General features: G+C 74.9%; 52 protein-coding genes (1 of these 52 running past the window's edge). 13 read left to right on the forward strand and 39 right to left on the reverse strand.

From position 1 onward, the window contains the following. The 7 genes from MLV88_RS18075 to MLV88_RS18105 form a co-directional block, all read right to left on the reverse strand. Positions 1 to 436, reverse strand: a 436-nt coding sequence (locus MLV88_RS18075) for a shikimate dehydrogenase family protein (RefSeq protein WP_408628797.1), incomplete at its 3' end; no start/stop codon positions are given. Further along, the gene (gene aroA, locus MLV88_RS18080; RefSeq protein ID WP_242341436.1) at positions 433 to 1731 is read right to left on the reverse strand and encodes a 3-phosphoshikimate 1-carboxyvinyltransferase; all 1299 of its coding nucleotides are present in this window, start codon (positions 1729 to 1731) and stop codon (positions 433 to 435) included. The genes MLV88_RS18075 and aroA, both read right to left, overlap by 4 nt. Further along, entirely contained in the window at positions 1728 to 2573 is an 846-nt protein-coding gene (locus tag MLV88_RS18085) for a prephenate dehydrogenase (protein WP_242341437.1), read from the reverse strand. The genes aroA and MLV88_RS18085 overlap by 4 nt, the downstream gene beginning before the upstream one ends. A 2-nt stretch (positions 2574 to 2575) precedes the next feature. Next, on the reverse strand, positions 2576 to 3454 hold the full coding sequence (aroF, locus tag MLV88_RS18090) for a 3-deoxy-7-phosphoheptulonate synthase (protein ID WP_242341438.1): 879 nt from the start codon (positions 3452 to 3454) through the stop codon (positions 2576 to 2578). Between the two features lie 178 nt (positions 3455 to 3632). Further along, a complete protein-coding gene (gene aroH, locus MLV88_RS18095; protein WP_242341439.1) occupies positions 3633 to 3986 on the reverse strand; it encodes a chorismate mutase in 354 nt (117 codons plus the stop codon). Between the two features lie 119 nt (positions 3987 to 4105). Then, complete coding sequence (locus tag MLV88_RS18100; RefSeq protein WP_242341440.1) at positions 4106 to 4312, reverse strand: hypothetical protein; 207 nt, start codon at positions 4310 to 4312, stop codon at positions 4106 to 4108. A 53-nt stretch (positions 4313 to 4365) separates the two neighbouring features. Next, the gene (locus MLV88_RS18105) at positions 4366 to 5244 is read right to left on the reverse strand and encodes an HpcH/HpaI aldolase/citrate lyase family protein (protein WP_242341441.1); all 879 of its coding nucleotides are present in this window, start codon (positions 5242 to 5244) and stop codon (positions 4366 to 4368) included. Between the two features lie 111 nt (positions 5245 to 5355). Between MLV88_RS18105 and MLV88_RS18110 the strand changes: the two genes are divergently transcribed. Then, positions 5356 to 6288 (forward strand): helicase SNF2, encoded by a 933-nt coding sequence (locus MLV88_RS18110; protein WP_243338264.1) that lies wholly within the window; start codon positions 5356 to 5358, stop codon positions 6286 to 6288. A gap of 163 nt (positions 6289 to 6451) precedes the next feature. On the opposite strand, the gene MLV88_RS18115 is transcribed toward MLV88_RS18110, so the two are convergent. Beyond that, positions 6452 to 6796, reverse strand: a complete 345-nt coding sequence (locus tag MLV88_RS18115) for a histidine triad nucleotide-binding protein (protein WP_242340426.1) — start codon at positions 6794 to 6796, stop codon at positions 6452 to 6454. Positions 6797 to 6811: 15 nt separating this feature from the next. Next, a complete protein-coding gene (gene dtd, locus MLV88_RS18120; RefSeq protein WP_242340425.1) occupies positions 6812 to 7261 on the reverse strand; it encodes a D-aminoacyl-tRNA deacylase in 450 nt (149 codons plus the stop codon). A gap of 195 nt (positions 7262 to 7456) precedes the next feature. Between dtd and MLV88_RS18125 the strand changes: the two genes are divergently transcribed. Further along, complete coding sequence (locus MLV88_RS18125; protein WP_242340424.1) at positions 7457 to 8482, forward strand: arginine N-succinyltransferase; 1026 nt, start codon at positions 7457 to 7459, stop codon at positions 8480 to 8482. A 91-nt stretch (positions 8483 to 8573) separates the two neighbouring features. Beyond that, positions 8574 to 9341, forward strand: a complete 768-nt coding sequence (locus MLV88_RS18130) for an ion channel protein Tsx (protein WP_242340423.1) — start codon at positions 8574 to 8576, stop codon at positions 9339 to 9341. A gap of 74 nt (positions 9342 to 9415) precedes the next feature. On the opposite strand, the gene MLV88_RS18135 is transcribed toward MLV88_RS18130, so the two are convergent. Next, on the reverse strand, positions 9416 to 10012 hold the full coding sequence (locus tag MLV88_RS18135) for a class I SAM-dependent methyltransferase (RefSeq protein WP_242356045.1): 597 nt from the start codon (positions 10010 to 10012) through the stop codon (positions 9416 to 9418). A gap of 106 nt (positions 10013 to 10118) precedes the next feature. Here MLV88_RS18135 and MLV88_RS18140 point away from each other — a divergent pair, with 106 nt between their 5' ends. Both MLV88_RS18140 and MLV88_RS18145 read left to right on the forward strand, forming a co-directional pair. After that, positions 10119 to 10565 carry a hypothetical protein gene (locus tag MLV88_RS18140; protein WP_242356043.1) on the forward strand — a complete coding sequence of 149 codons (447 nt, stop codon included), beginning with the start codon at positions 10119 to 10121 and terminating at the stop codon, positions 10563 to 10565. Positions 10566 to 10631: 66 nt separating this feature from the next. Beyond that, complete coding sequence (locus MLV88_RS18145) at positions 10632 to 12530, forward strand: sulfatase-like hydrolase/transferase (protein ID WP_242360814.1); 1899 nt, start codon at positions 10632 to 10634, stop codon at positions 12528 to 12530. A 21-nt stretch (positions 12531 to 12551) separates the two neighbouring features. Here MLV88_RS18145 and MLV88_RS18150 read toward each other — a convergent pair whose 3' ends face one another. Further along, entirely contained in the window at positions 12552 to 13544 is a 993-nt protein-coding gene (locus MLV88_RS18150; RefSeq protein ID WP_242371786.1) for a GTPase, read from the reverse strand. A 160-nt stretch (positions 13545 to 13704) separates the two neighbouring features. Between MLV88_RS18150 and MLV88_RS18155 the strand changes: the two genes are divergently transcribed. Then, positions 13705 to 17955 (forward strand): BadF/BadG/BcrA/BcrD ATPase family protein, encoded by a 4251-nt coding sequence (locus MLV88_RS18155; RefSeq protein ID WP_243338265.1) that lies wholly within the window; start codon positions 13705 to 13707, stop codon positions 17953 to 17955. A 72-nt stretch (positions 17956 to 18027) separates the two neighbouring features. Here MLV88_RS18155 and argB read toward each other — a convergent pair whose 3' ends face one another. Together argB and argC are read right to left on the reverse strand one after the other, a co-directional pair. Continuing rightward, positions 18028 to 18843, reverse strand: coding sequence for an acetylglutamate kinase (argB, locus tag MLV88_RS18160; protein ID WP_242340417.1), 816 nt, complete (start codon positions 18841 to 18843; stop codon positions 18028 to 18030). Further along, positions 18840 to 19904, reverse strand: a complete 1065-nt coding sequence (gene argC, locus MLV88_RS18165) for an N-acetyl-gamma-glutamyl-phosphate reductase (protein ID WP_243338266.1) — start codon at positions 19902 to 19904, stop codon at positions 18840 to 18842. The genes argB and argC overlap by 4 nt, the downstream gene beginning before the upstream one ends. A 102-nt stretch (positions 19905 to 20006) precedes the next feature. Here argC and MLV88_RS18170 point away from each other — a divergent pair, with 102 nt between their 5' ends. Next, positions 20007 to 21164: a M20 family metallopeptidase gene (locus MLV88_RS18170; protein WP_242340415.1), complete on the forward strand. Its 1158-nt coding sequence runs from the start codon at positions 20007 to 20009 to the stop codon at positions 21162 to 21164. Positions 21165 to 21200: 36 nt separating this feature from the next. Here MLV88_RS18170 and MLV88_RS18175 read toward each other — a convergent pair whose 3' ends face one another. The 3 genes from MLV88_RS18175 to MLV88_RS18185 are packed head-to-tail and all read right to left on the reverse strand — an operon-like array spanning position 21201 to position 23401. Next, a complete protein-coding gene (locus MLV88_RS18175) occupies positions 21201 to 21728 on the reverse strand; it encodes a hypothetical protein (protein ID WP_242356030.1) in 528 nt (175 codons plus the stop codon). Between the two features lie 42 nt (positions 21729 to 21770). Next, a complete protein-coding gene (locus MLV88_RS18180) occupies positions 21771 to 22751 on the reverse strand; it encodes a transglutaminase domain-containing protein (protein ID WP_242340413.1) in 981 nt (326 codons plus the stop codon). Next, complete coding sequence (locus MLV88_RS18185) at positions 22748 to 23401, reverse strand: DedA family protein (protein ID WP_242340412.1); 654 nt, start codon at positions 23399 to 23401, stop codon at positions 22748 to 22750. The genes MLV88_RS18180 and MLV88_RS18185 overlap by 4 nt, the downstream gene beginning before the upstream one ends. A gap of 104 nt (positions 23402 to 23505) precedes the next feature. Between MLV88_RS18185 and MLV88_RS18190 the strand changes: the two genes are divergently transcribed. Next, the gene (locus MLV88_RS18190) at positions 23506 to 24711 is read left to right on the forward strand and encodes a hypothetical protein (protein WP_243338267.1); all 1206 of its coding nucleotides are present in this window, start codon (positions 23506 to 23508) and stop codon (positions 24709 to 24711) included. On the opposite strand, the gene MLV88_RS24690 is transcribed toward MLV88_RS18190, so the two are convergent. From MLV88_RS24690 to MLV88_RS18215, 5 genes are all read right to left on the reverse strand, one after another. Next, entirely contained in the window at positions 24705 to 29261 is a 4557-nt protein-coding gene (locus MLV88_RS24690; protein WP_243338268.1) for a translocation/assembly module TamB domain-containing protein, read from the reverse strand. The genes MLV88_RS18190 and MLV88_RS24690 overlap by 7 nt on opposite strands. Continuing rightward, a complete protein-coding gene (locus MLV88_RS18200) occupies positions 29261 to 31291 on the reverse strand; it encodes a BamA/OMP85 family outer membrane protein (protein ID WP_242341493.1) in 2031 nt (676 codons plus the stop codon). Before MLV88_RS18200 ends, MLV88_RS24690 begins: the two co-directional genes overlap by 1 nt. A gap of 99 nt (positions 31292 to 31390) precedes the next feature. Next, positions 31391 to 32149, reverse strand: a complete 759-nt coding sequence (locus tag MLV88_RS18205; RefSeq protein WP_242341492.1) for a hypothetical protein — start codon at positions 32147 to 32149, stop codon at positions 31391 to 31393. A gap of 131 nt (positions 32150 to 32280) precedes the next feature. Next, the gene (locus MLV88_RS18210; protein ID WP_242360940.1) at positions 32281 to 33762 is read right to left on the reverse strand and encodes an NFACT RNA binding domain-containing protein; all 1482 of its coding nucleotides are present in this window, start codon (positions 33760 to 33762) and stop codon (positions 32281 to 32283) included. An 85-nt stretch (positions 33763 to 33847) separates the two neighbouring features. After that, the gene (locus MLV88_RS18215) at positions 33848 to 33997 is read right to left on the reverse strand and encodes a hypothetical protein (protein ID WP_242341563.1); all 150 of its coding nucleotides are present in this window, start codon (positions 33995 to 33997) and stop codon (positions 33848 to 33850) included. A 238-nt stretch (positions 33998 to 34235) separates the two neighbouring features. On the opposite strand from MLV88_RS18215, the gene MLV88_RS18220 reads away from it, so the two are divergent. Genes MLV88_RS18220 through MLV88_RS18230 form a run of 3 tightly spaced genes read left to right on the forward strand, consistent with a single transcriptional unit; the run spans position 34236 to position 36077 of the window. After that, positions 34236 to 34865 carry a MotA/TolQ/ExbB proton channel family protein gene (locus MLV88_RS18220; RefSeq protein ID WP_242341564.1) on the forward strand — a complete coding sequence of 210 codons (630 nt, stop codon included), beginning with the start codon at positions 34236 to 34238 and terminating at the stop codon, positions 34863 to 34865. Between the two features lie 3 nt (positions 34866 to 34868). After that, the gene (locus tag MLV88_RS18225; RefSeq protein WP_242341565.1) at positions 34869 to 35282 is read left to right on the forward strand and encodes an ExbD/TolR family protein; all 414 of its coding nucleotides are present in this window, start codon (positions 34869 to 34871) and stop codon (positions 35280 to 35282) included. A gap of 3 nt (positions 35283 to 35285) precedes the next feature. Beyond that, positions 35286 to 36077 (forward strand): energy transducer TonB, encoded by a 792-nt coding sequence (locus MLV88_RS18230; protein ID WP_242360942.1) that lies wholly within the window; start codon positions 35286 to 35288, stop codon positions 36075 to 36077. Between the two features lie 3 nt (positions 36078 to 36080). On the opposite strand, the gene MLV88_RS18235 is transcribed toward MLV88_RS18230, so the two are convergent. From MLV88_RS18235 to hprK, 16 genes are all read right to left on the reverse strand, one after another. Then, the gene (locus MLV88_RS18235) at positions 36081 to 37040 is read right to left on the reverse strand and encodes an ROK family protein (RefSeq protein ID WP_242341472.1); all 960 of its coding nucleotides are present in this window, start codon (positions 37038 to 37040) and stop codon (positions 36081 to 36083) included. Between the two features lie 2 nt (positions 37041 to 37042). Next, positions 37043 to 38413 carry a phosphomannomutase/phosphoglucomutase gene (locus MLV88_RS18240; protein ID WP_242357013.1) on the reverse strand — a complete coding sequence of 457 codons (1371 nt, stop codon included), beginning with the start codon at positions 38411 to 38413 and terminating at the stop codon, positions 37043 to 37045. 104 nt (positions 38414 to 38517) lie between these two features. Next, positions 38518 to 39609: a mannose-1-phosphate guanylyltransferase gene (locus tag MLV88_RS18245; protein ID WP_242357011.1), complete on the reverse strand. Its 1092-nt coding sequence runs from the start codon at positions 39607 to 39609 to the stop codon at positions 38518 to 38520. Beyond that, positions 39606 to 40196 (reverse strand): NUDIX hydrolase, encoded by a 591-nt coding sequence (locus tag MLV88_RS18250; protein WP_242360944.1) that lies wholly within the window; start codon positions 40194 to 40196, stop codon positions 39606 to 39608. Before MLV88_RS18250 ends, MLV88_RS18245 begins: the two co-directional genes overlap by 4 nt. Continuing rightward, positions 40193 to 41110, reverse strand: a complete 918-nt coding sequence (locus MLV88_RS18255; RefSeq protein WP_242341074.1) for an undecaprenyl-diphosphate phosphatase — start codon at positions 41108 to 41110, stop codon at positions 40193 to 40195. Before MLV88_RS18255 ends, MLV88_RS18250 begins: the two co-directional genes overlap by 4 nt. 146 nt (positions 41111 to 41256) lie before the next feature. After that, entirely contained in the window at positions 41257 to 42738 is a 1482-nt protein-coding gene (ahcY, locus tag MLV88_RS18260) for an adenosylhomocysteinase (protein ID WP_242341075.1), read from the reverse strand. 50 nt (positions 42739 to 42788) lie between these two features. Then, positions 42789 to 43757 (reverse strand): ArsR/SmtB family transcription factor, encoded by a 969-nt coding sequence (locus MLV88_RS18265; protein ID WP_242341076.1) that lies wholly within the window; start codon positions 43755 to 43757, stop codon positions 42789 to 42791. Between the two features lie 293 nt (positions 43758 to 44050). Continuing rightward, positions 44051 to 45220 carry a methionine adenosyltransferase gene (metK, locus tag MLV88_RS18270; protein ID WP_242341077.1) on the reverse strand — a complete coding sequence of 390 codons (1170 nt, stop codon included), beginning with the start codon at positions 45218 to 45220 and terminating at the stop codon, positions 44051 to 44053. 164 nt (positions 45221 to 45384) lie between these two features. Beyond that, positions 45385 to 47184: a phosphoenolpyruvate--protein phosphotransferase gene (ptsP, locus tag MLV88_RS18275; RefSeq protein ID WP_242341078.1), complete on the reverse strand. Its 1800-nt coding sequence runs from the start codon at positions 47182 to 47184 to the stop codon at positions 45385 to 45387. Continuing rightward, positions 47181 to 47453: an HPr family phosphocarrier protein gene (locus MLV88_RS18280; protein ID WP_242341079.1), complete on the reverse strand. Its 273-nt coding sequence runs from the start codon at positions 47451 to 47453 to the stop codon at positions 47181 to 47183. Before MLV88_RS18280 ends, ptsP begins: the two co-directional genes overlap by 4 nt. A gap of 4 nt (positions 47454 to 47457) precedes the next feature. After that, positions 47458 to 48225 carry a PTS system mannose/fructose/sorbose family transporter subunit IID gene (locus tag MLV88_RS18285; RefSeq protein ID WP_308197076.1) on the reverse strand — a complete coding sequence of 256 codons (768 nt, stop codon included), beginning with the start codon at positions 48223 to 48225 and terminating at the stop codon, positions 47458 to 47460. Next, complete coding sequence (locus MLV88_RS18290; RefSeq protein WP_242341081.1) at positions 48222 to 48926, reverse strand: PTS sugar transporter subunit IIC; 705 nt, start codon at positions 48924 to 48926, stop codon at positions 48222 to 48224. The genes MLV88_RS18285 and MLV88_RS18290 overlap by 4 nt, the downstream gene beginning before the upstream one ends. A gap of 10 nt (positions 48927 to 48936) precedes the next feature. After that, complete coding sequence (locus MLV88_RS18295; protein WP_242341082.1) at positions 48937 to 49431, reverse strand: PTS sugar transporter subunit IIB; 495 nt, start codon at positions 49429 to 49431, stop codon at positions 48937 to 48939. A gap of 31 nt (positions 49432 to 49462) precedes the next feature. Continuing rightward, positions 49463 to 49885, reverse strand: a complete 423-nt coding sequence (locus tag MLV88_RS18300) for a PTS sugar transporter subunit IIA (RefSeq protein WP_242341083.1) — start codon at positions 49883 to 49885, stop codon at positions 49463 to 49465. A 71-nt stretch (positions 49886 to 49956) separates the two neighbouring features. Continuing rightward, a complete protein-coding gene (rapZ, locus tag MLV88_RS18305) occupies positions 49957 to 50841 on the reverse strand; it encodes an RNase adapter RapZ (RefSeq protein ID WP_242341084.1) in 885 nt (294 codons plus the stop codon). Further along, the gene (hprK, locus tag MLV88_RS18310; protein WP_242341085.1) at positions 50838 to 51803 is read right to left on the reverse strand and encodes an HPr(Ser) kinase/phosphatase; all 966 of its coding nucleotides are present in this window, start codon (positions 51801 to 51803) and stop codon (positions 50838 to 50840) included. The genes rapZ and hprK overlap by 4 nt, the downstream gene beginning before the upstream one ends. Before the next feature lie 384 nt (positions 51804 to 52187). Between hprK and MLV88_RS18315 the strand changes: the two genes are divergently transcribed. Both MLV88_RS18315 and MLV88_RS18320 read left to right on the forward strand, forming a co-directional pair. Further along, a complete protein-coding gene (locus MLV88_RS18315) occupies positions 52188 to 53159 on the forward strand; it encodes a phosphoesterase (protein WP_242340582.1) in 972 nt (323 codons plus the stop codon). Further along, on the forward strand, positions 53156 to 53536 hold the full coding sequence (locus MLV88_RS18320) for a response regulator (RefSeq protein ID WP_242340581.1): 381 nt from the start codon (positions 53156 to 53158) through the stop codon (positions 53534 to 53536). Before MLV88_RS18315 ends, MLV88_RS18320 begins: the two co-directional genes overlap by 4 nt. 25 nt (positions 53537 to 53561) lie before the next feature. Here MLV88_RS18320 and MLV88_RS18325 read toward each other — a convergent pair whose 3' ends face one another. Both MLV88_RS18325 and MLV88_RS18330 read right to left on the reverse strand, forming a co-directional pair. Next, entirely contained in the window at positions 53562 to 54347 is a 786-nt protein-coding gene (locus MLV88_RS18325; RefSeq protein ID WP_243338269.1) for a metallophosphoesterase family protein, read from the reverse strand. Further along, on the reverse strand, positions 54304 to 55079 hold the 3' portion of the coding sequence (locus MLV88_RS18330; protein WP_243338271.1) for a nucleotidyltransferase family protein. Its footprint extends 28 nt past the window's final position; only the last 776 of its 804 coding nucleotides appear in the window; its start codon lies beyond the right edge, outside the window — the gene reads right to left on this strand; the stop codon is at positions 54304 to 54306. Before MLV88_RS18330 ends, MLV88_RS18325 begins: the two co-directional genes overlap by 44 nt.

Here is a 55079-nt window from a genome sequence, read left to right on the forward strand (position 1 = left end):
CGCCCGCGCGCACGAGCGCCCAGGCCGCCGCGCGCGCGGCCCCGCCCGCCCCGGCGAGGAGCGCGCGCGCGCCGGGCCGGAGGCCCTCCTCGCCGAGCAGCATGAGGCACGCCGCGGCGTCGGTGTTGAACCCCTCCCAGCCGCGCTCGGTGCGCCGGAGCGTGTTCACCGCCCCCACCTCGCGCGCGACCGGGTCCACCGCCTCGCAGAGCGCGGCCGCGGCCCGCTTGTGGGGGACCGTGACGTTGAGGCCCTGGAAGCCCAGCGCGTGCGCGCCGCGCAGCGCCTCCTCGAGCCGCTCGGGCGCCACCGGCAGCGCGACGTAGACGGCGTCGATGCCGAGGTGCTCGAAGGCCGCCGCCTGCAGCTCCGGCGAGCGGCTGTGGCGCACCGGCTGGCCGACGACGCCGTAGAGGGCGGTCCTCCCGCTGATCACGCGCCGCCCCCGGAGAGCCCGTCGAGGAGCGCGAAGAAGGAGGGGAAGCTCGTCGAGACGCAGGCGACGTCGTCGAGCACGACCTCCTCGCCCGAGAGGAGCTGCGCGATCGCCATCGACATGGCGATGCGGTGGTCGAGGCGCGTCTGCACGGTCACGCCGCGCAGCGGCGTCGGCCCCTCGATGGCGCAGCCGTCGTCGAAGAGCTCGATCCGCGCGCCCGCCCGGGCGAGCGTCTCTCCCATCGCGGCGAGCCGGTCGGACTCCTTCACGCGGAGCTCGCGGGCGTCGCGGATGACGGTCCGGCCGCGCGCCTGGGTCGCCATCACCATCACGACCGGCAGCTCGTCGATGAGCCGGGGGATGATGGCGCCGCGGATCTCCGTGGCCTGGAGCGCCGCCGCGCGCACGGTGACGTCGGCGCGCGGCTCGCCCGCGAGCTCGCGCTCGTTCGTCCGCACCACCTCGGCGCCCATCGCGGCGAGCACGTCGAGCAGGCCCGTGCGCGTCGGGTTCACCCCGAGGTTCCGCACCGTCACCTCGGAGCCGGGGAGCGCGGCCGCGCCGCAGAGGAAGAACGCCGCCGAGGAGATGTCGCCCGGGACGTCGACGCGGCCGCCGCGGGGCCGCGCCGGGGCGATCGTCACCTCGAGGCCGTCCACGCGGACCGGCACGCCCATCCCGGCGAGCATGCGCTCGGTGTGATCGCGCGAGCGCTCCGGCTCGGCGACCGAGGTCTCACCCTCCGCGAATAGCCCGGCGAGGAGGCACGCGCTCTTCACCTGCGCGCTCGCGACCTCCAGCGCGTGGCGCACGCCCCGGAGCGGCCGGCCGCGCACCACCACCGGCGGGAGCCGGTCGCCGTCGCGCGCGGAGAGATCCGCCCCCATGCGGCGGAGCGGATCGATGACGCGGCGGACGGGCCTGCGACGCAGCGAGGCGTCCCCGGTGAGGATCGAGAGGCCGGGCACGCCCGACAGGACGCCGGTGAGGAGCCGGAGGCTCGTGCCGGAGTTCCCGCAGTCCACCACGTCGCCTGGCTCGCGCAGCGCCGCGGGCGGGACGACCACGAGCTCGTCGCCCTCGGCGCGCACCGCCGCGCCGAGCGCCTCGACGGCGCGGCGGGTGGCGTGGACGTCCTCCGCGTCGAGGAGGCCGCGCACGCGGGTCTCGCCGGTCGAGAGGGCGCCGAAGAGCAGCGCGCGATGCGAGATGGACTTGTCGCCCGGGACCTCGATCGATCCGCGGAGCGGCCCCTCGCGACGGCAGGTGAGCGGTCCGGTTCCTGTGCTCAAAAGATCTCCTCCCGCGCCTTTCGCGCGGCCTCGAGCGCGTGGCGCGCCGCCTCGGGCGACTCGACGACGGCGGCGAGGAGCCGCGCGAGGTGGCGCTCGAGCCGCGCCGCCGCGTCCGGGAGCCCGGCGTTCCGCCGGGCGACCTCGCCCTGGATGTCGAAGGGGAACGCCGCGAGGCGCGTCATGTCCTTGAGGCCCGGGCCGGCGAGCTTCATGGCGAGCGGGCCGGCCTCGCGCGCGGCGACGGCGAGCGCGGAGGCGACGAGGTACGGCAGGTGCGAGACCATCGCCACCGCGCCGTCGTGCTCGGCGGCGGTGCAGCGCTCCACCTTGGCGCCGAGGGCGAGGTGCAGCGCGGCGACCCGCTCGACCGCCTCGGCGGGCGCGTCGGTGCAGACCGCCACCGTGCCGCCCTTCCACTTGTCGGCGCTCGCGCCGGCGTAGCCGCCGTGGCCGCCGAACATCGGGTGCGCGCCCACGAAGGCGACGCCCGGCCGGACCGCCGCCCGCGCCGCGGCGACGACGTGCGCCTTCGCGCCGCCGACGTCGGTGAGCACGGCGCCGTCGGGCAGGAGCCGCGAGACCGGCCCGAGGAGCGCCTCGATGGCGGCGACCGGCGTGCAGAGCACGGCGAGCTCGCACGCCGCGAGCGCGGCGTCCGGCGCCGCGCGGGCCTCGTCGGCGACGCCGTCGCCGAGCGCCTGGGCGCGGACGTCCTCCCGCGGCTCGACCGCGACGATGCGCACGGAAGGATCGACGGCGCGCACGGCGCGCGCGAGCGAGGCGCCCATGAGCCCCAGGCCGACGACGCCCATCGTGCGAGGGAGCGCGCTCGCGGCCACGGCTAGACCTCCCGCCCGACCGCGGCCGCCACGGCGGCCAGCCTGGGGAGGAGCGCCTCGAGCCCTGCGGGCGTGAGCGACTGCGGCCCGTCGGAGCGGGCGCGCGCGGGATCCGGGTGCACCTCGAGGAGCAGCCCGTCCGCCCCGGCGGCGACCGCCGCGAGCGCCATGGCCGGCACGAGGCTGCGCTTGCCGGTCCCGTGCGAGGGATCGACGACCACCGGCAGGTGCGTGAGCTCCTTCAGGACCGGCACCGCGGAGAGGTCGAGGGTGTTCCGCGTCGCGCGCTCGAACGTCCGGATACCGCGCTCGCAGAGGATGACGTCGGGGTTCCCGGCCGCGAGCACGTACTCCGCGGCCATGAGGAGCTCCTCGATCGTGCCGGACATCGCGCGCTTCAGGAGCACCGGCTTGCCGGCCGCGCCGACCGCGCGCAGGAGGTCGTAGTTCTGCATGTTGCGCGCGCCGATCTGGAGGCAGTCGGCGTACTCGGCGACGAGGCCGACCGCGTCCGGGCTCATCACCTCGGTCACCACCGGCAGGCCGGTGAGCTCGCGCGCGCGGGCGAGCAGCGCGAGGCCCTCCTCGCCGAGCCCCTGGAACGTGTACGGCGACGAGCGCGGCTTGAACGCGCCGCCGCGCAGGAGCCGGGCGCCCGCCGCCTTCGCCGCGCGGGCGACCGTCTCGAGCTGCTCCCAGCTCTCCACGGCGCACGGCCCCGCCACGACCGGCACGCGGCTCCCGCCGAACGCGACGGCGGCCGGGCCGCGCCCCACCGTTACGATCGTGCGGCCCGGGTGCAGCTCCAGCGAGGCGAGCTCGTACGGCTCCGAGACGCCCTCGATCTCCGCCTCGGAGGCGCTCTTCTTGATCGGCACCATCGTCCTCGAAGTCCTCTCTAGACGGGGGCTCTTCCCCCGCCCGACCGGGCGAGTCGCGCCGCGGCCGCCGGCCTCGCAGGCCGGGCGCGGCTCGAGGCGGCTCCGCGGCGCTCGCGGTGGCGCCCCGAAGGGCTCGCTCGGCTCGTTGACTGTTCACGGATCATGATCGGTGGTCCGCTCACGGCTCCCGGTGCAGATCCGGCCGCAGCGCCTGGGCGCCGCGAAGATACACGTGGCTGCGCGGCCCGGCGGAGTCGACGTGCAGGAGCACGCGCACCACCCGGGGCATCGAGCCCGGCACCGGGATCTCCTGGGAGCAGATCATGGGGACGCCCGTCCACCCGGCCACCCGCGCCGACCGGGCGGGGAAGTCCGCGTCGAGATCGTGGGTCACGGTGAAGATGGCCCAGACGATGTCGGCCGGGCCGATCTCGTTCCGCCGCTCGATCTCGCGGCACAGCTCGACGACGGCCTCTTCCATGGCCGGCACGCTGTTCGCCGCGACCTGCGTCGCCCCACGGATTCCGCGCATCGGGAGCGGAGGAGTCTACGGAATGGGCACACCCCTGTCCACCGCGCGGGGCGACCGGCGGCCCCGTGCGGCGCCGCACGGCGCGCGCGCGGAGCGGCGCGGGCCGGCGCCGCCGTGCTTCACCGCGAGTCCGCGCGCGACGAGGGGCCGAGCACGCGGAGGTCGCCCTGGACGGGCAGCCGCCAGACGCGCTTGCACCGGCGGCACTTGAGCTCGACCGCCCCCTCGACCACCCGGGCGAGCAGGCTGCCGCAGCCGCAGCGGACGTCGTCGCAGCCGTCTGAAGAGGCGGGCGGCGCCTTCTCCATGTTGCGAGTGATTCGCATTATCGACGGAGCGTAGTCGGCCGGGGACGCTCCTGTCAACCGGGCGGGTGCCCTCACTCAGCAGCCGGTCCCCGCGCGGCGATCGCCTCGGCGAGCGCCACGAGGCGGCGCGCTGCGGCGACGTGCAGCGCCTCGACGAGCCGCCCGTCCACCACCACGACGCCCTGCCCCGCCGCCTCCGCGGCGGCGTGCGCGGCGATCACCCGGCGCGCCTCCTCGAGCTCCGCGCCGCCCGGCGCGAACGCGCGGTTGGCGGCCGCGATCGTCTTCGGGTGGATGAGGGTCTTGCCGTCGAAGCCGAGGTCGCGCCCCTGCCGGCAGCTCGCCTCGAGCCCCGCGTCGTCCGCGAGGTCGAGGTGCACCCCGTCGAGCGCGGCGAGCCCGGCGGCGCGGGCGGCGAGCAGGAGGAGGCCGAGGCTCGTCAGCACCTCGAGCCGCCCCGGCGTGTGCCGTGCGCCGAGGTCCTTCACGAGGTCGCTCGTGCCCGCGACGAGGCAGGCGAGCCGCGGCGAGGCGCGGGCGACCTCGGCGGCGGCAAGGACGCCGCGCGGCGTCTCGATCATGCACCACACCGCGAGGCTCCCCGGGGCGCCGGCCGCCGCGAGCGCCGCCTCCGCCGCGTGCACCTCCGCGGCGGACTCGACCTTGGGCAGCACCACCGCATCCGCGCCGGCGCGCGCGAGGGCGGCGAGATCGTCCGCCCCCCACGGCGTGGCGAGGCCGTTCACCCGCACCGCGAGCTCGCGGTGACCGAAGCCGCCCGCCGCGAGCGCCTCCACCACGCGGGCGCGGGCCTCACGCTTCGCGGCCGGCGCGACGGCGTCCTCGAGGTCGAGGATGAGGGCGTCGGCGTCGAGCGTGCGCGCCTTCTCGATCGCGCGGGCGTTCGCGCCGGGGACGTAGAGGACGCTGCGGCGAGGGCGTACGGACACGGGGCCTCCTTCGGGTGCTCGGCCGAGCCTGCCAGAGCGCGGGGGCGACGCCCAGCCCGCCGTTCACCGAGCCGTTGCGGCGAGCCCGGGGGCGCCGAATGCTCCAGGTGCATGACGCTCGCCGCCGCCCTGATCGCGCTGCTCGCCGCGCAGGCGCCTCCCGCCGCGCCCGCCTCCGGGGCGGACCCCCGGGCGCTCGGCGGCGCGCGGCAGGAGGCTGCGGCCGCGAGCGCCCCGGCGGCGCAGGACGCGACCCGCGACGGCCGGAGCCCGACGAGCGGGACCGACGCGGCGGCAGCCGCCACCGCTCCCGTGGGCTCACCCGGACAGCCAGCCGCGGCTCCCGCGCGGAGCGGGGAGGCCGCCGCCGGGACCGCCTCCGGCGCGCCGGCCGGCAACGCTGCCGCGGGCGTCGCGCGGCCGGTGGGGCGCAGCGCGGACGACGCAGGCACCGCCGCGGAGCGGGAGGCGGCCCAGCGAGAGGAGCAGCTCCGCCTCGACGCGCAGGCGCTCGACGACGCGCAGCGCACCGCCGAGCTCGAGCAGCTCCGCAAGGAGGTCGAGGACCTGCGTGGCGCGGTGGACTCGCAGCGCGCGCGGGCCGACGCGCTCGAGGCGCGGCTCGCGGCGCGCGAGGAGGAGGAGGCGCGGCGCGAGACGGCCGCCGCGGAGGCGACGACGGGGCGCGCCGAGGCGACCGGCGCCACGCTCGGCGCGCTCGACGAGGCGCTGCGCTCGCTCTCGCAGGGCGACGCGTCGGGCGTCGACGCGGCGCTCGCGGCGCAGGCGGACGCGCTCGAGCGCACGCGGCGGGACGCGCAGACGTACGGCGCCCGGGACGAGGCGATGGGGACGGGCGAGAGCGCCACCCACGTCGCCGAGGCGCGCGAGGCGCTCGCGCGCGGCGACCTCTACTCGGCGCGCCTCGCCTTGTGGCGCGCCGCCCTCGCGGCGCGGTCGGCGAACGCCCTCGCGCGCGAGGGGCCGGCGGCGGCGGCTCAGGGCACGGGCGCCGCGGCTCAGGGCACCGGCGCCGGGTACTAGCTCGGGTCAACCCCGGTATCGCGCGCCGAGCAGACCCCGCAAGGCGCACGAGACCCGAGCCGAGGCGGGCACCCGCAGCGACGCGCGCCGAGGCGTACTGCTTCCGTACGCCGCAGGCGCAAGGAGCGAGGACGCCCGCCGCAGACCGGGTATCGTGCGCCGATTAGCCGGGAGGCCAAGCCATCCGTCTACCTCCCAGCACGTGCAGATGGATGTGGAAGACGCTCTGGCCCGCGTCGCGGTTGTGGTTCATGACCACGCGGTAGCCCGGGCCGTCGATGCCGCGCGCCTTCGCGATGGCGGCGCCGGCGCGGAAGAGCTTGCCGACGAGCGCCTCGTCGTCCGGGCCGAGCTCCATCATGCTCGCGACGTGCTTGCGCGGGACGACGAGCACGTGCGTCGGCGCCTGCGGGTTCACGTCCTCGAACGCGACGGTGTCCGCGTCCTCGTGGACGATCCGCGCGGGGATCTTCTTCTCGACGATCTTGCAGAAGAGGCAGTCGGACATCCCTTGACCTCCGGTTCAGAACAGACGGCGCGAGTCGAGCAGGATGGTGACCGGGCCGTCGTTCACGAGCTCGACCTCCATCTCCGCGCGGAAGACCCCGGTCGCGACGGCGAGCCCCTTCTCGCGGAGCCGGGCGCAGACCCGCTCGTAGAGCGCGCTCGCGGTCTCGGGGTTCGCGGCGTCCACGAAGCTCGGGCGGTTGCCCTTGCGCGCGTCGCCGAGCAGGGTGAACTGCGAGACGACGAGCACCCCGCCCCCCACCTCGCCGGCGGCGAGGTTCATCTTGCCGCCCGCGTCCTCGAAGATCCGCAGGCCGGCGATCTTCTCGGCGAGGAGGTCGGCGTCGGCGGGGCCGTCCTCGCGCGCGACGCCGAGGAGCACGGCCAGGCCGCGCAAGATCCCACCGACCACCCGCCCCTCCACCCGGACCTCGGCCCGGGAGACCCGCTGCACGACGGCGCGCATGGCGTTCTCCATGTCACGGCGAGGCGCCCCGTTCAACGTTCCCGAGCGGGCGGCGGGACCCCGAACGGCCGGGCGGGATCCGCCGGCCGCCGGCGCCGACACCGGCGCGTCGCTCCTCGCGCGATCCGCGCGGGGCGCCGGGTTCCCCGCGGGTGACAGCCCTCGGGGCCCGTGCTAGTCCTCCCGACCCGACGCATGCTCCTCCTCCGCGACGCGCAGAAGTCGGATCTCGCGAGCCTCGCCCGGCTCGCGAAGGTGCTGAACACCGTCAACCTGCCGTACGACGAGCGCGCCCTCGCCCGCATCATCGACGGTTCGGTGCGGAGCTTCTCGGCGAAGATCCGCGATCCCCTGGAGCGCTCCTACGTCTTCGTGGCGGAGGAGCCGCGCTCCGGCCGGATCGTCGGCACGTCGATGGTGATCGCCCAGCACGGCACGCGCGAGTCGCCCTGCACGTTCTTCGACGTGTCCGAGCGCGAGCACTACTCGTCGACGATCGACCGGCACTTCAAGCACCAGGTCCTCTCGATCGGCTACCACTTCGACGGGCCGACCGAGATCGGCGGGCTGGTGGTGGATCCGGAGGAGCGCGGCGGCGAGGAGCGCGCGGGCAAGCAGCTCGCCTACGTGCGCTTCCTCTACATGGCGATGTTCCGCGACCGCTTCCGCGAGAAGGTGCTCGCCGAGCTCATGCCGCCGCTCACGAAGGACGGCCGCAGCGCGTTCTGGGAGGCGTTCGGCAAGCGCTTCACCGACCTCGACTACCAGACCGCCGACAAGAAGAGCCGCGAGAACAAGGAGTTCATCCAGCAGCTCTTCCCGCCCGTGGACGTGTACGCCACGCTGTTCCCCGAGCAGGTGCAGCGGAACCTCGGCAAGGTGGGCCCCGCCACCGAGCCCGTGCGGCGGATGCTCGACCGGCTCGGCTTCCAGTACGTGAGCCGCATCGACCCGTTCGACGGCGGGCCGCACTACGAGGCGCGGCTCGAGGACGTCACGCTCGTGCGCGCCTACCGGCGGGCGAAGCTCTCGGAGGAGCCCCTCGAGCGCGACGGCGAGGAGCGGCTCGTGGGCCTGCACCGGACCGAGGGGAAGAGCCGCTTCCGCGCCGTGCGCGCCCCGGCGCGGATCGACGGCGAGACGGTCCGCATCCCCGCGAAGGCACGCGAGATTCTGGGCGCGGAGCCGGGCGAGCGGCTCCACCTCGTGCCCTTCGAGTAGCGGCCGCGCCCGCTCGCACGGAGCGAGCAGCGACCGCGGGTACGGGAATACCCTTTCGAGAGTCAGAGGGCTGCGCTAGAAGCGTCGCCCCATGAACGTCTCCTCTCTCCTCCGAAGCCTCCTCGCGATCGCGCTCGTCGCGCTCGCGCCCGCGGCGCGCGCTGGCGGGTTCTCCACCACCAACGTCCAGCTGCTGCAGGGGTACAACTTCGACGACGCGCTCGGAAACTACGACCACGGGCGCCTCACGACGCTGACGCTCAACCACTTCTCCACGTGGGAGCACGGCGACAGCTTCTTCTTCACGGACCTGACCCGCGGCCGGGTGGGCGGCGAGGACGCGACCGGCGCCTACGTCGAGTGGCACCCGCGCCTGTTCCTGAACGACCTGCTCGGCCAGAAGGCCCCCATCGGCGGCGTCATCCGGAACTGGGGCCTCGCGGGCGAGGTGAACCAGGGCGGCAACTTCTACGCCTACCTCGGCGGCGTCGGGTTCGACTTCGTCGCGCCGCCGGGCTGGGTGCTCGGGCTCAACCTCTTCTACCGGTACGACAAGTTCGCCGATCACCAGTGGCAGATCTCGCCGTACTGGACGGTGCCGTTCGCCGTCGGTCCGGTGCCGTTCCTCTTCACGGGCTTCGTCGACGTGAACGGCACGAAGGACGGCGCGCGCGACAACGCCGTCGAGATCTGGGCGCAGCCGGAGCTGCTCGTCGACGTGCTCTCCGTCGCGGGCGGCCCGAAGGGCAAGCTCCACGCCGGCGTCGAGTGGTTCATCCACCGCGGCTACGGCTTCGGCGAGACGGAGGCGACGGTGACCTCCGCCCCGCAGGTCATGGTGCAGTGGACGATCTTCTAGTCCGGCCATCCTGACCCGCCGCACCGAAGGGCCGCGCCCTCCCTCGAGGAGGCGCGGCCCTCGGTTTTTCTGGCTCAGATCCGCACGAACGTCGCGAGCCAGGCCTTGGCGCCGCCGGTCAGGAGGAGGCTGTCGAACACCGCGGGGCGGATCCGCACCATCGCGAAGAGCGAGCGGAACGTCGCGCGGAGGTCGTACTCGGCGATGCGCCGTGGGCCCGGCCCGGGCGGCTCCGCGTCGGAGAAGCAGAGGATGTGGAGCACGCCGCCGGGCGAGAGCACCTCCGTGAGCGACTCCGCGTACGGGCGACGCTCCTCGTCGGAGAAGACGTGGAACAGCCCGCAGTCGACGACCGTCTCGACGCGCAGGCGCAGGCGCCCGAGCTGCAGCGCGTCGGCGACGTGGAACGCCACCTCCAGCCCGCGCGCCGCCGCCTTCTCGCGGGCGCGGGCGATCGCGGCGGGCGAGCCGTCCACCCCGACGACCGGCCGGCCCAGGCTCGCGAGGTGGAGGGCGTTCTCGCCGGTGCCGCAGCCGACGTCGAGCACGGTGCCCCTCACCTCGCCCTCCTCGGCGAGCTTCACGATCTCGGGCTGCGGCCGGCCGATGTCCCAGGGCGGCGTCCCTGCCAGGTAGGCGGCCTCGAAGTCGCGGCGGGGTCCCTCGGACATCTCGGCTCTCCTCGCTCGTGCCGCCGGCGGCGCGCGGCGAGCGGCCACGCGCGGACGGCACCCGTCCTTCTTGTCGGCCCCGGTGCGCGCGCGCAAGATCGCGCTCATGCCCTACGAGCCCGCGTTCATGAGGCAGCTCGACGCCTTCCACGCCGCGCTCGCGGAGGTGAGGACGCTCGCCGAGTGGAGCGCCTTCAAGGCGCGCTGGTTCGCGGACCAGCCCTGGCCGCGCCGCTCGGAGCAGGCGCTCCTCGCCGCGCGGGAGGCGGGGCCCACCGTGGCGCTCGCCGGCCGCACCTTCACCCGCATGCCGCTCCCCGACGACGTCACCCCTGCCGCGCGCTACGAGTACTTCGCCGCGCTCGCCGCCGCGGGGCGCGTGCTCTTCCCCGCGCCGGAGGACCAGCCCGGCGCGGGCGGCTCGGGCGTGCGGTTCCAGTGCCCCGCCTGCGAGATGTGGACGGACGATCCCGGCGATCCCGGCTGCCCGGCGTGCGGGCGGGTGCTGCTCGAGATGAGGGTGGCGCCGCGATCCGCGCCTGCCAGCGGCTGACCGCCCGCTCGGCCGCTCCCCGCCGGGTGGCGAGCACGGGCGGGTGATGCTAGGTTCCGCGCCCGAATGTCCCGCGCGCTCGATGTCGGCGCCGGGGCGACGCGGGGCGGGGCCGGGTACCGGTTCCCCGCGCTCGTCTGGTCGCTCCTGCACGTCCCGCTCTTCCTCGCCCTGTACGCGACCTCGATCGCGGCGGCGGTCCGCAACGCGCCCGCGGCGTACCGGGCGCCGCTCTGGCCCACCTTCCTCCCGCAGGCGGCGCTCCTCGCGCTCGCCGCGTTCGCGCTCGCGCTCCCCTTCTCGCTCCGACCCCGCGCGTACCGCTTCGCCGCGCCGGCCGTGCTCGGCCTCGCGACGAGCCTCGTCGCCCTCGACAGCCGGATCTTCGGGGCGGTCGGCTTCCACGTGAACGGCTTCTTCCTGCGCGTGCTGTTCCAGCCGTACGCGCTCAAGGAGACGGGCGTGTCCCCGGCGGACGTCGCGACATTCCTCGCCGCCGGCGCCCTCTTCGTCGCGCTCGACGTCGCGGCGGGCGCGTGGTTCATCCGGCGCTTCGCGAGCGGGCGGCGTGCGTGGACCCTCGCGCTCACGCTCGTCCTGGCGGCCGCGGCGGAGCGCGTGTACGGGGCGGGGCTCGTCTACCTCGGCGGTCCGGCGATGTTCGCCGCCTCCGGCGTCCTGCCGCTGCAGGTGCCGGTGCGCATGAACGGCATCTACTCGCGCCTCTTCGGGAAGCGCGCCGTGGACCAGTTCGCCGGCCAGGAGTCGCTGCGGCTGCCGGCCGGGGTCGCGCCGGAGGAGATCCACTTCACCCGCAAGCCCGACGTGCTCTTCCTCGTCGCGGAGAGCCTGCCCGCGGCGCACCTCGCGCCGGACGTCATGCCGAACCTGTGGCGCCGCGCCGAGGCGGGCGCGCGCTTCACGCGCCACTACGCGGGCGCGGTCGCGACGCACTACACGATCTTCAGCCTCCTGTACGGGCTCCAGGCGCAGAAGCTCGAGGCCACGCTCGGCGCGGGCCGCCGGCCGGTGCTCTTCCCGGCGCTGCGCGCGAACGGCTACGCGGTGAAGGCGCTCTCCGCCTCCTGCCTCGACTGGATGGACCTGCGCGAGACGGTGTTCGCCGGCGTGTCCGCCGAGGACCTCAAGAACCGCTGCGACGGCGAGGGCTGGGGCGACCGCGATCCGCAGCTCCTCCTCGACGCGCGCAAGATGGCCGAGGCGGTCCCGCGCGACCAGCCGCTCTTCATGTTCGTCTTCCTGTACGGGACGCACTTCAACTACTTCTACCCGCGCGGCCAGGAGCCCTTCCGGCCGGTGTGGGACGGCTCGGGGGGCATCAAGGCCACCACCGCGCCGGCGGAGCAGATCCGCAACCGCGCCAAGAACGCGGCCTATGCGCTCGACGGGACGCTCGAGGAGTTCCTCTCCTGGTTCGAGCGGACCCGCGGGAAGAAGCCGCTCGTGCTCTTCACCGGCGATCACGGGGAGGAGTTCCGGGAGAAGGGCCACCTCGGCCACGGCTCGGCGGTGACGAACGAGCAGATCCACGTGCCGTTCGTGGTGCTCGGCGACGGGATCCCGGCGGGCGTGCACGACGCGCCGACGAGCCACGTGGACTTCGTCCCGACGATCTTCTCGCTGCTCGGCGACACGCACCCGCCGTCGCTCCACTCCGACGGGCTCTCCGCGTTCGACTCGCCCGACGATCGCTTCGTGCTCTCGACGGTCGGCTGGGAGCCGCGCTACGCCGTGGTGGGCAAGGATCTCAAGGTGACGGTGTTCGCCGGTCTGGCGGGCGCGAGCGTCACCGACCCCGAGGACCGGCCGCTGCCCGACGGCAGCGCCCGCCTGGCCGCGAACGCCGGCAGGATCATGCGCGCGATGCGCGGCGAGGAGGTCGCCCCCGCCCACGCGGCGCGCCCGCTGCCCGCGTCGGCGACCGCCGGCGAGGCCGGGAGATAGCTCCGCGCGGGTCCGGCGACGTCACTCGTGTAGCTCGACCACGTCGCGGTCGGCCAGCACGTGGTGCCGATCGACCTGCTGCCCCTCGAAGCGCGCGTGGCCCCAGATGCGCGCGAACTTGAGGTGGGCGGCGACCTCGTGGTGCACGACGAGGGCGAGGTCGTGCACGGTCGCGCCGGCGGGCAGCACGAACGGCTTCCCCAGGTCAGGCTTCTTCCCCGGCTCCTTCGTGTAGACGCGCATCCGGCCGAGCGCGCGGAAGAGCTCGGGTCGCAGCGCGTCGAGACCGTCGCCGCGCGTCGCGGACACCGCGAAGAACGGCAGGTCCGCGCCCACCGCCTCGCGCGCGAGCGCCGCGAACGTGCCGTCCTCGTCGAGGTCGCGGCGCGTCGCGACGACGAGGACCGGGCGGTGGACGAGGAGCGGCGAGGCGCCCGGCGGCGGGGCGCGGCCGCGCGGCCAGACGTGCCCGCGCGAGAGGACCTCCAGCACCGCCGCGAACGCCGCCTCCACGTCGTCGGCGGTGGGGTCCAGCACGACGACGACGCCGTCCGCGCCCTGCGCGAGGTTCGGCAGGTACGGCTCGGTGTGACCCGGCGCGACGGGCGGCGTGTCGACGAGCTGCACCTGCACGTCCTCGAACGCCATCATCCCCGGCAGCGGCGCGCGCGTGGTGAACGGGTACTCGCCGATCTCGGGGTGCGCGTGGGTGAGCGCGGCGAGCAGCGACGACTTGCCGGCGTTGGGGGGCCCGAGGAGCACCCACTGGCCGGCCCCCTCGCGGCGCACGTGCGCGGGGTCCGTGCGGTGGACGCCGCTCTGGCGCACGTGCTCGCCCTCCTCCTCGAGCTTCGCGAGGCGCTTCTTGAGGTCGGCGTGCAGCTTCTCCGTCCCCTTGTGCTTCGGGAGGAGCGCGATCATCTCGCGGAGCGCCTCGCGCTTGTCGTCGTGGCTCGCCGCCTCGCGGAAGCGGAGCTCCGCGTCCTTGTACTGGGCGGTGAGGTTCGCGGGCACGAGCGGGATCGTGGGCGCGGCCCCTCGAGGCGGGTGCGTGGCCATCGCGGGGTGGACCCACGAGGGATGCCCGGAGCGTGGAGGCGTGCCCCTGGCCCTCTCGCCGCGCCCGTTCTGGTCAAGCCCGCCGGGCGCGCGCTGGGCGACACTCGCCGTCAGCATGCCTCGTTTCCTCGGGGTGGACGCAGGCGCCGAGACGGTGAAGGTGGTCGAGCTCGTCGCTCGCCCGGGCGAGCTCGTGTGGCTCCGGCGCGCGCGGCTCGAGCACCACAAGGCGCCCGGCCCGGCGGTGCGCGAGCTCCTCCGGCAGTGGGGATGGGACGACGTCGGCGGCGCCTTCGCGTCCGGGCGCCTCGGGCGGCAGCTGGCCCTTTCGCGCGTCCCGGCCAAGCAGGCGCGTATCGCCGGCGTGCGGTTCCTCCACGGGCCGGGCCCCGCGGTGATCGTGGACATCGGCGCGCACGGCTTCTCGGTGGTGGAGCTGGGCGGCGGCGAGGACGCGGACTACCGGGAGAACCCGCGCTGCTCGCAGGGCACGGGGAGCTTCCTGCGCCAGCTCGTCGAGCGCTTCGGGCTCGACCCCGAGGAGGCGGACCTCGTCGCCGCGCCGGTCGAGGATCCGGCGCCGCTCTCCGGCCGCTGCCCCGTCATCCTGAAGACCGACATGACCCACCTCGCGAACCAGGGCGAGGACCGGGCACGGATCCTGGCCGGCCTGTTCGACGCGATCTGCGACAACGTCCAGGTGCTGCTCCGGCGGCCCTCGGAGGCCGCGACCGTGGTCCTCGCCGGAGGGGTCGGACGCTCGCGCAGGATCCGCGAGCGGTTCGGGCGGATCGTGGCGGAGCGCGGGATGACCCTCGAGGAGGAGCGCGGCGACGACGCGCTCTACCTGGACGCGCTCGGGTGCGCGGTGCTGGCCGCTCGGGGGTCCGCGCCGCTCCCGCGGCCCGACGACCTCGTGGCCCCCGCGGCGCACGCGCCCGTGGAGCTGCTCCCGCCGCTCTCCGACACCCTGGGGCGCGTGCGCCGCCTGCCCGTGCGTCCGGCCCCCAGGATCGGCGCCGGCGACGCGCTCATCCTCGGCCTCGACATCGGCTCGACCGGCTCGAAGGCCGTCGCGCTCCACGCCGCCTCGGGTGCGCCCGTCTGGGAGAGCTACACGCGCACCGCCGGCGACCCGGTGGCGGCGGCGCAGGAGCTCGTGCGCCGCGCGGCCGGCGGAGCCTTCCGGGAGGCCGTCGTGGGCCTCGGGGTCACCGGCAGCGGTCGCGAGATCGTCGGGTCGCTGCTCGCGACCTGCTACGGCGCCGAGCGGGTGCACGTGCTGAACGAGATCGCCGCTCACGCCGAGGGAGCGCGCGCCTGCGACCCGCGGGTGGACACCATCTTCGAGATCGGCGGGCAGGACGCGAAGTACATCCGGCTCCTCGGCGGCCGCGTGGTCGACGCCGCCATGAACGAGGCGTGCAGCGCCGGGACAGGGTCCTTCATCGAGGAGCAGGGGCTCCGCCTCGGGGACCGCGACGTCGAGGCGCTCGCGCGCGTGGCGCTCGGGGCCGACGCCTGCGCCGACCTGGGCCAGCACTGCGCCGTGTTCATGGCCGAGATCCTCGACGAGGCGGCGGCCGCGGGCGTCACGCGACCGCGCCTCGTCGCCGGCCTCTACGACTCGGTCGTGCAGAACTACCTGAACCGCGTGAAGGGCAGCCGCTCGGTGGGGGACGTCGTGTTCTGCCAGGGGATGCCCTTCAGCGCCGACGCGCTCGCGGCGGCGGTGGCGCGGCAGACCGGCGCGGAGGTGATCGTGCCGCCGAACCCGGGCACGGTGGGCGCGTGGGGGATCGCGCTGCTCGCGCGCGGGGCGCTGCCCGGCGGCGCTCCGCTCGAGCTCGGCCGGTTCCTCGACGCCCGGGTGGACCGGAAGGACACGTTCGTCTGCCGCTCCACGGCCGGCTGCGGCGGGTCGGGCAACTCCTGCCGCATCGAGCGGCTCCGGACGCGCGTCCAGGGGGTGCGGCGCGCGTTCTCCTGGGGGGGAGGCTGCTCCGTCCACGAGCGCGGGACCCGCACGCGGAAGCTCCCCGCCGGCGCGCCCGATCCGTTCAGGGAGCGCGCGGAGCTGGTCGAGGCCGTGCTGCGTCCGCTGTCGGCGCGCACCGGCGCCCCGCGCGTCGCCCTCGCCGAGGCGTTCCAGCTGAAGGGGCTGTTCCCGTTCTTCGCCCACTTCTTCCGGGCCCTCGGCCTCGACGTGGTCGTGGCGCGCGGAGGAGGACGGGAGCCGCTCCGCCGCGGGACGGAGCGCGCGCACGTCCCGTTCTGCGCGCCCATGCAGCAGTACCACGGCCTCGTCGCCGCGATGGCGGAGGCGCCCGCGGAGCGGGTCTTCCTCCCGATGCTGCGCGACCTGCCGGCCGTGAAGGACGAGACCTCTCACTGGCTCTGCCCGGTGGTGGCGGGGAGCGCCGACGTGCTGCGCCTCGATCTCGGGCGAGCGCTCGACGCCGGGCGGATCCTCTCGCCGGCCATCCGCCTCGGGCCGGGCTTCCTCGACGCCCCGGCGTTCCTCGACACCTGCCGCGCGCTCGCCGCGGACCTCGGGGTCCAGCGCGAGGACGCCTGGCGATCCGCCCACGCCGTCGCGCGCGAGGAGCAGGCGCGCTTCGACGCCGCCCTCTTCCGCATCGGGCGCGGCGCGCTCTACCGCTGCCGCGCCGAGGGGCTCTTGCCCGTGGTCGTCCTCGGGCGCACCTACACGATCCACGACGCGGTCCTGAGCGCGAACATCCCCGCGCTGCTGCGCGAGCAGGGCGCCGTCGCCATCCCCGTCGACTGCTACCCGTCGGCCCCGGAGACGCCGCTCGTCCCGGGCGCGTTCTGGGGCTACACGCAGCGCGTGCTGCGCGCGGCGTACGAGGTGCGGCGCGAGCCCGGGGTGTACAGCCTGTTCGCGAGCAACTACGGCTGCGGGCCCGACAGCTTCACGCTGCACGCCTACGCGCGCCTCATGGAGGGCAAGCCCTTCGCCGTCATCGAGACGGACGGCCACGCCGGCGACGCCGGGACGAAGACGCGCGTGGAGGCGTTCCTGCACTGCGTCCGCGAGGACCTGCGCTCCGGCGCGAGCGCCGCCGCGTCCGCGGCCCCGCTGCTCGCCCTCGCCTCCCAGTCGCTCCCCGAGATCGCCCGCAGCGGCGCGCGCGTGCTCGTGCCGCCCATGGGGCCGGAGGCCGGCGCGCTCGCCTCGGCGCTGCGCGGCTACGGCGTCCCCGCCGAGGTGCTTCCCCGCGCCGGCCCGGAGGCGGTCCGGCGGGCGCGGCGCCACACGAGCGGCAAGGAGTGCCTGCCGATGATCGTGACGCTCGGGTCGCTCCTGCAGCGGCTCGAGCGGGCGCACCCGCACGAGCGGCTGGCGTTCTTCATGCCGGGCTCCAGCGGCCCGTGCCGGTTCGGCTACTACCGGCAGCTCCACCAGATGATCCTGGAGCGGCTCGGGCACGGCGCGCGGGTGGGGATCTGGTCGCCGCCGGACTCGGACTACTTCGAGGGCGTGCCGCCCGGCTTCGGGGCCGTCGTGTTCGCGGGGATCGCCGGGTTCGGCCTGCTGGAGGACGCGCTCCGCGACGTCCGCCCCGTCGAGCGCGAGCCCGGGGCCGCGGCCCGCGTGCACGCGGCGCACGCGACCGAGCTCGCGGCGCTGCTCGAGCGCGCCGCCGCGGGGAGCCTCTCGGCGAGCCGCGTGCTCATGGAGGCCGCGACCGGGCGGAGCTACGGCGTGCCCGCCCTGCTCGGTCGCGCCGGGCACGCCCTCCGGAGCCTCAAGGACCCCCGGCCGCACCCCACGGTCCTCCTCGTCGGGGAGGTCTACGTGCGCTCCGACGCGGGCGCCAACGGCGACGTGGCGGACGCGCTGGAGGAGCGCGGGATCCGGGTGCGCCTCGAGCCCGTCGCCCAGTTCCTCGAGTACTCGGACCACGTCCAGGTGCGGCGCGGCCTGCGCGACACGCCCGGAGACCAGCTCAAGACGTGGGTCCGCGGCCGGCTCCTCGGCGCGTGCCGGAGCACGATGGCGAGCGCGATGGGGTGGCCGCGCCCGGCGCGCCTCGCGGAGGCGCTCGCGGCCGCGGCGCCCTACGTGCGCGAGGATCTCGAGCACGAGGCCGTCCTCGCGGTGGGCCTCCCGGTGCTCCAGTGGCGGCGCGGCGAGATCGACGGCGCCGTGTGCGTGGGCCCGCTCGAGTGCATGCCCGACAAGCTCGCGGAGGCCCAGCTCTCGCACGCGCGCGAGCGCGAGGGGCTCCTGTCCCTGAGCCTGTCGCTGAACGGCGATCCGGTGGACCCCGACGTCCTCGACGGCTTCGCCTACGAGGTGAAGGAGCGCTTTTCGCGCGCGAGGCACACGCCGCTGTAGCCGCCGACGCCGGCGCGCGTGACGCTCCGTAGCGGCTCGTCGCTTCGGGGTTTCTCGGTGGCAGTGTCGCCGTCAGCCGACCAGCACGGTCCCGGCGCTCCCCGGGTCGAGCACCGCGCGGGCGAGATCGCCCTCGCCGAGCTTCCCGACGATGACCACCGACTTCGCGCCGGAGGCGAGGACCCCGAAGGACTCCTCGAGCTTGGGGATCATCCCGCCCGAGATCGTCCCGTCCGCGACCATCCGCTCGAACTCGGCGTGGGTGATGCGGGGGATGCGGGAGGAGGGATCGGCGAGGTCGCGGAGCACGCCCGGGGTGGAGGTGACGAGCACGAGCGCGTCGGCCTCGAGCGCGCCCGCGAGCTGGCTCGCCACGGTGTCGCCGTTGATGTTGAGCAGCTGGCCCTGCGCGTCGCAGCCGAGGCAGGCGATGACCGGGACGTAGCGCCGCTCGAAGAGATCGCCGAGGAGCGGCAGGTTGAAGCCGAGGACGTCGCCGACGAGGCCCAGGTCCACCGGCTCCGGCCCGGCCCCCTTCATCACGCGGGGCGGGCGGCGGCGCGCCTGGACCATGTGCCCGCTCGCGCCGTGCAGGCCCACGCCCATGACGCCGTTCGCGAGCAGCCGGGCGCAGAGATCGACGTTGAGCTGCCCGGCGACGACGTACTTCATCACCTCGAGCGTCTGCGCGTCGGTGAAGCGGCGGCCGGCCACCATGCGCGTCTCGAGGCCGAGCGTCTTCTGGAGCGCGGTGGCCTGCGGGCCGCCGCCGTGGACGATCGCCACGCGGTTGAAGCCGTCGACGAGCGTGCGCAGGTCGCGGGCGATGACGGAGAGCTCGGGCGCGTGGACGATCTCGCCCCCGAGCTTCAGCACGATGGTCTTCATGGCGGCCACGGGCCCGGGTCGGCGAGCGAGGCCTTCTCGTCGAGCCCGAGGATGAGGTTCATGTTCTGGATGGCCTGCCCCGCCCCGCCCTTCACGAGGTTGTCGGTCGCGCCGAAGCAGGTGACGGTGCGCCGCCCCGCGCGCGCCGGGCCGGCCGAGATGCCCACCTCGGCGTAGTTCGAGCCGGAGACCGCGGCCACCTCCGGGAGGCGCTTTCGCGGGACCCGCACGAACGGCTCGCCGGCGTAGGTCTCGCGGAGGAGCCGGTCGAGCCGCTCCTGCGTCCACTCCTCCGGCAGCTCGAGGAAGGCGGTCGCGAAGATCCCGCGCGAGAGCGGCGCCGACACCGGCACGAAGCGGAGCGCGAGGTCCCTCGCGCCCGCCTGCGCGAGCGTCTCGGTGATCTCCGGGACGTGCTGGTGCTCGAGCGGCTTGTAGGTGCGGAGGTTGTTCGCGCGGACCGGGTGGTGCGTGCCCGCCGACGGCGCGACCCCCGAGCCGGACGAGCCGGTGATGCCCTGCACGTGGACGACGCCCTCGAGGAGCCCGGCCCGCGCGAGCGGCAGGAGCGCGAGCTCGATGGTGGTCGCGAAGCAGCCGGGCGAGGCCACGAAGCGGGCGGCGCGGAGCTGCTCGCGGTTCAGCTCGGGCAGCCCGTAGACGAAGTCGCGGAGCCGCTCCGGGCAGGGGTGCGTGTGCTTGTACCAGCGCTCGTACGCGGCGGCGTCCTTCAGGCGGAAGTCGCCGCTCATGTCCACGATCTTGAGGCCGGGGAGCGCGGCGAGCTCGGGGACCTTGGACGCCGCGACCGTGTGCGGGAGGCCGAGGAGGACGACGTCCACTCCCTTCGCCGCCTCGGCGGGCGGCAGGCCCTCGAAGACGAGGTCGGTCACGCCCTCGAGCGCGGGGTCCGCCGCGGCGAGCGGCTCCCCCACGAAGTCGATCGAGGCGACGCGGACGAGCTCCACGTCGGGGTGGATGAGGAGGCGGCGGATCATCTCCGCGCCGCCGTAGCCCGAGCCGCCGATCACCGCGGCCCGGTAGCGCTTGCCCGGTGCCATGCGCCGCCCTTATACCGGGGTCTCCCGCGCCCGGCCAGCGGCCGGCGCGGCCCGCCGAGGGCGAGGTCGCCCCCGCGCTCGCGCACCGGAGGTCTCGCCCTCATGGCCGGCCGCATCGACGACGCCCTCCACTGGCTCTCGGGCCAGCGCGGCGCGCTCGAGTCGCTCCTCGAGCGGCTCGTGGCAGTCAACTCCTTCACCGCGAACAAGGCCGGCGTGCAGGCGGTCGCGAACCTCGTCGCGGGACAGCTCCGCACGCTCGGCTTCGCCGTCGAGCTCCGCCCCTCGACGCGCTTCGGCCCGCACCTCGTCTTCAGCGGGCCTGCGGACGGCGCGCCGGTGTTCCTCGTCGGCCACACCGACACGGTGTTCCCGCCGGGCACCTTCGAGGGCTTCCGGCGCGAGGGGAGCCGCGCGGTGGGGCCGGGCGTCTTCGACATGAAGGGCGGCATCGCGGTGATGCTGTACGGGCTCGTCGCCGCCAAGCGCGCGGGCCTCCTCGAGCGCGTGCCGGTGAAGGGCATCCTCGTCGCCGACGAGGAGGTGGGCTCCCCGGAGTCGCAGCCGCTCATCCGCGCGCACGCGCAGGGCGCCGCCTGCGCGCTCGGCTTCGAGTCGGGCCGGCCGGGCGATCTGCTCGTCACGCGGCGCAAGGGGGTGGGCTCGATCCACGCCGAGGCGCGCGGCGTCGCCGCCCACGCGGGGAACGAGCACGACAAGGGTCGGAACGCGATCTGGTCGATCGCGCGCTTCGTCGATCGCGTCCAGGCGCTCACCGACTACGAGCGCGGCCTCACGGTGAGCGTCGGGCTCGTGTCCGGCGGCACGACCAAGAACACCGTGCCGGCCGAGGCCCGCTGCGACGTGGACCTGCGCTTCGAGACGGTGGAGGACGGGCAGCGGCTCGGCGAGGCGATCCAGGCGATCGCGGCGGAGGCGGCCGTCCCCGGCACGACCCTCGAGCTCTCGCACGGCGGCTGGCGAGATCCGCTCGAGCGCACGCAGGCCTCGTCGGCGCTCGCCAAGGAGTACGGCGACTGCCAGCGCGAGAGCGGGCTCGGCCAGGGCGAGGCGCCCCTCGTCGGCGGCGGCTCCGACGCCTGCACCACCGGCGCGGCGGGGATCCCCTCGATCGACGGGCTCGGGCCGCGGGGGAAGGGCTTCCACACCACCGGCGAGGAGGTGGACCTCTCGACCCTCGTGCCGAAGGCGACCGCGTTCCTGCGCTTCCTCGCGCGACGGGCGGGCTCCATCGCGTGACGGACGGCGGTCCGGGGCGGGCCCGCTGGACGGCCTTCAACGCGCGGGCTGCGGGGCGGCGCTCCGGCTCTTGGCGCGCCGGCGCGGCGCGGTCCCGAACGCTTCCTCCGCTGCCTTGAGCCGCCAGCGCTCGAGCTCGTCGCGATGACGCCGCGCGCGCGCCTCGAGGGCCCCGAGGTCGAAACCTTCGAGGCGGGGCTCGTGCCGCTGCGCGCGGGCCAGCGCGCTCCAGAGGCCGCGCCGCGACTCGCTGCCGGCGGCGAGCGCCTCGAGCTCCCAGACGCGCGACAGCGGCGAGTAGGAGAGGAGGCGCCCGTTCAGCTTCAGCCGCCCGGCCAGCTCGCCGAGCATGACTACCGTCTCCTTGAGCCCGCTCGGCGTGCCGCCGAGCGCCTTCAAGACGTCGCGGACGAGCTCCCGATCCTCCTGGAGCTCGGGAAGGAGGCGCTCGAGCGGCTCCGCGTAGGGCGAGCCGCGGTTCGAGGCGAGCGCCCGGCGAGCGAGCCGTACGCCGCCGAGCGACAGGGCGAGGTGGTCTTCCACGTACCGCGCGATGAGGTCCACGCCGGGAAGATGCGGCCGGAGGCGCGCCGGCGCCCGGAGGTCTCACCGCGCCAGCACCGCCGCCCGCCCCCAGCACGCCAGCACGCGCCGCCCGGCGGCGAGCGCTCCTGCGCGATCACCGGGTGCGAAGCGCGCGAGCGTGAAGCGCGGACCGCGCGCGGGGAGCTCACCGAACGAAGGGTCGACCGGGACGTAGCGATCCCCCTCGCGGAGCTCGGCCCACGCGTGCCAGACGAAGCCTCTCCCGTCCCAGGCCACCCCGAGCGCGGTGCGACCCACGTGTCCGCGGCCCCTTGCGCGCGCGAGGTAGGCGGCGGTCTTCTCCCGGCAGCTCGCACCCGGCGCGGCAGGCGCGGGGAGCGGGGTCGCCGGCGCGGGCGCGGGCGGGTCGAGCGACACGCCGCAGAAGCTCGACGCGAGGGCGGGATCGACCGGGCCGGGGACACGAACCGACAGGCGCGGCGGCCGCCCGGGCACTGCGGCTCGCCCGTCGCGGACGAAGCGCGTCCCCTGCTCGGGGAGCTCGATCGCTGCCGGGAAGCCTCCCGGACCGGGCGTGACGCGCTCGCGCACGCCCAGCACGGTCGCGTCGAGCGCGCCCGACGCCCAGGCGCCGCACGCCCGACCGGCGGCGAGCGTCTCCTCCTCGAACGCCTCGAGGCAGGCGGTCCCCTCGCCCTCCCTCGCGGCGGAGGCGAGCAGGAGCTCGGCGAGCGCCGCCGGGACGCGCCCGGCCGGCGCGGCCTCGTGCGTGACCACTCCGTCGCGCGTCCTGAGGATTTCGCCGGTGGCGACGCCCTCGCGATCGACCTCGGTCTCGAAGCGGCGGGCGGTCACCGCGCCGCCGGCCTCCTCCGGGAGCCGCAGGCGCGTCTGCAGCACCGCCCGGCAGCGCGGCCCCTCGCAGCGCACGGCGAGCTCGGCCGCGCCGACCGGGACGCCGCCCACCTCGACGCGGTAGCGCGCGCTCCCGTCGGGCAGCGCGAGCCCCACGACGAGCACGAGCGCGGCGGCGAGGCTCACCGTCCCTCACCGGCGCGGGCGGCCCGCCGCGCGGCGCGCCGGCGCCACAGCACGGCCGCGAGCGCGAGCGCGGCGACGATCGCCACGACGATCCAGGCGGCGCGCGTGTAGCGCTCGAAGAGGAGCAGGAGCTCCTCCACGTTGTGCGCGACCAGCGCCCCGGCCCCGAGCAGCACGGCGTTCCAGAGCGCAGCGGAGAGGCCGCCGTAGAGGAGCACGCTGCGGAGCGGGATCCCCGACGCGCCCGCGGCGAGGAAGAAGAAGGCGCGCAGCCCCGGGAAGAAGCGGTTCGCGACGAGGAGGAGCGCCCCCCAGCGCCGGTAGCTCGCCTCGAAGCGCAGCAGCCGCTCCTCCGAGAGCGGCCGCCGCTCTGCGAGGCGCCGATCGAGGCGGCGCCCCAGGGCGGCGCCGATCCGGTAGTCGACCCAGGCCCCCAGCACCGCGCCGGCGGTGACCGACACGAAGGTGACGGGCCAGGAGAGCTCTCCCTGCACCGCGTACCAGGCGCCGAGCACGACGACGAGATCGCCCGGGAACGGCGGGAACACGTACTCGACGAAGCTCGCCGCGAAGAGGATGAGGGGCGCCACCGGCCCGGTGCGCGAGACGGCGTCGGCGAGCGTCTGGGCGAGCCCGGTGAGCGAGGCCACGCGCCGATGTTACACATCGATGCACGCCGGGGCGATCACCTCCTCCGGCGCCCCATCCGCTCCATCGCGCGACCGGCCGCCGGTCGGCGTGCTATTCCCTCGCCGTGGATCGCCGCTCCCTCGCCGTCACCGCCGCGCTGGCGGCCCTGTGGCTCGCGGCCGGCTACCTCAACGTCGCGCGCGGCGCTGCGCACGCCGGGGCGGGGTACCGGTTCTGGTCGTTCCAGCACCACTGCTACTCCGACGTCATCGCGCTGCACGGGGATCGCTACCTCGGGGGCGCGCACCCGCTGCCCTACCTCGAGGATCGGATCGAGTACCCGGTCCTGCTGGGGCTCGCGCTCTGGCTGCCGTCGTACGTCCCCGGCGGCGCGCTCGGTCACTTCACCGTCACCTACCTCTTCCTCGCGGCCTGCCTCGCCGTGACGCTCCTCGCGCTCGCGCGGCTCCCCGGCGCGCGCCCGTGGTGGCTCGGCGCGACCCCGGCGCTCGTCTACTACGCCGGGCTCAACTGGGATCTCCTCCCCATCGCGCTCCTCGCCCTCGCGCTCCTCGCGGAGGAGCGCGGTCGCGTCGCCGGGAGCGGCGCGCTGGCGGCGCTCGGCGTCTCGGCGAAGCTCTTCCCGGCGGCGCTCGTCCCGCCCGCCCTCGCCGCGCTGGCGTCGAGGCCCGGCCCGCGCCTGCGCGCGCTCCTCCGCTACGCGGCGGCGCTCGCCGGCGTCGTCCTCGCCGTGAACCTCCCCTTCGCGCTCGCGGCGCCGGAGCGGTGGAGCTGGTTCTTCCGGTTCAACGCCGGGCGAGGCGCGGAGAACTCCATCTGGGACGCCCTCGCCATCCCGCGCGGGCCGCTCCTCGAGGCGCTGTCCGCGGGGCCGCTCGCGCTCGCCGCGCTCGCCGGCGCCGCGGCGACCTTCCTCGCAGCGCGCCGGGGCGGGGACGCGCCGCGGGCCGCCCGGCTCGCGACGGCGCTCGCGCTCGTCGTGTGGATCGCGACGAACAAGGTGTGGAGCCCGCAGTACGCGCTCTACGGCTTCCTCGCCGGCGCGCTCGCCGCCGCGCCCGCGACGCTGTTCGCGGCGCTCACGGCAGCGTCGATCTGGGACTTCCACGTGGCGTTCGAGGTCCGGGCCCGGCGCTGGGAGCCTTGGTTCCGCGACCACCTGTTCCACCCCACCGCGGTGGTCCGCACCCTGCTCTGGCTCGTGCTCGCCGCGCTCGTCGCCCGCGCGCTGTGGCGCGAGGCGCGCGGCGCCTCCACGCTCCGGACGCGCAGAGCCGGCGCGCGGGGTAGCGAGCAACGCTGTCAGTAGTCCTTCGACCAGACGAGGCTCGCGCCGCCCGATCCGGACGTGCCGTAGCGCCCCTCCGCCGTCCAGCGCGGCGTGATGCGGTACTCGACCCGCATCTCGTTCTCGTTCTCGCCGCGCTCGACGTTCGCGTCGAACCGCCGCACGTAGCCGATGTAGACCTTGTCGGTGACGTACTTCCCGGCGCGCAGCGCGCCGGAGTCGAGGGCGACGGTGTCGAGGGGCAGCTTCTGGGCGACCAGGTTCTTGAACGCCTGGGTGGCGACGGCGCCGAGGGCGGCCTTGCCGGCCTCCTCGCCGGTGAGCGCGCCGACCTCTCCCGAGCCGCGCTTGATCTCGGTGCGGCCGGTCGCGATGAGCATCGCGATCTGCCCCTCGTCCATCGGCGGCTTCGAGGAGAGCCGGATCTCGGGCTCGCTCAGCGGGCCGGCGACGGCCACGGTCACGACCGCCTCGGGGTTGTCGTAGGTCGCCTCGACGTCGAGCATCGCCGCGGCGGGCGGACCGCCGGTGAACTGGACCCGGCCGCGCGTGATGTCGAAGTGGCGGCCGCCGATCGGCTCCACGAACCCGCGCACGACGGAGACCTCCCCCGAGGCGTAGGAGCCCGCGCCGGCGAGCTCGTAGCGCACGTCCGCCTTCAGCTCGACGTTCTCGAGCGGGCTGTCGCTCTTCACGAACAGCTGGCCGGGCGCGACGACGTGCACCGCGAGCGTGAAGGGCTTCGCCCGCGGCGCGGCCGGGGCCCCGGCTGCGACCTCCGCCGCGGCCTCGGCGCGCTTGCGGCGCTCGCGGATGGCGCGCCGGCCGACGACGATGTCGTCGCGCTGCTCGAGCGGCTGGAGCGTGCGCGGGGTCCGCGACGGGAGGCGGACGGTGCCGCCCGGGACCTTCACCTCGAGCCGCAGCGCGTCCGCCGTGTAGGTCCCGGTCGCGTCGGCGCGGAGGTCGAGGTTCGCGAGCTCCTGCCCGTCCCGCGTGACGGCGAGCGTCTCGGCCCGGAGGTGCGCCTCGACCGGAGAGCTCGCCGACGCGAGGTCGTGCGCGAACCCCGAGACCTCGAGCCGTCCGCGGCCCCGCTGCGCGGAGAGCCGGCGCAGCTCGAGCGCGTCGTCGTTCACCTCGAGGTCGAGCAGGACGCCGGTCCACTCCCCGTACTCGGCGATCGCGAGCTTCCCGTCGGCGAGGAGGACCTTGCCGCGCGGTCGCGGCCGGCCGAGCGGGCCTCGCGCCGTGACGTCGGCGGTGAGCTTCCCGGAGGCGCTGCGCACGACGCCCGGCAGGAGCGCGGGCAGGACTCCCAGGTCGAGCCCCGTCGAGACGACCCGCGCGTCGAGCGGCGCCGAGCGCAGGGGTGGCCCGCCGGCGCCGAGCCCGAGCGGCGCCTCGAGCACGCCGCTCGCCTCCATCGTCCCGCCCGCCGCCGCGCGGAGCGCGACGTGCGCCTCGGTGCGGGCCCGCTCGTGGGTGGCGCGCACGGAGACCTCGCCGAGCGGCCGCCCGTCCACCGCGATCCCGCTCCCGCCGAGATCGATTCGCACCACCGGCGCCGCGAGCGTCCCTCCCGCCGACACGCGCCCCTCGACGACGCCCGCGAGCGGCACGTCCGCGCCCGCCGCCCGGGCGAGCTGCACGCGCGGGACGACCGCGTCGAGCGTGAGCGGCGTGCTCCGCAGCCGCTCGGCGGCGAGGAGCCGCTCGAGGGGGGCCGCGAGGGATCCGTCGAGCCGGAGCAGCGCGTCTGAGCCGAGCGTGACCTGGCCCGTGACGCCGACCCGCGCCGCGTCGAGCGCGACCCCGACGGTCGCGCCCACCTCGCGGTAGCCCGCGAGCACCGCGTGCGCGAGCCCGACGGTCACGTTCCCGCGCGGCGCGCTGGCGGTGCCCGTGAGGGTCGCCCGCGCGTCGAGCGTGCCCTGGAGCTCCTCGGGGAGGCCGAGCACCCCGGCGAGCGCCGCGACGTCGAAGCTCGGGACGACGGCGCTCACCTCCACGGGCGCCCTGCGAAGGGCGGCGACCGCGTCGGCGGGACGGGCGACGAGCTCCCAGAGATCGAGCGGGGCGGCCGCGTCGAGGGCGAGCGCCGGGGCCCCGCCGTAGGTCGCGCTGGCATGGAGCGCGGCCCGCTCCCCCGGGTCCTCGAGCGTGAGCGAGATCGCGAACGGGCCGATGTCGCCGTACGACCCGCCCTCGAGCGACCCCTGGGCGGTGAGATGGGGCGCGCCGGCCGTCCCCTCCACCGTCACGTCCAGCGCGGCGATCCCCTCGAGGGACGAGGCGGCGCCCGCGGCCGCGAGCACGGGGGCGACCGGGAGCGCCTCCACCCGCACCCGCGCCGAGAGCCGCGCCGCCGGCGAGCGGTCGAGGGGCAACGGCAGGTCCGCGGTGACGTCCACGGCGCCGCCGCCCGCCCGCTGCACCGCGACCGAGACGGCGGCCCGTCGCCCCTTCCCGTCCCAGCTCGCGGTGCCCGTGGCGTCGAGGCCAGCGAGGCCGCGCACCGCGCCGCCCGAGAGCTCGAAGCGGGTGTCGAGCAGGGGCCGGCGGGTGGTGCCGGTCGCCCGCGCCCCGGCGGTGAGGCTCCCGGCGACGCCGAGGCCGCGCGGGATGACGCCGGGCGGGAGGCGCGTCAGGTCGACGCGGACGAGGTCCGCGCGCGCGTCGAGCGTCCCGCGCGCGCCGAGCCCTCCCTCGACGGCGACGCGCTGCTCGCCGGAGACGAGCTCCAGCCGGTCCACCGCGGGCCCCGCGAACCGGACCGTCGCCGGCTGCGTGAGCTCCCAGCGGGCGCCCGGGTACGCGAGCGCGAGGCGCGAGACGAGGACGCGGTCCCGGCGCGGGCCGAGCGTGCCGCGGGCCTCGACCGCGAGCGGCTGGTCGCCGACGGCCGGCAGCGACGCGGTCGCCGACACGACCGCCTCGTCCTTCTCGAGCCGCGCGCTCAGCACCACGCCGCGCGCGACGTCGTCGCTCCCCGAGCGCACCGCCGCGGCGGTCCCGGCGAGGTGCACCACCGGGCGCCGGAGGGGCCCGGCGGCGTCCGCCTCGAGCCGCACGCCGCGGAGCGCGAGCTCGCCGAGGCGCAGCGCCGGGGCGTCGCCCGTCGCGCGCAGCACCGGGGATCGCTCGGTCCCCGTGAGCGCCGCCTCCACCCGCGCCCTGCCGGAGAGCGCGGGGAGCTTCGCTCCGAGGAGCGCGCCGAGGTTCCGCATCGCGCGGCCGAGATCGGCGGCGTCCGCCGTGAGCTTCCCGGAGACCGCGCCGCCGGGGCGCCAGCGCAGCCCGCCGTCGAGCGCGAGCCCGGGGGCGCGCAGCGTGAGCCGGCGCACGTCGTACGCGCCGCCCTCGGCCCGCGCGACGAGCTCGCCCGGCCCGAGCTCGCCCGAACGGAGCCGCGAGCGGGCGATGGAGACGACCGCGTCCCCCCGGAGGTCCTCGAGCCCGCTGCCCGAGAGCGCGCCGCGCCCGGAGAGCGTCACCTCGCCGGCGGGCGCCGCCGCGTGGAGGCCGGAGGGATCGAGCCGGTCGACGGCGACGACGAAGCCGAGCGCGCGCGGACCGGCGAGGCGCAGCGCGACCGCGGCGTCGCCGCGCCCCGGCCCGGGCGGCGCCGCGGGCCCGCCGGCGTCGGCGCCGGGCTCGACGTGCGCGGCGGCGGTGAGGCGCGCCCCGTCCGACTCGGCGTAGACCGTGGCGGCGAGATCCGCGCCGCCGCCCACCTGCGGCAGGAGCGCCCGCGCCTGGTCGCGGGCGACGTCGAGCCGGGTGATGGCGACACGCCCGGCGAGCGTGGCGACGTCCACGTCCCCCACGAGCGAGACCGCCGTACCGCCCAGGTTCGCCTGCAGGAGCCGCGTCCGGACGCGGTTCCCCCGCTTCTCCGCCACCACGTCGAGCGAGATCGGCGCGGCGATCGGCAGGTCCTGCACGCCGCGCAGGCGCAGCTCGAGGTCGGCGTCGGTGGGGCCCCACGTCCCGCGAGCGTCGAGGTCGAGGTCGCGACCCTCGAGGCGCGTCGCGCCGTCCGCGTCCACCCACCACACGTCGCCGCCGCGGATGGCGAGCGACGTCACGCGCACCGTCAGGCCGCCGCCGCCGGGAGCGGGCTCCTGCGGCGGCTGTGCCGGGCGCGGCGGGGACGGGTGGGCCGACGCGAACGCGCGCGCGAGCGAGAGGCCCCCGCCCTCCTCCTCCTCGAGGAGCACGGTGGGCCCTTCGAGCGCGACCGCGAGGCCCACGCTGCCGCGGCGGAGCTGGGTCACGTCGATGGCGACGCGCGCCCGGTCCACGGCGAGCACGAGGTGCCCGTCGGGATCGACGACGCGCAGGCCACGGATCTCGACCGCGCCGTCCGCCCGCACGACGAGGGCCGCGAGCTCGAACTTCCCGGCGAGCGCGTCGTCCACGAGCCCGATCACCAGCCGCGCGACGATGGGGCGGCCGAAGGAAGAGGTCGCGAACAGGGTGACCGCGGAGAGGAGCACCCCGACGAGCGCCGCGAGGCCGAGGAGGACGATGCCCGCGAGGCGGAGCGCGGCGGCGAGCGCGCGCACTAGAACGCCTCGCCGATGGTGATGTGCACCGCGACGATGGGCTCCCGGTGCTCCCTCGGCGCGCTCGGGTTCGAGGGGACCGCCGGGAAGCGGTGGTTGAACGGCACGCCGGCGGAGAAGTCCGTCGGCAGCCGCATGCCCACGTCCACCCCGATCGGGCCGAGCTGCGTCCCGTAGCGCAGCCCGGCGCCCGCGGCGAGCTGCACGTCGCGCGGATCGAGGACGGTGCGCCACTCGGTGCGGCTCGCGCTCGGCGCCGCCACGTTCGCGCCGTCCACGAAGACCGTCCCGCCCCAGCTACCCGAGATCGCGTAGCGCAGCTCGATCGAGCCGTCGACGAGCCCGTTCCCGCCGATCGGCACCCAGTCCTTGTTGTTGTCTTGCACCATGGGCGACATCCGGCGCGTGTAGTAGCCGCGCATGGAGATCGGCCCGCCCGCGTAGAAGCGCGCGACGATGGGCGGCGTGCCGGGCTCGGCGAGGGGGACGAGCGCGCCGACCCGCGCCCGCGCGCCGAGCACGAGCGACCGCGACAGCGGCCAGAACCCGCGCACCTCCGGGAGGAGGCGCAGGTAGCGGTAGCCGATGTTCACGATCCGGAAGCCCTCCTGCACCGAGAGCCCGACGTAGTAGCCCCGCCGCGTGTTCACCGGGTCGTTCCGGCCGTCCCAGGCGAACCGCTGCTCCAGGTAGGAGAGCAGGCAGACGCTGCTCGGGCAGCCGACGAGGAGCGGCCGGGTCTCCACGTCCGGCAGCCCCGGCGTCGGCGTCACGACGGCCTGGCGCTCGCGGGAGAGCTGGTACACCTCCAGGTTGTAAGAGGGCACGAACGTCCAGCGCGGCGCGATGCGGACGGGAAGGCCGAGCTGGACGCGCTCCGACCAGAAGGCGTAGGCGGCCTCGAGCCCGCGCTCGAGCTCCACCCGGCTCGACACGTCGATGCGGCGCGCGATTGCGGCGGGCTGCTGGTACTCGAGCCCGAGCTGGCCGACGATCCCCTCGCGCTGCCGCGCCCACGGGGTCGGCAGCCAGGCGTAGCCGGCGCGCAGCTCGACCCCGACCTTGCGCAGGTCGCCGAGGAAGTTCCGGTGTTGCCACCCCGCGTTCGCGCGAGCCTCCCAGCGCGTCGCCTCGATGCCGAGCCCCGGCCCCGCGCGGATGGTGCGGAACGGCGCCTCGCGCACGGCGACCACCACCGGGATGATCCCCCGCTCCACGTTCGGCGTGCCGCGCGTCACCCGCACGCCGGCGAACACGCCGAGGTCGAACACGCGCGCCTGCGCCTTGGGCAGCTTCGAGTCGTCGAACCAGTCGCCCGCGGTCACGTCGATGGAGGCCTGCTCGCGGATGAGGTCGCGCGAGACGGCGGCGGTGCCCGCGACGAAGATCGGCCCGAAGCGGAAGCGTCGCCCCGGCGTGACCTCGTAGGTGACCTGCGCGGTCCCCTCGAGCGGGAGCACCTGCGCGGACTGCTTCACCTCCGCGTTCGCCCAGCCGGTGGTGCGGAGCGCCGAGGTGATGGCCCCCTTCGTCCGGTCGTAGTCGGACACGCGGAAGACCTCGCCCACCTCGAGCGGCAGCTTCTCGAGCCGCTTGCGGGCGTCGGGCGCGTCGTCGAGGCCGGTGACCCGGACCTCGGTGACGTGCACCGGCTTCCCCTCCGAGATCCGCAGCTCCACCCGCACCCGGCCCCGCCCGTCGGGCAGGACCTTCACCTCCTCGACGCGCGCCTCGTAGTAGCCGCGCTCGCGGTAGTAGGCCTCGATCCGGCGCCGGTCGACCGCGAGCGCGTCGGGATCGAGGCGGAAGCCCTGGCGCGCGACGAGCCCGGTGACGCCCGGCGGCGCGGCCGGCTCCTGCGTCGCGAGCTTCGCCTTGATGTCCGCGGCGTCGAGCGCCTTCACGCCCGTGAGCTCGACCTTCGTGACGATGGGCTCGCTGGCGGTGCCGCGACCGCGAAGGCAGCCGGACGCGCCGAGCGCGAGGAGCGCAACGAGGACGACGAGCGCGGGGGCGGCGCGGCGCACCATAAGGCCCCGGGATTATGGCCCACCCCGGCGGGCACCGCCGGCATGTTTCGGGCGCCTGGCGGCGCGCCCGATGGGGGTTGCCGCTCGGTGACTGCGCGCCTACCCGGGCGCGGAGAGGAGCAACCCGAGGTTGCGCTCCTCCCACGCCTTCGCCCGCGTGAAGTCCGGGTACGCGCGCTCGCGCCGGCGGAACTCCGCGCCGTGGACGACGCGGCGCCCGTTCACCTCCCGCGCCGGCACCGCCTGGTGGAGCATCTCGTGGAACACCACCATCGCCACGTAGAACTCGGGCACCTCGGGGCGGTCCAGCGTCGGGTGGATGCGGATGATGCGCGCGTCCTGCACGTACACCCCGGTCTTCACGGTGCGGCGCCGTCGCCCGCCGCGGACCGGCCCCCATCCGATGCGCGCCTCGATGGCGCCGGCGAAGTGGGCCCCGTTGAGCCGCTCGTAGATCGCCTGGAGATCATGGGCGCGACCGCGCGGCTGCAGCCGATCGGCGCGCGGGACGGCGATGCGCGCGCGGTTGTGCCGGACGAAGGCGTCGATGCGGGAGCCGGCCTCGCGCCGGCGGGCCGCGGCGCCGCGCGCGGGGCCCGCGAACGCGGCGAGGGCCCGGACGACGTCCCCGGGGGCCTCGAGGAACATGTGGTGGACGCGGTAGTGCAGCCCCGCCGGGCCGCGCCGGAACGACACCATGGTCGAGCGGTTGTCGTGCACGGTGAGGCGCACGCGCTCGGCCAGGATGTCGGCGAGCGAGTCGGCGAGCCGGCTCGCGGCGGAGAGCTTGGCCTCGCGCGTCGCACGGCGCGCGTCGAAGAGCTCGAGCTGTCGGTTGGCCTGCGGGGGACGGGGCACGGGCGGGCCCGATCCTACGGAGGGGGGCTCCCGCCATCAAGGGCCGCCCCCACGACCGGCGCGGCTCACGGGTGTCGTGCGGGCGGACGGGCAGGGCCTCGGCCGGTGCGGGCGCCCTGAACCCCGAAGACTCAGCCCTCCGTCCCCTCTTCCTCCGCGAGCAGCCGCTCGACGCGCTGCGGCTCGCTCCGGAGCAGGAGGACCTTTTCCTGGCTGTAGGTGACCGCGCCCGGGGCGGCGCCCTTCTGCTTGCGGACGAACTTCGCGCGCGTGTAGGCCACGTCGGCCTGCGGCTCGCCGCGGGCATCGGAGAAGTGCACGGCGAGGTTCGCGGCGTCGAGGAGCGTGTCCTGGTCCGGCCCGCGGCCCTTCTCCAGCCGCACCACGACGTGCGCGCCGGGGATCCCGCGCGCGTGCAGCCAGAGGTCGTTGCCGCGCGCGACGCGGAGCGTGAGCCGGTCGTTCTCGGCCGCGCCGCGGCCGACGAGGATCGCGGCGCCGCTCGCGGAGCGGAACGCGCGATAGGGGACCGCCTCCTCGCGGGCGCGCGCGCGCTCCGCGGCGCTCCGGGAGCGCGCGGGCTGCTGCGGCCGCGGGCCCGCCCCCAGCCGGCGCGCCTCGCGCTCGAGGCGCGAAAGCTCCTCGAGCGGCGCCCCGTCGATCTCGCCGAGGAGCGCGCGGAGCGCCGCCTCGCGGCCGCGCACCTCGGCCGTGCGCGCCGCCACCCGCGCGGCGCTCTCCACGATCCGGCGGTAGCGGCGGTAGTACCGCTCCAGGTTGGCCTGCGGCGTGAGCGCCGGGTCGAGCGCCACCTGGACCTCGCGCGGCCCCTCCTCCGTCCACTCGGTGACGGTCACCTCCCGCGCGCCCCGCTTCACCGCGCGCAGGTTCGGCTTCAGGAGGTCCGCCATCCGCCGGTCCGCCTCCGCGGCGGGGACGCGCGCCGCCTCCTCCGCGAGCTTCGCGAGGGCGCGCCCTGCGCGGGCGACCCCGGCGCGGACCGGCTCGCGCAGCCGGCGGCGGGCCTCGGCGACGATCCGGTCCTGCTCGAGGGTGGCGTAGTGCGCCTCGATCGCCGCCGAGAGCGGGAAGGGAGAGGCGAGGTCGGGCGTGAAGCGCGGCCGCTCCGGGCGGGCGGGCGGGTTCGCGGGAGGCTCGTAAGGCTCGCCCGGGACGAGCTTGCGCCGCTGGGAGAGGTTTCGCCCCGCGCTCGCCTGGATGATCCCGTCGGCGCCGAGCAGGAAGAGGTTCCCGTGCCGCCCGGTCAGCTCGCCGACGAGGCGGAGCGCGCCGCGAGGCGTCTCGAAAGCGAGGGCCACCACGCGATCGCCCGGCAAGGACTCGAGGCCGACGAGGCGCGCGCCCTCGATCTCGCGGCGCAGGACGGCCTGGAAGGGGAACGGCGAGGGCGGCTGCGGCGGGCGTGCGCGCACGGCGTGGAGGCGCGTGACGTCCGGCTCGGCGGAGAGGAGGAGCAGCGCAGGGCCGGAGCGGCCGTACAGCTCGAGGGTCAGCGCCCGCTCGGCGTGCACCCGCACCGCGTCGACGCGCGCTCCGGCGAGCGGGGCGAGCTCGCGGACCACCGCGTCGATCTCTCCGGCGTGAAGCGACATGCCGCGGATCCTAACGACGAAGGCCCCAAAAAAGCAGCGGCCGCCCGGAGGCGGCCGCGGCGCTGCGCGATGAAGCGCGCCGTCGCTACTTCTTGGCGGTCTTCTTCGCCGCCTTCTTCTTCGTCGTCGTCTTCTTCGCGGCGGGCTTCTTCGTCGTCTTCTTCGCAGGCATCGTGTTCCCTCCTCGGAACGTCCATCCGATGTCGCTTGTCGCTGGACATTCAAGAATGGACAAGTTGCGCGGAGGTTAGCGCGCCGAGATCACACACGTCAAGCAAGCGTCTCGCGAATTTCACCCGCGCGACGCGCGGAGGCGCGGCGCGATCGTCCGAGAGATCGTCTCGCGGTCCGTGAAGCGGCGCGTATGGGTTCACGAAAGGTGATCGGAGCGCGCCGCGCCCGCGCGCCTGCGTGCCTTGACTTCGCGACGTGCGGATCGTTACGTCCCGCAGGTGTTTTAGAGAGGGGAAGCCATGCTCCAGACGAAGCTCCTCGCGTTCACGAACCTCGGCGCCGAGTGGGTGCTGTGGCTCCTCATCGGCCTCTCGATCGCTTCGGTCGGGATCATGATCGAGCGCCTCGCCTTCTTCCTCTCCCGCCGGGCGATCGACGTGGACGCGCTGCAGGCGCGCCTCCTCGATGGGGACCTCGCGGGCGCCGCCGCCGCCGTGGCGGGACGCCGCGGGATGGAGGCGGACGTGGTGCGCGCCGCGGTGACGCACGCCGCGAAGGGGCCCGAGGCCGTCCGCGAGGTCGTGTCGGGGACGATCGAGCGGGCCCGCATCGAGTACGAGCGGCGGCTCGCCTTCCTCGGCACCCTCGGCAACAACGCCCCCTTCATCGGCCTGTTCGGCACCGTGCTCGGCATCATCCGGGCGTTCGTCGATCTCTCGCGCAACCCGGGGGCGGCCGGCGCGGGCACCGTGATGGCAGGGATCAGCGAGGCGCTCGTCGCCACCGCGGTCGGGCTGTTCGTGGCGCTCCCCGCGGTGGTCGCCTACAACCTGTTCCAGCGCGGGCTCCGCCGCACGGCGCAGCGCGCGACGGCGCTCGGGCACGCGGCGGTCGCGCACCTCGAGGCGCGCCCCGTCAGGGAGGCGTGACCGATGGCCGGATTCTCCGGCGGCGAGGACGAGGACGACCTCATCAGCGGCATCAACGTCACGCCGCTCGTCGACGTCGTGCTCGTCCTGCTCATCATCTTCATGGTGACGGCGACGTACATCGTCCGCGCGGCGATCGAGGTCGAGCTGCCGCGGGCCGCCCACGGCGGCGAGACGACCGGCACCGTCCTGACCGTCGTGCTGACGCGCGACGGCAAGGTCTTCCTGGACGGGGTCGAGCGGAACGATCAGGAGGTCGTCGCGCGGACGCGCGAGGCGGTCCGCAAGGACGCGGGCACGCGCGCCATCATCTCGGCGGACAAGGGCGCGCTGCACGGCGCGGTGGTGCGCGCGATCGACCTCGTGCGCGACGGCGGCGTCACGCGGTTCGCCATCCACGTCGAGCGGGAGCGGTGACGGATGGGGCGCCTCGAGCCCCACCTCGCCTACGCCGTCTCCGCCGCGCTCCACCTCGCGGCGCTCGGTGCGCTCTCCCGGCTGCCGCCCCTGCCCGCGCCCGGCGAGGACCTCCGAGTGGAGGTGATCGACGCCGCGCCGCCTCCCGCGCCGGAGCCGCCCGCCCCCACCCCGGAGCCGGCGCCGCCGCGCGAGCCGGAGCCGGCGCCGCCGCGCGAGCCGGAGCCCGCGCCCATCCCTCGCCGCCCCGTCCCGCGACGGAGCGCCCCGGCGACTCCCGACGCGCCGCGCCTCGCGCGCCCCGATCCGGCGCCGCCCCCGCCCAACACCGAGCCCCCGCGCGACGCGCCGAGGCGCGCCCCGGTGCGGGTCGGCGTCTCGATGTCGGCGACCACCGAGGGCGGGAGCTTCGCGGCCCCGGCCGGCAACACGCTCCACGGCGAGGCGCCGCGCACCGCCCCCGAGCCGGAGGACGTCCAGGCCTACCGCTCCGAGCGATACGTCCCCCCGGCACAGGTGACGACCCTGCCCCGCCCGGTCGCCTGCGAGATCCCGCAGGCCGAGTACCCCGAGGCCGCCCGCCGCGCCGGGGTGGAGGGGCGCGTGGTGCTGACGCTCGTCGTGGACGAGGCGGGCCGCGTCGCCGAGGCGAAGGTGGTGGAGGAGCCCGGCCACGGCCTGGGGGAGGCGGCCGTCGCGGGCGTGAAGCGCCACTGCCGCTTCGAGCCCGCCCGCCGCGGCGAGGAGCGCGTGGCGACGCGGCTGCGCTACACGGTCCGCTACGAGCTGCCCTAGCAATCAGGGCAGTACTGCGGCTCCGATCACCCCGGCATCATCCCCCAGCCAGGCGTGCTCGATGCTGAGCTGCTTCACCGCGGACTTCGAGACCTTCTCGTCGAACGCGCTGCGCACGAGGTCGCCGAGCGCGGGGCTGCCGAGCAGGACGCCGCCGCCGAGGATGAGCCGGGCCGGGTTGAGGAGCGTGACGAGGTTCGCGATGGCGGTGCCGAGGAGCTCGCCGACCTCCCCCCAGAGCGCCCGCGCGTAGGCGTCGCCCTCGCGGTAGGCGTCGTCGACGAGGCTCGCGTTCACCCGGCCGAGATCGCCCGCCACGCGCTCGAAGATGGCGGTGCGGGCGCCCGCGGCGATCTCCTCCCGCACCCGCGCGGCGACGTTCACGCCGGAGGTGTAGGCCTCGAGGCAGCCCCAGTCGCCGCAGCCGCAGCGCCGCACCGACGTCTCCGGCCGGAGCGGGCAGACCTTCACGTGGCCGAACTCGCCCGCGACGCCCTGCGCGCCGTCGTAGAGGCGGCCGTCCAGGATGAGCCCGGAGCCCACGCCGGAGCCGACGAACACGAGCACGACGTCGTCGAGCCCCTTGGCCGCGCCGAAGCGCTTCTCGCCCCACGCGGCGACCGAGAGGTCGTTCGCCACCCGCACCGGCAGCCCGAGCGCGTCGCAGAGCAGCGCGCCGAAGGCGACGTCGCGCCAGCCCAGGTTCGGCGCGTTCAGGACGACGCCGGTGCGCCCGAGGCACTGGCCGGCGACGCCCACTCCCACCGCGCCCACCGCCCCTGTGGCGAGCCCCGCCGCGGCCGACGCCTCGGCGATGGCGTGCTGCACGACGGCGACGACGCGCGACGGCTCGCGCTCGCGGAGCGGCTCCTTGTGGGCGGCGACGATCTCGCCCGTGTCGGTGTCGACCACCGCAGCGCGGGCGTTCGTCCCGCCGAGGTCCACGCCGATCCCGAGCGGCATCGCTACGCCCCCAGCTCGCGCATGATCTCCTGCACCTTGCCGCGCACGAGCCGCTCGATCTCGTCGAGCCGCTCCCGCGTGCGCGCCTCGAAGCGCAGGACGAGCAGGGGCTGCGTGTTCGACGCGCGCACGAGGCCCCAGCCGTCGGGGAAGACGACGCGCACGCCGTCCACGGTCACCGCCTCGTAGCGCCCGGAGAAGAACTCCTGCGCCCGCCGCACCACCTCGAACTTCTTGTCCTCGGGGCAGTCGACCCGCAGCTCCGGCGTCGACTCGGTCCGCGGCACGTCGGCGAGGAGGGCGGAGAGCGGCGCGCTCGTCCGGGAGAGCAGCTCGACGAGCCGCCCCGACGAGTAGATCCCGTCGTCGAACCCGAACCAGCGGTGGGCGAAGAAGATGTGCCCGCTCATCTCGCCGGCGAGCAGCGCGTGCTCCTCCTTCATCTTCGCCTTGATGAGGCTGTGCCCGGCCTTCCACATGATCCCGCGGCCGCCGCGCTTCGCGATGTCGTCGTAGAGCGACATCGAGCACTTCACCTCGCCGACGATGGCGGCGCCGGGCTGCTCCGCGAGCAGCGCGCGGGAGAAGAGGATCATGATCTGGTCGCCCCAGAGCACGTTCCCCTTCTCGTCCACCGCGCCCACCCGGTCCGCGTCGCCGTCGTAGGCGATGCCGAGGTCCGCCTTCGTCTCCAGCACCTTCGCCTTCAGGTGCTCGAGGTTCTTCTCCACCGTGGGGTCCGGGTGGTGGTTCGGGAAGCGGCCGTCCATCTCTACGAAGAGCGGCACCACCTCGATCCCGAGCGCCTCGAAGATCGGCACCGCGATGACGCCGCCCGTCCCGTTCCCGGCGTCCACGACCACCTTGAGCTTGCGGCCGCCGAGGCGGAGGTTCTCCTGCACGTACTTCCGGTAGGGGGCGACGACGTCGTAGGGCGTCACCTTCCCCGCCCCGGTGGCGAACTTCCCGGACTCGGCGAGCCGGCGCAGCGCCTGGATCTCCTCGCCGTGGAAGGTCGCCGCGCCCAGGCCGACCTTGAGGCCGTTGTACTCCGGCGGGTTGTGCGAGCCGGTGATCATGCAGATCCCGTCCACGCCCGCGGTGTGGGCCGCGAAGTAGGTGAGCGGGGTCGGCACGACGCCGAGGTCGAGCACGTCCACCCCGGTGGAGGCGAGCGCCGACACCATCGCGTCGCGGAAGCGCTCACCCGAGAGGCGCGCGTCCCTCCCCACGGCCGCCTTGCGCCCGCCCGCCTCGCGGATGCGCGTGCCCAGCGCCTTCCCGACGAGGTGAACGGCCTCCTCCGTGAGGTCCTGATCGACGAGCCCGCGGATGTCGTACTCGCGGAAGATCGTCGGGGAGAGCGTCGCCATGGGGGTCCTCCGGTGCGAGTAATGTCGTGCCGCCCCCCGCGGCGCGCCACGACGGGGCGAACGGGCGCTGTCTAGCACGAAGGGGCGCGCGCGGCCCCCCCGAATCAGAGCACCTCGTCGCGGCCTCGGCGGGTGAGCTCCTCCACCGCCTTGCGCACGTCCTGCGCCCGGTCGCGGCGGCAGACGAGGATGGCGTCCCCGGCGTCCACCACCACCACCTCGTCGAGGCCGATGACCGCGACGGGGCGGCCCTCCGTGGCGATGACGACGTTGTTCCTTCCGTCGATGACGAGCGCGTCGCCCTCGGCGACGTTCCCGGTCGCGTCCGTGCTCCGCACGTCGGGGAGCGCCGCGAAGCTGCCCACGTCGCTCCAGCCGAAGTCCGCGGGCACCACCGCGATGCGATCGCTCTTCTCCATGACGCCATAGTCGATGGAGATGGACGGGCACTCGGGGAAGACGCGCTTCAGGGTGCGGGCGTACGCCGGGGTCCCCAGCGCCGCGGCGATCTGCGCGAGCTGCTCGCCCAGGACCGGCATCGCGCGCCGGATCTCCTCGAGGATGACGTCGGCGCGGAAGACGAAGATGCCGGAGTTCCAGAGGTAGGAGCCGTCGGCGAGGTAGCGCGCCGCGGTCTTCGCGTCCGGCTTCTCGACGAAGCGCTCCACCTTGAACGCGTGGAGCCGCGGGGCACCCTTGCCGCCGCGCGCCGCGAGGCGCGGCCCGAGCTTCAGGTAGCCGTAGCCGGTCTCCGGCCGCGACGGGCGGATGCCGATGGTGGCGATGGCGCCGCGCTCGGCGAGCTGCGCGCCCGCCGCGATCGCGTCGCGGAACGCGGCGGGCTTGGCGATGTGGTGGTCGGCGGGGAGCATCGCCATGATCCCCTGCGGATCGCGGGCCGCCACGTGGAGCGCGGCGAGGCCGACGCACGGCGCGGTGTTGCGCGCGCAGGGCTCGACGATGAAGTGATCCTTCGGCAGCTGGGGGAGCATCCGCCGCGCCGCGGCGGCGTGCTGCGGCCCGCACACGACCCAGGTGCGGTCGGCCCGGGCGAGCGGCGGGAGGCGCGCCACCGTCGCGGCGAGGAGCGGCGCGTCGCCGGCGAGGCGGAGGAACTGCTTCGGCCGGTCCTTGCGGGAGAGCGGCCAGAAGCGGGTGCCGGAGCCGCCGGCCATGATGACGGGGTGGATCTTCACAGGGTCCTCCAGATGGAGAGGAGCTCCGCCAGGATGCGGGCGGTCGCCCCCCAGATCGTGTCGCCGCCGACGCTGAAGAAGTGGACGTCCACGGGCAGCCCCCACGCCTCGGCGCGCTCGGTCCGGTGCGCGCCCGGCGCGAGCAGCGCCGCGAACGGCACGTGGAGGATCTCCTCCACCTCGTGGGCCGCCGCCGCGTAGGGGTAGGGATATGGCACGGTCGCCACCCAGGGCGTCAAGCAGAACGCGGAGGTGAGCACGAGCGTCTCGGAGAGCCGCCCCATCACCTCCGCCTGGGCGGGATCGAGGCCGATCTCCTCGCGCGCCTCGCGCAGCGCCGCGGCGAGGTGCTCCTCCTCCGGATCGACCCGGCCGCCGGGGAAGCTGATCTGGCCGGGGTGACGGCGGAGGTGCCGGGTGCGGCGGGTGAGGAGGACGTGCGGCGCGTCGTCCTTCGCGTGCAGCGGGACGAGCACCGCGGCGCGCAGGAAGCCGCCCGGCGGCATCGCCCCCGGGCGGATCTCGTCGAGCGGCGCGAGGCCCGGCGCGCGCGCCGCGAGCGCGGTCCGCAGCGCCGCGAGGCTCATCGGCGGAGCGCGGCGCCGAGCGGCGCCGGCGCGGCTCCTGCGTGGGCCGCGGCGGTCGCCGGCGCGGGCGGCGCCGGGTGCTCGCCGGCCGGGAGCACGCCCTGCCAGATGAGGATCGCGAGCGCGACGCCGGCGGCGATCCGCCAGACCACGAACACGTGGGTGGTGCGGGTGCGCAGCCAGCCGAGGAGCCAGTCGATGACGAGGTAGCCCGCGACCGCGGACACCGCCGTGCCGACGAGCGTGGCGAGGGCCCAGCCCGGCTCGCCGCGCAGCACCGGCACGGTCTTCCACAGCTTGTAGGCCCCCGCGCCGAGGATGATCGGCACCGAGAGGAGGAAGCTGAAGCGCGCCGCCGCCTCGCGCGTGAAGCCGAGCAGCATGCCGGTGGTGATGGTCGTGCCGGAGCGCGAGCTGCCCGGGACGAGCGCCAGCGCCTGGCCGACGCCGATGAGCACCGCGTCCACGGCGCGCACGTCCTCGACGTGGCGCAGGTGGCGCGCGTACCGCTCCGCGGCGAGGAGCACGAGCCCGAGCGCGACGAGCGAGCCGGCGATGACCCAGTTCCCGAGCGCCTCGATGCGCTTCTCGAACAGCTTGCCCAGCACGGCCGCGGGGATCGTGCCGAGCACGATGAACCAGGCGAGGCGCGACTGTGGCGTCTCGAGCGGCCGGCGCCGGGCGAGCGAGCGCAGGCCCGCCACCGCGAGCGCGTAGATCTCGGTGCGGAAGTACACGAGCACCGCGAGGGTGGTGCCCGTCTGGATGATGGTGGCGAACGCGCGGAAGCGCGGATCGGCGAGGTCGTGACCGAGCAGCTCGCCGAACACGAGCAGGTGGGCGGTGGACGAGACCGGGAGGAACTCGGTCGCGGCCTGGAGGATCCCGAGGAAGACGGCGGCGAGGAGGCTCATGCGCGGACCGAACCCTAGTCCACAGTCCCCGGATCATCAACGCGCGGACTTCCCGCCCGCGGGGCCCTTCCACCGGAGCCGCCCCGCTCGCGGCGTCGACCTGGCGGGGCTCGCGACCGTGGCGGCCGCGAGCCCCCGCGCTGGAGCTAGTAACGATAGTGATCGGGCTTGAACGGGCCGTTCGGCGGCACGCCGAGGTAGCTCGCCTGCTTCTTCGTGAGCCTGGTGAGCTTCGCGCCGATCTGCTCGAGGTGCAGCGCCGCGACCTTCTCGTCGAGGTGCTTCGGGAGCACGTAGACCTTCTTCTCGTAGGCCGCCCGGTTCGTGGCGAGCTCGAGCTGGGCGAGCGTCTGGTTCGTGAAGGAGTTCGACATCACGAACGAGGGGTGGCCGGTCGCGCAGCCGAGGTTGAGGAGCCGGCCCTCGGCGAGGACGAGCACGCGGTGGCCGTCGGGGAACACGAAGGCGTCGTACTGCGGCTTGATGTTCACCTTCTCCACGCCCGGCACCTTCTTCAGCCCCGCGATGTCGATCTCGTTGTCGAAGTGGCCGATGTTGCCGACGATCGCGCAGTCCTTCATCTGCTTCAGGTGCTCGACGGTGATGACGTCGAGGTTGCCGGTGGCGGTCACGAACACGTCCGCCTCCTTCACCACGTCCTCGACGCGCACGACCTGGTAGCCCTCCATCGACGCCTGCAGCGCGTTGATGGGATCGACCTCGGTCACCACCACCCGCGCGCCCTGGCCGCGGAGCGCCTGCGCGCAGCCCTTGCCCACGTCGCCGTAGCCGCACACCACGCAGAGCTTGCCGGCGAGCATCACGTCGGCCGCGCGGTTGAGCCCGTCCACGAGCGAGTGGCGGCAGCCGTAGAGGTTGTCGAACTTGGACTTCGTCACCGAGTCGTTCACGTTGATGGCGGGGAAGAGGAGCGTGCCCGCCTTCTGCATCTCGTAGAGCCGGTGCACGCCGGTGGTCGTCTCCTCCGTCACGCCCGCGCAGTCCTTCGCGACGCGGGTCCAGCGCTGCGGGTCCTTCTTCAGCTCGCGGGCGAGGAGCTTCAGGACGACGGCGTACTCCTCGGAGTCGCTGGCGGAGCCGCGCGGCACCTTGCCGGCCTGCTCGAACTCGAAGCCCTTGTGGATGAGGAGCGTCGCGTCGCCGCCGTCGTCCACGATCTGCGTCGGCCCCTTGCCGGCGCCGAAGTCGAGGGCCCGCTCGGTGCAGTCCCAGTACTCCTCGAGCGTCTCGCCCTTCCAGGCGAAGACCGGCACGCCGCGCGGCGCCTCCGGGCTGCCGCCGCGCCCGACCACCACCGCCGCGGCGGCGTGATCCTGGGTCGAGAAGATGTTGCAGCTCGCCCAGCGCACCTCGGCGCCGAGCTCCGCGAGCGTCTCGATGAGCACCGCGGTCTGGATGGTCATGTGCAGCGAGCCGGTGATGCGCTGGCCGGCGAGCGGCTTCTTGCGCGCGTACTCGCGCCGCACCGCCATGAGGCCGGGCATCTCCTTCTCGGCGAGCTCGATCTCCTTGCGGCCCCAGTCGGCGAGCGCGAGGTCCTTCACGCGGTGCTCGACGGGCGCGGCGGGCGGCTTCAGCTGCTTCTTCCGGGCGGCGGGGACGGCCATGGTGCTCTCCTTGCTCGTGGCTTCGTGTAGTGGGTCGTGAAGATCTTCGGTCAGCGGCGGCGCGCGGCGCGCTCGGCCGTCGCGACGACGAGGCCGGGCCCGCGGGCGCCGGGCTCGGGCGGGAGGGCGCGGACGCGCACGGCGGCGAGGCCGGCGGCGGCGAGGAGCGCCTCCAGCTCCTCCGGCGCGAAGCCGGGGCGGACCTGGCCCATCCGGCGGCGGAGCGCGGCGTCGGCGTGGCGGGCGGCGTCCACGACGACGAGCCGGCCGCCCGGGGCGAGCACGCGGGCCGCCTCGCGGAGCGCGGGCGCGGGGTCGTCGAGATAGGCGAGGACGAGCACGAGCAGCGCGGCGTCGCAGCGCCCGTCGGCGATGGGCAGGGCCTCGAGCCGCGCCTCGTGCAGCTCGACGTTGGGCAGCGCGGCGCAGCGACGGCGCGCGGCGCGGAGCATCGCGCCGGACTGGTCGACCGCGAGCACCTGGCGCACGCGCGGCGCGAGGTCGGCCGCGAGCGCGCCGGTGCCGCAGCCGAGATCGGCGACCGTCCAGGAGGCGGGCAGGAGCGCGAGGAGCGCCTCGCGCGCGACGCCCGGGCCGTACACCTCGGCGCGGAGCTTGTCCCACGCCGCCGCCGCGCCCGCGAAGAAGCGCTCGGCGCCGTCCCGGCGGGCCCGGACCGCCTGCAGCCGTCCGGCGTCCTGCCTCACCGCCGGCCAGCCCTCGCTCTCCGCGCGGGCGAGGAGCCAGAGCCGGCGGGCGCCCGGCGCGACGTCCTCTGCGAACCCGTAGAGGCTCTGGGTCCCCTGCCGTCGGCTCACGAGCCAGCCCTGGCCGGAGAGGACCTTGAGGTGGCGGGAGACGGTGGACTGGGGCAGCGCCAGCACCTCGCAGAGCTCGAGGACCGAGAGCTCCTTGCGCTCGAGGGCGTGCAGGAGCCTGAGCCGGGTGGGATCGGCGAGCCCCTCCATCCAGCCGAGGAGGGCGTCCGCGGGGGGACGGGCGGGGGCGGCAACGGTCATCGTTCCATCCGGATGGACGGATATATGGCGCGGACCCCGCGGCGGTCAAGGACGCCCCGTCGCCCCACGAAGGAAGAGGGCCCGCCCCGTTTCCGGGTGCGGGCCCTCGAGGAGGCGACGGCGCGGGCGGGCGTCGGCCGAATTCCGGCGAGCGCAGCGAGCCCGCCCGGGCGCTGCCGCGTTCGCGGCGCAGCCGCCACGCGGCGGCGCACGTACCCGGCGAGCAGGGGTGGGGCCCCGAGGACGGCGGCCAGCCGTCGTCGGGGCGGGGGCGCAGCCCCCGCAAGATCCGTTCAGGCGCCGGCGACCGCGCGGACCTTGCCGCCGGCGGCGTCGCGGAGCGCGTCCTTCTTGTCGGTGCGCTCCCAGCTGAACTCCTTCTCGGTCCGGCCGAAGTGGCCGTAGGCGGCGGTCTTCTCGTAGATCGGCCGCAGGAGGTCGAGGCCCTCGATGATCTGCTTGGGCGTGAGGCCGAACACCTCGCGGACGGCCTGGGCGATGCGCTCCTCCGGGACGAGGGCGGTGCCGAACGTCTCGACCATCACCGAGACGGGCTCGGCGACGCCGATGGCGTAGGCGACCTGCACCTCGCAGCGGCGCGCGAGCCCGGCCGCGACGACGTTCTTCGCGATGTGGCGGCCCATGTACGCGGCGGAGCGATCCACCTTCGACGGATCCTTGCCGCTGAAGGCGCCGCCGCCGTGGCGGCCCATGCCGCCGTAGGTGTCCACGATGATCTTGCGGCCGGTGACGCCCGTGTCGCCCATGGGCCCGCCGATCACGAAGCGGCCGGTGGGGTTGATGAAGATCTTGGTCTTCTTGTCGACGAGCTTCTTCGGCAGCGCCTTCGCGATGACCTCCTCGCGGATGGCGGCGTGGAGCTTGCGGTTCGAGACGCTCTCCGCGTGCTGCGTCGAGACCACCACCGTGTCGATGCGCGCGACCTTGCCGCTGCGGTACTCGACCGTCACCTGGCTCTTGCCGTCGGGGCGGAGGAAGTCGAGCCCGGCGCGGCGCGACTTGGCGAGCTGGCGCGTCACGGCGTGCGCGTACTGGATGGGCGCCGGCATGAGCTCCGCCGTCTCGTCGCAGGCGTAGCCGAACATCATGCCCTGGTCGCCCGCGCCGCCGACGTCGACGCCCTGGCCGATGTCGGGCGACTGCTGGTCCACCGCGACCAGCACGCCGCAGGTGTTGCCGTCGAAGCCCATCTCCCCGGAGACGTAGCCGATGCGCTTCACGACCTCGCGCGCGAGCTTCGGGTACTCGATGCGGGCGCTCGTCGTGATCTCGCCCGCGATCATCACGTAGCCGGTCTTGAGGAGCGTCTCGCAGGCGACGCGCCCCTTCTTGTCCTGCGCGAGCACCGCGTCGAGGACCGCGTCCGAGATCTGGTCCGCCATCTTGTCGGGATGGCCCTCGGTGACGGACTCGGAGGTGAAGAGGTAGTCGGTGTGCGGCATCGGACGGGTTCTCCGGTGGGCGTGGGGGTGGCGAAGGTACGCGGCGGGGGCGGACCCTGTCAATATGACGGACGGTCCTCCACCGCGCGCGTCTTGCGGCTCTGCGGACGCGCTTTGGGAGCGCGCGATCGTGCCGCCGGGCGGACGGGCGAGGGGTCCTTCCCCTACCCTGACACGGGGCCGAGCGCCGGCTCGGCCTCGAGCAGCTCCGGGAAGCGGCGGAGCATCTCGGTGCGCACCTCGCGCTCGATGTCGTCGGCGGTCGTGAACGAGAGGAGCCGCTCGACGAGGGCGCGACCGTCCTCGGCGCGCGCGGCGCGGATCACGCGCTTCACGAGCGGGATGGCGGAGCCGTTCATCGACAGCTCGGAGACGCCCAGGCCGATGAGCACGAGCGCGTTGGTCGGCTCGCCTGCCATCTCGCCGCACATCGAGACCGGGATCCCCACCGCCTGCGCCGCGTCGCAGATCTGCTTCAGCATCCGCAGCACCGCGAGGTGGAGCGGCTTGTACAGGTAGGCGACGTCCTTGTTCTGGCGGTCGATCCCGAGCGCGTACTGGATGAGGTCGTTCGTGCCGATGGAGAAGAAGTCGCACTCGTTGGCGAGCCGGTCGGCGATGAGCGCCGCGGAGGGCAGCTCGATCATGATCCCCACCGGCACGTCGTCGCGCACCGCCACGCCCTCGCGGCGCAGCTCCTCGCGCACCTCGCCGAGGAGCCGGCGCGCGGCGCGCAGCTCGGCGACCCCCGAGATCATGGGGAACATGATGCGGAGGTTCCCGTGCACCGACGCGCGCAGGAGGGCGCGCAGCTGGATGCGGAACATCTCCGGCTGGCGCAGGCAGTAGCGGATCGCCCGCAGGCCGAGCGCGGGGTTCTCCGCCGGCACGCGCATCCCCACCGGCAGCTTGTCGCCGCCGAGGTCGAAGGTGCGGATCGTCACCGGCTTCGGCGCGAGCGCCTCGAGGACGCGGCGGTAGCTCTGATACTGCTCGCCCTCGCCGGGGAGGTCGTGGCGGCCGAGGAACAGGAACTCGGTGCGGTAGAGCCCCACCGCCTCGCCGCCGTGCGCCACGAGGCTCGGGACCTCCTCCACGAACTCGATGTTGCCGGCGAGCCGCACGGTGACGTCGTCGAGCGTGCGGGCCGGGAGATCGCGCGTGCGGAGCAGCACCTGCTCCGCCTCGAGGAACCGCTCCCGCGCGACCTCGTACTCGACGCGGTCGCCGGGGGACGGGTTGATCACCACCACGCCGCGGCTGCCGTCGACGGCGATCCAGTCGCCGCGGCTGGCGAGCGTGGTGATGCGCCCCACGCCCACCACCGCCGGCACCTCGAGGGCGCGCGCGACGATGGCGGTGTGCGAGGTCTTCGCGCCGGTGTCGGTCACGAACGCGGCGACCTTGCGCTCGTGGAGCAGGAGCGCGGTGTCGGCCGGCGAGAGGTCGTGCGCGACGATGATCGCGCCCTCGGGCGGCGGCTCCTCCACGTCGGGCGCCTGGCCGAGGAGGTTCTTGATGACGCGCTCGCCGACGTAGTCCACGTCGGCGCGGCGCTCCTTGAAGTACTCGTCCGCCAGCTCGTGGAAGGCGCTCTTGATCTTGCGGACGGCCCGCTTCACCGCCCACTCCGCGTTGATGCGGTCCTCCCGGATGAGCCGCTGCGCCTCGAGGACGAGCATCTCGTCCTTCAGCATCATCCGGTGCATGTCGATGATGGCGGTGTGCTCGGCGCCGCCCTGCGCCCCCTGCGCCCGCTCCACCTTCTCGCGCACCTCCGCGAGCTGCAGATCCGAGATCTCGAGCGCGGTGCGCAGCCGGGCGAGCTCGCTCTCCACCTCCTCCGGGGCGAGCCGGCGCTTCGGCGCACGCACCCGCCGCCGGTCCACCGGCCAGCAGCGCCCGATCGCGATCCCGGGGGACGCGGCGATGCCGACGAGGATGGAGGCGGAGGCCGGCGTCATTTCTCTCCGAACCCGTTCTCGATCACCTTCGCGAGCGCGGTCATCGCCGAGTCGGCGTCCTCTCCCTCCACGAGCACGACGATGGAGGAGCCCTTCGCGGCCGCGAGCGTGAGCACGCCCATGATGCTCTTCCCGTTCACCTGCATCCCGTCCTTCTCGACGTGGATCTCGGAGCGGAAGCGGTTCGCCGTCTGGACGAGCTGCGCCGCGGCGCGGGCGTGGAGCCCCAGCGAGTTGACGATGACGAAGGTGCGCTCGTGCCTCGGCATGCGGCTAGCTGCTCCAGTGGAGGTGGCCCGCCACCGCCACTGCGATGCCCGCGAGGGCGGCGACGTAGGCGGTGGGGAGGAGGCGCGCGCCGCGGACGAGCGCGGCGTAGCCGGTCCCGGCCACGAGCGCCGCGACGATCCCGGCCGCGGCCCCCGCCGCGCCGGCGCCGCGGAGGACGACGATGGCCGCCGCGACGCCGCACAGGGCGACGCCGGCGGCGCGCAGGCGGTCGGCCGCGAGGGGCAGCCCGAGCCGCGCGATCACCGGGACGACGGCGTCTCCGCCGCGGTAGGCGGCGCGGAACAGCCCGAGGCGCAGGGAGAAGTGGATGACGTTGTAGAGGAGGACGGCCGCCACGATGGCGGGGACGCCGACGACGAGCGCGCCGGCGGCGCCGAGCGCGCCGCAGAACGGGCGGAGCGCCGTCCAGAAGAAGCCGTCGCCGAGCGCCGCGAGCGGCCCCTGCAGCGTGGTCTTGTAGCGGATGGCGGCGCCGGGCGGCTCCTCGCCGGCGGCGACCCGCTCCTCGTGGTGGATCGCGCCGCCCACGATGGCGGCGGCCATGAACGGATGGCAGTTGAAGAACTGGAGGTGGCGCTCGAGCGCCTCGCGCCGCCGCCCGGGCTCCGGATAGAGGGCGGCGAGCGCCGGCTCGATCGCGTAGGCGAAGCCGAGGTTCTGCATGCCGCGCCGGTTCCAGGCGGCCTGCAGGAACAGGCAACGCCAGAACACGCGGGCGAGCGTCCTTGGGGGGACGCGGGCCGGGCTCACGACAGGACCCCCCCGATGAGCAGCCCCGCCGCGAGCGCGCCGCCGAGGGCGCCGTAGAAGAAGCGCGGCGCCTCGCGCGCGCGGAGCGCCTTCGCGCCCGAGGCGGCGGCGAGCGCCGCGAAGGCGAAGAAGCCGAGCCTGAGCGGTCCGGTCGCGCCGGGTACCGCGCGCAGGAACGCGGGGATCACCACCGCGGCGAGGGCGGCGCCGGCGGGCGCGAGGAGCGCGGCGACGGCGAACGGGGCCACGAGCCCGTGGAGGTTCCAGCGCACCGCGGCGCGTGCATCGCCCCCCGCGAGGGCGGCCTCGGCGCGCACCGCCAGCCGATCGTTCCAGAGCTCGACGAAGCGGTCCGCGACGCGCCCGAGGTGGGCGAGCGGCGCGCAGAGGAGCACGGCCAGGATCGCCACCTCCGGCGAGACGCCCACGCCGAGCGCGCGCCCGGCGAGGACCGCGCCGCCCGTGATGGCCACCGTGCCGAGCGCCTCGTGCACCGGCAACGCCGCGCCGAGGTTCACCGCGCCGAGCCAGAGCAGCTCGAGCGGTGGGGCCACGAGGAGACCGCCGTGCGGATCGCCGAGCGCCCAGCCGGTCATCGGCGCGAGCGCGATGGGCCGCGAGAGCATGGCCTGCAGAAAGCCTTTGCGCTCGATCGCGGCGAGGCCCGCGACGACCCCTAGGACGAGGTAGGACAAGCCCAAGCAGTGTAACCTAACGGGCCGCGGCGTACCGGCGTTCGATCTCGTCGATCCCCGCGGGGGCTTCGGTGGGCACCGAGCGGGCTTCCACCTCGAAGCCCGCCGCGGCCAGCTCGCGCAGCGTCCGGATCTCGTCCTCCGACAGGAAAACCGAGGGCGTGACGGCCCTGCGCCCCGGGCCGAAGTGCACGTTGCCCACGTTGAGGAGCCGCGCCCGCGCCGGCGTGAGGCCGGCGGCGCGGGCCTCGGCGAGCTGGGCGACGTCGCGCACGAGCACGAGCACGGGCCGGTCGGACTCCGCGAGCGCCCCGAAGTCGATCGCCCGCAGCGGCTCGATCCGCACCGGCAGCTCGGGCGGGACGCACAGGGTCATCGCCGCGCGGGCGAGCACGCTCGACGCGGCCTCGTCGTCCGCCACGACCACTTCCTTCACCCCCAGGCGAGGGAGCCAGGTCTCGAGCACCTGGCCGTGGAGGAGCCGGTTGTCGACGCGGACGAGGGAGATCACGGGGTAGAGACGGCTGCGCGGGCTGCGCGATTCACGACGAACGGCTCGTGCGTGCCCGGGTGCGCAGGAGCTCGGACGCGAGCGTGATGTTCTTCTGGCCGTAGCCGGTGAGGAGCTCGGCGGTGGCGTGGAGGCCGAGGCTCTCCGCCCGGGCAGTGGCGAGCTTCAGCACCATGGGGAGGTTCACGCCGGTGACCACCTCGAGCTTCTCGTCGAGGAAGGTGAGCGCGAGGTTCGCCGGGGTGCCGCCGAACATGTCGGTGAGGACGAGCACGCCCTCGCCTGCGTCCACGCGCTTCACGGCCTCGCCCAGGCGGGCGCGGCAGTCCTCCATGGACGAGCCCGCGCCGATGCTCACCGCCTCGGACTGCTCGAGGCGACCGACGATGCCCTCCGCGGTGCGGAGCAGCTCCTGCGCGAGATTGCCGTGCGTGGCGACGACGAGACCGACCATCAGGATGCTCCTCCCCCGGCGCGGGCGTACCATAGCCTCGCGCGCCCCCGGGGGCCAGCGGTGCCGGCGCCCTACTCCTTCTCCACGTCCCGGTGCCACAGCCGGACCGGCTGGCCGCCCGCCTCCAGCCGCTCCGAGAGCGCGCCGGCGAGCGCCACCGAGCGGTGCTTTCCGCCGGTGCAGCCGATCGCGATCGTGAGGTAGCTCTTCCCCTCGGCGCGGTAGCGCGGGAGCAGGAAGCCGAGCAGGTCGACGGTGCGCTCGAGGAAGGCCTTCGCGTCGGCCTGGCCGAGCACGAAGCTCGCCACGCGCGGGTCCGTGCCCGGGTGCGACTTCAGCTCGGGGATGAAGTAGGGGTTCGGGAGGAACCGCACGTCGAGCACGAGGTCGGCGTGGGTGGGCAGGCCGAAGCGGAACCCGAACGAAACCACCGTGACGCCGAGCCGGGCGCCCTCCGAGGACCCGAAGCGCCGGGTGACGAGCCGCTTCAGCTCGTGGACGTTCAGCGTCGTCGTGTCGATCACCTCGTCGGCGATCGCCTTCAGCGCGGCGAGGGCGCGGCGCTCGGCGGCGATGCCGTCGGGGACGGTGCCGGTCTCGCCGGCGAGCGGGTGGCGCCGCCGCGTCTCCGAGTAGCGGCGCACGAGGGACTCGTCGGAGGCGTCGAGGAACAGCACCTCGACGTCCGCCCCCTGCTGGCGGATCTCCTGGATGACGCGCGGGGCGTCGGCGAGGAAGCGCCCCTCGCGCGCGTCGACGACGAGCGCGAGGCGCGACACCTCGCCGGCGGTGTGGCCCGAGAGCTCGAGCAGCTTCTCGAGGAACAGGATGGGCAGGTTGTCGACGCAGTAGAAGCCGGCGTCCTCGAGCGCGCGGAGCGCGGTGGACTTCCCCGAGCCGGACACGCCGGTGAGGATCACGACCTCCGCCGCGCCGTGGTTCGCGTTCTCGATCATTCGACGTCCAGCTCCCCGACTCGCCCGCCGGGGGCGAGCGCGATCGCGCGGTTCAGCCGCTCCTGGAACTCCCGGGCCGAGTGGTGGCCCTGGAGCTTCAGGAGGTGGTTGCGCGCCGCGACCTCGACGATGGTGGTCATGTTGCGGCCCGGACGGACCGGGACGATGAGCATCGGGATCTCCACGTCGAGGATGCGGAACTTCTTCTCCTCGACGCCCAGGCGGTCGTACTCCACGCTGGGATCCCACTCCACGAGCTCGAGGACGATCTCGATCTTCTTCCGCTCGCGGATGGACGCGACGCCGAAGAGATCCTTGATGTTGATGATCCCGAGCCCGCGGATCTCCATGTGGTGCTTGATGATCTCGGAGCCGGCGCCGTAGACGGAGTCGGGCGTACGCCGCTTCACGTCGACGATGTCGTCCGCGACGAGGCGGTGGCCGCGCATGACGAGGTCGAGCGCGATCTCGCTCTTGCCGATGCCCGACTTGCCGAGGAGCAGGATGCCGACGCCGAAGACGTCGAGCAGCACCCCGTGCATCGAGGTCTGCGCGGTGAGGATGTCCTCGAGGTAGTTCTGGACGCCCTCGATGAAGGTCGAGCTGAGGTGCGTCGTGCGCAGGAGCGGCACCCCGGACTCGTCGGCCGCGGCCGCCATCTCGGGCGGCACCTCGAGCCCCTTCGTCACGACGAGGCAGGCGATGTCGGCGGAGAAGAAGCTCCGCAGGACGTCCACCGCGCGCTCGCGCGGCAGCGTCTGCAGGTAGCTCATCTCGGTGTTGCCGAACACCTGGACCCGCTCGCGGTGGAGGTTCTCGGTGAAGCCGGCCAGCACGAGCCCGGGCTTCTGGATCCGGGCGGAGCTGATGCGGCGCGAGAGCCCTTGCTTGCCCGCGACGAGGGTGAGCCGGAGGTCGAACTTCTTGTCGTCGAGGAGGGCCCCGACGCGGATCGCGTCCATCGCGGCGGAGTCTAACCCGCGGAAACGGCTGGCCGCTACCTCGTCGGCACGCCTCCCCGGGCCCGCCGCGCCCCGAGGTCCGCGCCGCAGGGCCGGGCGCGGAACGCCGGCGCGCCGCGCGGACCGGGACGGGCGGACGGAGCGAGCGGGCGGAGGGCCACGGCGAGCGCCGCGGCCCGGGTCGCGTGCGGGAGGGCGCGCGCGACTCCCGCACGAACCGTGTAATCGGCGCGCGCGATCGGCGCTCGCCGGCCACCCCGCCGCGCCCCCGCTTCCTCCGCGCGGGCCGCGCGCCTTCGACCCGGTGGGGGCCCGCGCGAGGTCACGCGGCCCGACTCGCGCGTTGACGGTATGCTCGGCCGGTCACTAGATTGCCCCGCTCCGATGCAGCTCAAGGTCCTCTACCACGGCAACTGCTTCGACGGCTGCGCCTCCGCGGCGCTCTTCAGCCGCTTCTTCGAGGAGCGCGAGGGGACGCGGCTCTCCACGGTCCGACACGTGCCGCTGCAGCACGGCGCCGGCGATCCGTTCCCGCCCGGCGCCTTCGACGGCGACGTGAACGCCTGCGTCGACTTCCGCTTCTCCCCGTCGCCCGACCTTCACTGGTGGTTCGACCATCACGCGAGCGCCTTCCCCACCCCCCACGATCGCGCCCTGTTCGAGCGGGACGTGAGCGGCCAGAAGTTCTGGGACCCGGCCGCGCCGAGCTGCACCGGCTTCATGGCCCGCACGCTCGCGGAGCGCTTCGACTGGCGCGCCGAGGATCTCGCGGAGCTCGTCCGCTGGGCCGACGTCATCGACGCGGCCCGGTTCGACTCGCCCGCCACCGCGGTGCGGCTGGAGGCGCCGGCGCTGCGGATCATGACGCTGCTCGAGGCGACGAAGGACCCGGCGGTCCCCGCCCGGCTCATCGAGGCCCTGCAGCACCGGCCGCTCGCCGAGATCGCGGCCGAGCCCTGGGTGGCACAGCCGCTCGAGCCCATCCTCGCGCGCCACGCGGACGCCATCGAGGTGTACCGTCGCCTCGCCCGCGTCGAGCAGGGCGTCGTCATGATCGATCTCACCCGCACGCCCATCGAGTCGGCGAACAAGTTCATCGCGTACGAGCTCTTCCCCGAGGCCCGCTACACGGTGGTCGTGAGCCGCGACCCCAAGCGCGCCAAGGTGTCGGTCGGGTCGAACCCGTGGGCCCGGCCGCCGCGCGCGCACGACATCTCCAAGCTGTGCGAGCGGTACGGCGGCGGCGGCCACCCGGTCGTCGGCGCCGTGTCGCTCGCACCTGATCACGTCGAGGACGCGCGGCGCATCGCCGGCGAGATCGCCGCGGCGCTGCGCACGGAGCCGACCGCGCCATGACCCCCGGCCAGTACATCCTCGTCGTCGACGACGACGACGACTTCCGCGAGGCGCTCTCCGAGGTGCTCTCCGAGGCGGGCTACCCGGTGCAGAAGGCCGAGAACGGTGAGATCGCCCTGCAGCGGGTGGCCGACGAGGCGCCCGGCATCGTGCTGCTCGACCTCAAGATGCCGGTGCTCGACGGCTGGGGCGTGATGGAGCGCATGCGCGGCGACGCCAAGAGCTCCGCGGTGCCGATCCTGATCCTCTCTGCCTACGGGTTCGAGTGGGAGGCGGAGCTCCTCGGCGCGCAGGGCTACATCCCGAAGTCGGTCGGGATGGACGAGATCCTCGAGCGCGTCCGCAAGGCCGCCGGCCCGCCGCCGATGCGGCATTGAGGATCGCGGGGACGCAGTCCCCGTTTCAATGCGTCGTCACGACCAGCTCGGGACCCGGCGTCACCGGCGTGCAGCCGCCCTCCCACACGTCGAAGACGCGGAAGCGCTTGTCCCAGAGCTTCCGGAGCAGGGGCATCGCGACGTTGTAGACGGGGATGCCCTTGGGCGTACGGCCGTCCGTCTTGCCGTGGTGGGCGTGGCCGTGGAACACGGCGCACGCGCCGAACGCCTCGCACGGCGCGGAGAGGCGCGACGTCCCGAGGTACGGCCGGATCTCCGCCTCCTCGCCCTGGCAGGTCTCGGCGATGGGCGCGTAGTGCGTCATGACGATCTTCATCGGCGTGTCGAGCTGCCCGAGCGCGGCCTCGAGCTTCAGCGCCTCGTTGACCGCCTCCTGCACGAACGCCTTGATGATCGGCTCGCCGAAGGCCTGCAGCATGGCCCGCTCGAACCCCCCGGCGAACCCCTTCACGCCGGCGATGCCGACGCGCTTGTCGAACACGGCGTGGTCGCCGTCGAGCACCTCGATGCTCGATTCGCCGAGGATCCGGACGACGTCCTTCACCACCCCGCCCTCGAAGTCGTGGTTGCCGAGCACGGCGGCACACGGCACGCGCAAGAGCGCGAACGCCTCGGCGAGCGTCTTCGCCTCGTCGATGGTGCCGTGGTCGGTGAGGTCTCCCGCGAGCAGGAGCCCCTCCGCCTCGCCGTTCACGATCTTCACGAGCTCGCGGAAGCGGCCGTGCTGGTCCTGTCGGCAGTGGAGATCAGCGACCGCCGCCAGCCGGAAGGTCCCGTTCCCGTCCGCCATCGTTCTCCTTCCCCGTCACCCGCTCGGCTTCGTCCCACTTGCGACCGTCCTCGTAGCCGAGGTGATCGAGGTCGTGCCGGTACTGCACCCGCGAGATGAGCGTCCCGCGGCAGACCGGGCGCACGTGGTTCCCCTCGGCGATGTCCGCGCGAGTACGCTCCATGAGCGCGTGGAGCACGCGGTCCGGCACCTTGCCCCGCTCCCCCGGGTAGGTGAACCGGTAGAGCATGAGGTGCGAGAAGAGCACCTCCCAGTAGCGCTCGAAGCGCATGAGGAGCCGGTCCCAGTCGAGCCACTCGCCGCACGCCCGGAGCAGGTGGTTCACGTCCGCGCCGTCGTAGCGCTCGCGCTCGAGGACGAAGCCCTTCGACCAGATGATCTCCTCGGGGGGCGCGAGCAGCACGTCGACGCCCATCACGCGGCCGGGGCGGGCGTGCTCGAACCACAGATCGTCGACCACGGCGACGCCGTTGCCCGAGGAGAAGATGAGGTCCACGAACCACTCGCCCCGGAAGCCCTTCCCGATCCAGGACGGGTCGGTCATCTCGGTGCGGAACCCGGCGCCCTCGAGGACGCGGAAGGCGTCCTCCACGTCCCGCTCGCGGAGGAAGATGTCGAGGTCCTTCGTGTCGCGGAAGATGCCGGTGTACTCGAAGAAGGCGTAGGCCCCCGCGACGAGGTGCGGCACGCCGGCCTCGGTGAGGGCGCGCAGCGCGTCCGCCCTCGCGTCGA

Origin of the sequence: Anaeromyxobacter soli (genome assembly GCF_022808855.1) — a bacterium.
GTDB lineage: Bacteria > Myxococcota > Myxococcia > Myxococcales > Anaeromyxobacteraceae > Anaeromyxobacter > Anaeromyxobacter soli.

Excerpts from the sequence above, each read along its gene's own strand:
- MLV88_RS18240 (WP_242357013.1), bottom strand. The coding sequence starts at position 38,413 with ATGGCGACGCTCTCCCCGACGATCTTCCGCGAGTACGACATCCGCGGG.
- hprK (WP_242341085.1), bottom strand. The coding sequence starts at position 51,803 with ATGGACGCGATCCGCGTCGGGGCCCTCCTCGACGACAAGAAGTTCGAC.
- MLV88_RS18130 (WP_242340423.1), top strand. The coding sequence starts at position 8,574 with ATGAACGTCTCCTCTCTCCTCCGAAGCCTCCTCGCGATCGCGCTCGTC.
- argB (WP_242340417.1), bottom strand. The coding sequence starts at position 18,843 with ATGAAGACCATCGTGCTGAAGCTCGGGGGCGAGATCGTCCACGCGCCC.
- MLV88_RS18300 (WP_242341083.1), bottom strand. The coding sequence starts at position 49,885 with ATGGTCGGTCTCGTCGTCGCCACGCACGGCAATCTCGCGCAGGAGCTG.
- MLV88_RS18220 (WP_242341564.1), top strand. The coding sequence starts at position 34,236 with ATGCTCCAGACGAAGCTCCTCGCGTTCACGAACCTCGGCGCCGAGTGG.
- aroH (WP_242341439.1), bottom strand. The coding sequence starts at position 3,986 with ATGCGCGGAATCCGTGGGGCGACGCAGGTCGCGGCGAACAGCGTGCCG.
- MLV88_RS18250 (WP_242360944.1), bottom strand. The coding sequence starts at position 40,196 with ATGAGCCTCGCGGCGCTGCGGACCGCGCTCGCGGCGCGCGCGCCGGGC.
- metK (WP_242341077.1), bottom strand. The coding sequence starts at position 45,220 with ATGCCGCACACCGACTACCTCTTCACCTCCGAGTCCGTCACCGAGGGC.
- MLV88_RS18145 (WP_242360814.1), top strand. The coding sequence starts at position 10,632 with ATGTCCCGCGCGCTCGATGTCGGCGCCGGGGCGACGCGGGGCGGGGCC.
- MLV88_RS18155 (WP_243338265.1), top strand. The coding sequence starts at position 13,705 with ATGCCTCGTTTCCTCGGGGTGGACGCAGGCGCCGAGACGGTGAAGGTG.
- ptsP (WP_242341078.1), bottom strand. The coding sequence starts at position 47,184 with ATGACGCCGGCCTCCGCCTCCATCCTCGTCGGCATCGCCGCGTCCCCC.
- rapZ (WP_242341084.1), bottom strand. The coding sequence starts at position 50,841 with ATGATCGAGAACGCGAACCACGGCGCGGCGGAGGTCGTGATCCTCACC.
- MLV88_RS18200 (WP_242341493.1), bottom strand. The coding sequence starts at position 31,291 with ATGGTGCGCCGCGCCGCCCCCGCGCTCGTCGTCCTCGTTGCGCTCCTC.
- MLV88_RS18115 (WP_242340426.1), bottom strand. The coding sequence starts at position 6,796 with ATGTCCGACTGCCTCTTCTGCAAGATCGTCGAGAAGAAGATCCCCGCG.
- MLV88_RS18225 (WP_242341565.1), top strand. The coding sequence starts at position 34,869 with ATGGCCGGATTCTCCGGCGGCGAGGACGAGGACGACCTCATCAGCGGC.
- MLV88_RS18110 (WP_243338264.1), top strand. The coding sequence starts at position 5,356 with ATGACGCTCGCCGCCGCCCTGATCGCGCTGCTCGCCGCGCAGGCGCCT.
- ahcY (WP_242341075.1), bottom strand. The coding sequence starts at position 42,738 with ATGGCCGTCCCCGCCGCCCGGAAGAAGCAGCTGAAGCCGCCCGCCGCG.
- MLV88_RS18230 (WP_242360942.1), top strand. The coding sequence starts at position 35,286 with ATGGGGCGCCTCGAGCCCCACCTCGCCTACGCCGTCTCCGCCGCGCTC.
- aroF (WP_242341438.1), bottom strand. The coding sequence starts at position 3,454 with ATGGTGCCGATCAAGAAGAGCGCCTCCGAGGCGGAGATCGAGGGCGTC.
- MLV88_RS18325 (WP_243338269.1), bottom strand. The coding sequence starts at position 54,347 with ATGGCGGACGGGAACGGGACCTTCCGGCTGGCGGCGGTCGCTGATCTC.
- MLV88_RS18125 (WP_242340424.1), top strand. The coding sequence starts at position 7,457 with ATGCTCCTCCTCCGCGACGCGCAGAAGTCGGATCTCGCGAGCCTCGCC.
- MLV88_RS18170 (WP_242340415.1), top strand. The coding sequence starts at position 20,007 with ATGGCCGGCCGCATCGACGACGCCCTCCACTGGCTCTCGGGCCAGCGC.
- MLV88_RS18135 (WP_242356045.1), bottom strand. The coding sequence starts at position 10,012 with ATGTCCGAGGGACCCCGCCGCGACTTCGAGGCCGCCTACCTGGCAGGG.
- MLV88_RS18210 (WP_242360940.1), bottom strand. The coding sequence starts at position 33,762 with ATGTCGCTTCACGCCGGAGAGATCGACGCGGTGGTCCGCGAGCTCGCC.
- MLV88_RS18265 (WP_242341076.1), bottom strand. The coding sequence starts at position 43,757 with ATGACCGTTGCCGCCCCCGCCCGTCCCCCCGCGGACGCCCTCCTCGGC.
- dtd (WP_242340425.1), bottom strand. The coding sequence starts at position 7,261 with ATGCGCGCCGTCGTGCAGCGGGTCTCCCGGGCCGAGGTCCGGGTGGAG.
- MLV88_RS18255 (WP_242341074.1), bottom strand. The coding sequence starts at position 41,110 with ATGAGCCTCCTCGCCGCCGTCTTCCTCGGGATCCTCCAGGCCGCGACC.
- MLV88_RS18320 (WP_242340581.1), top strand. The coding sequence starts at position 53,156 with ATGACCCCCGGCCAGTACATCCTCGTCGTCGACGACGACGACGACTTC.
- MLV88_RS18235 (WP_242341472.1), bottom strand. The coding sequence starts at position 37,040 with ATGCCGCTCGGGATCGGCGTGGACCTCGGCGGGACGAACGCCCGCGCT.
- MLV88_RS18100 (WP_242341440.1), bottom strand. The coding sequence starts at position 4,312 with ATGCGAATCACTCGCAACATGGAGAAGGCGCCGCCCGCCTCTTCAGAC.
- MLV88_RS18280 (WP_242341079.1), bottom strand. The coding sequence starts at position 47,453 with ATGCCGAGGCACGAGCGCACCTTCGTCATCGTCAACTCGCTGGGGCTC.
- MLV88_RS18315 (WP_242340582.1), top strand. The coding sequence starts at position 52,188 with ATGCAGCTCAAGGTCCTCTACCACGGCAACTGCTTCGACGGCTGCGCC.
- MLV88_RS18140 (WP_242356043.1), top strand. The coding sequence starts at position 10,119 with ATGCCCTACGAGCCCGCGTTCATGAGGCAGCTCGACGCCTTCCACGCC.
- argC (WP_243338266.1), bottom strand. The coding sequence starts at position 19,904 with ATGGCACCGGGCAAGCGCTACCGGGCCGCGGTGATCGGCGGCTCGGGC.